Annotated in this window: 45 protein-coding genes and 3 pseudogenes; 26 read left to right on the top strand and 22 right to left on the bottom strand. The window is 38.8% G+C overall.

Annotated elements, in window-relative coordinates; all coding sequences use genetic code 11:
• The first annotated feature begins 62 nt into the window (after nt 1-62).
• Nucleotides 63-1,144: pseudogene (locus L656_RS01000000122260) on the top strand (benzoate/H(+) symporter BenE family transporter).
• Nucleotides 1,145-1,281: 137 nt separating this feature from the next.
• Here the strand turns inward: L656_RS01000000122260 and L656_RS01000000122255 are convergent.
• From L656_RS01000000122255 to L656_RS0112300, 5 genes and pseudogenes are all read right to left on the bottom strand, one after another.
• Nucleotides 1,282-2,330, bottom strand: a pseudogene (locus L656_RS01000000122255) (DUF2955 domain-containing protein).
• Nucleotides 2,331-2,340: 10 nt separating this feature from the next.
• The gene (locus L656_RS0112315; RefSeq protein ID WP_024591513.1) at nt 2,341-3,405 is read right to left on the bottom strand and encodes an HlyD family secretion protein; all 1,065 of its coding nucleotides are present in this window, start codon (nt 3,403-3,405) and stop codon (nt 2,341-2,343) included.
• An 8-nt stretch (nt 3,406-3,413) separates the two neighbouring features.
• Nucleotides 3,414-3,881: a MarR family transcriptional regulator gene (locus tag L656_RS0112310; protein WP_024599440.1), complete on the bottom strand. Its 468-nt coding sequence runs from the start codon at nt 3,879-3,881 to the stop codon at nt 3,414-3,416.
• A gap of 133 nt (nt 3,882-4,014) precedes the next feature.
• Nucleotides 4,015-4,899: a spermidine synthase gene (locus L656_RS0112305; protein ID WP_024599439.1), complete on the bottom strand. Its 885-nt coding sequence runs from the start codon at nt 4,897-4,899 to the stop codon at nt 4,015-4,017.
• Nucleotides 4,892-5,515 (bottom strand): fused MFS/spermidine synthase, encoded by a 624-nt coding sequence (locus L656_RS0112300; protein ID WP_024599438.1) that lies wholly within the window; start codon nt 5,513-5,515, stop codon nt 4,892-4,894. Before L656_RS0112300 ends, L656_RS0112305 begins: the two co-directional genes overlap by 8 nt.
• Nucleotides 5,516-5,780: 265 nt before the next feature.
• Between L656_RS0112300 and L656_RS0112295 the strand changes: the two genes are divergently transcribed.
• The 11 genes from L656_RS0112295 to L656_RS0112245 all read left to right on the top strand — a co-directional run bounded on the left by L656_RS0112295 (nt 5,781) and on the right by L656_RS0112245 (nt 14,255).
• The gene (locus L656_RS0112295; protein ID WP_024599437.1) at nt 5,781-6,434 is read left to right on the top strand and encodes a thermostable hemolysin; all 654 of its coding nucleotides are present in this window, start codon (nt 5,781-5,783) and stop codon (nt 6,432-6,434) included.
• Nucleotides 6,431-7,900 carry an AMP-binding protein gene (locus L656_RS0112290; RefSeq protein WP_024599436.1) on the top strand — a complete coding sequence of 490 codons (1,470 nt, stop codon included), beginning with the start codon at nt 6,431-6,433 and terminating at the stop codon, nt 7,898-7,900. Before L656_RS0112295 ends, L656_RS0112290 begins: the two co-directional genes overlap by 4 nt.
• Nucleotides 7,893-8,582 carry a TenA family transcriptional regulator gene (locus L656_RS0112285; RefSeq protein ID WP_024599435.1) on the top strand — a complete coding sequence of 230 codons (690 nt, stop codon included), beginning with the start codon at nt 7,893-7,895 and terminating at the stop codon, nt 8,580-8,582. The genes L656_RS0112290 and L656_RS0112285 overlap by 8 nt, the downstream gene beginning before the upstream one ends.
• Nucleotides 8,579-9,349 carry an SDR family oxidoreductase gene (locus tag L656_RS0112280; protein ID WP_024599434.1) on the top strand — a complete coding sequence of 257 codons (771 nt, stop codon included), beginning with the start codon at nt 8,579-8,581 and terminating at the stop codon, nt 9,347-9,349. Before L656_RS0112285 ends, L656_RS0112280 begins: the two co-directional genes overlap by 4 nt.
• A 21-nt stretch (nt 9,350-9,370) precedes the next feature.
• Entirely contained in the window at nt 9,371-10,018 is a 648-nt protein-coding gene (locus L656_RS0112275; protein ID WP_024599433.1) for a tetratricopeptide repeat protein, read from the top strand.
• Between the two features lie 7 nt (nt 10,019-10,025).
• Nucleotides 10,026-10,685 (top strand): response regulator, encoded by a 660-nt coding sequence (locus tag L656_RS0112270; protein WP_024599432.1) that lies wholly within the window; start codon nt 10,026-10,028, stop codon nt 10,683-10,685.
• A gap of 26 nt (nt 10,686-10,711) precedes the next feature.
• The gene (locus L656_RS0112265; protein ID WP_024599431.1) at nt 10,712-12,025 is read left to right on the top strand and encodes an ATP-binding protein; all 1,314 of its coding nucleotides are present in this window, start codon (nt 10,712-10,714) and stop codon (nt 12,023-12,025) included.
• Nucleotides 12,018-12,371, top strand: coding sequence for a cupredoxin domain-containing protein (locus L656_RS0112260; RefSeq protein WP_024599430.1), 354 nt, complete (start codon nt 12,018-12,020; stop codon nt 12,369-12,371). The genes L656_RS0112265 and L656_RS0112260 overlap by 8 nt, the downstream gene beginning before the upstream one ends.
• The gene (locus L656_RS0112255) at nt 12,358-13,098 is read left to right on the top strand and encodes a hypothetical protein (protein ID WP_024599429.1); all 741 of its coding nucleotides are present in this window, start codon (nt 12,358-12,360) and stop codon (nt 13,096-13,098) included. Before L656_RS0112260 ends, L656_RS0112255 begins: the two co-directional genes overlap by 14 nt.
• Nucleotides 13,095-13,811 carry a hypothetical protein gene (locus L656_RS0112250; protein ID WP_024599428.1) on the top strand — a complete coding sequence of 239 codons (717 nt, stop codon included), beginning with the start codon at nt 13,095-13,097 and terminating at the stop codon, nt 13,809-13,811. The genes L656_RS0112255 and L656_RS0112250 overlap by 4 nt, the downstream gene beginning before the upstream one ends.
• Before the next feature lie 234 nt (nt 13,812-14,045).
• Nucleotides 14,046-14,255, top strand: a complete 210-nt coding sequence (locus tag L656_RS0112245; protein WP_002959120.1) for a cold-shock protein — start codon at nt 14,046-14,048, stop codon at nt 14,253-14,255.
• A gap of 979 nt (nt 14,256-15,234) precedes the next feature.
• Here the strand turns inward: L656_RS0112245 and L656_RS0112235 are convergent.
• The 3 genes from L656_RS0112235 to udk all read right to left on the bottom strand — a co-directional run bounded on the left by L656_RS0112235 (nt 15,235) and on the right by udk (nt 18,128).
• Complete coding sequence (locus L656_RS0112235) at nt 15,235-15,945, bottom strand: substrate-binding periplasmic protein (protein WP_024599427.1); 711 nt, start codon at nt 15,943-15,945, stop codon at nt 15,235-15,237.
• A 306-nt stretch (nt 15,946-16,251) separates the two neighbouring features.
• Nucleotides 16,252-17,478, bottom strand: a complete 1,227-nt coding sequence (locus L656_RS0112230) for a NupC/NupG family nucleoside CNT transporter (RefSeq protein WP_024599426.1) — start codon at nt 17,476-17,478, stop codon at nt 16,252-16,254.
• A 17-nt stretch (nt 17,479-17,495) separates the two neighbouring features.
• Complete coding sequence (gene udk / locus L656_RS0112225) at nt 17,496-18,128, bottom strand: uridine kinase (RefSeq protein ID WP_007583533.1); 633 nt, start codon at nt 18,126-18,128, stop codon at nt 17,496-17,498.
• Between the two features lie 192 nt (nt 18,129-18,320).
• On the opposite strand from udk, the gene L656_RS0112220 reads away from it, so the two are divergent.
• Entirely contained in the window at nt 18,321-19,553 is a 1,233-nt protein-coding gene (locus L656_RS0112220) for a phosphopentomutase (protein WP_024599425.1), read from the top strand.
• Nucleotides 19,553-20,254: a purine-nucleoside phosphorylase gene (gene deoD, locus L656_RS0112215; RefSeq protein ID WP_024599424.1), complete on the top strand. Its 702-nt coding sequence runs from the start codon at nt 19,553-19,555 to the stop codon at nt 20,252-20,254. Before L656_RS0112220 ends, deoD begins: the two co-directional genes overlap by 1 nt.
• 368 nt (nt 20,255-20,622) lie before the next feature.
• Here deoD and L656_RS0112210 read toward each other — a convergent pair whose 3' ends face one another.
• The gene (locus L656_RS0112210) at nt 20,623-21,513 is read right to left on the bottom strand and encodes a tetratricopeptide repeat protein (protein WP_024599423.1); all 891 of its coding nucleotides are present in this window, start codon (nt 21,511-21,513) and stop codon (nt 20,623-20,625) included.
• Between the two features lie 906 nt (nt 21,514-22,419).
• On the opposite strand from L656_RS0112210, the pseudogene katG reads away from it, so the two are divergent.
• Nucleotides 22,420-24,572: pseudogene (gene katG, locus L656_RS01000000122250) on the top strand (catalase/peroxidase HPI).
• A gap of 274 nt (nt 24,573-24,846) precedes the next feature.
• On the opposite strand, the gene L656_RS0112200 reads toward katG, so the two are convergent.
• Nucleotides 24,847-25,419 carry a hypothetical protein gene (locus L656_RS0112200; RefSeq protein WP_024599422.1) on the bottom strand — a complete coding sequence of 191 codons (573 nt, stop codon included), beginning with the start codon at nt 25,417-25,419 and terminating at the stop codon, nt 24,847-24,849.
• A 193-nt stretch (nt 25,420-25,612) separates the two neighbouring features.
• Between L656_RS0112200 and arfB the strand changes: the two genes are divergently transcribed.
• Nucleotides 25,613-26,026, top strand: a complete 414-nt coding sequence (gene arfB / locus L656_RS0112195; RefSeq protein ID WP_024599421.1) for an alternative ribosome rescue aminoacyl-tRNA hydrolase ArfB — start codon at nt 25,613-25,615, stop codon at nt 26,024-26,026.
• A 129-nt stretch (nt 26,027-26,155) separates the two neighbouring features.
• On the opposite strand, the gene eat is transcribed toward arfB, so the two are convergent.
• From eat to L656_RS0112180, 3 genes are read right to left on the bottom strand one after another with little or no spacing between them, the layout of a single operon-like run.
• Nucleotides 26,156-27,559, bottom strand: a complete 1,404-nt coding sequence (eat, locus tag L656_RS0112190; RefSeq protein WP_024599420.1) for an ethanolamine permease — start codon at nt 27,557-27,559, stop codon at nt 26,156-26,158.
• 59 nt (nt 27,560-27,618) lie between these two features.
• Nucleotides 27,619-28,506, bottom strand: coding sequence for an ethanolamine ammonia-lyase subunit EutC (gene eutC, locus L656_RS0112185; protein ID WP_024599419.1), 888 nt, complete (start codon nt 28,504-28,506; stop codon nt 27,619-27,621).
• Entirely contained in the window at nt 28,503-29,909 is a 1,407-nt protein-coding gene (locus tag L656_RS0112180) for an ethanolamine ammonia-lyase subunit EutB (protein WP_024599418.1), read from the bottom strand. Before L656_RS0112180 ends, eutC begins: the two co-directional genes overlap by 4 nt.
• Nucleotides 29,910-30,128: 219 nt before the next feature.
• On the opposite strand from L656_RS0112180, the gene L656_RS0112175 reads away from it, so the two are divergent.
• Nucleotides 30,129-31,109 (top strand): helix-turn-helix domain-containing protein, encoded by a 981-nt coding sequence (locus tag L656_RS0112175; RefSeq protein ID WP_024599417.1) that lies wholly within the window; start codon nt 30,129-30,131, stop codon nt 31,107-31,109.
• A gap of 496 nt (nt 31,110-31,605) precedes the next feature.
• On the opposite strand, the gene arfA is transcribed toward L656_RS0112175, so the two are convergent.
• From arfA to L656_RS0112160, 3 genes are all read right to left on the bottom strand, one after another.
• Entirely contained in the window at nt 31,606-31,806 is a 201-nt protein-coding gene (gene arfA / locus L656_RS0112170; protein ID WP_024591136.1) for a ribosome alternative rescue factor ArfA, read from the bottom strand.
• A gap of 204 nt (nt 31,807-32,010) precedes the next feature.
• On the bottom strand, nt 32,011-34,551 hold the full coding sequence (locus tag L656_RS0112165; protein ID WP_024599416.1) for a TonB-dependent receptor plug domain-containing protein: 2,541 nt from the start codon (nt 34,549-34,551) through the stop codon (nt 32,011-32,013).
• A gap of 253 nt (nt 34,552-34,804) precedes the next feature.
• Complete coding sequence (locus tag L656_RS0112160; RefSeq protein ID WP_024599415.1) at nt 34,805-35,758, bottom strand: sensor histidine kinase; 954 nt, start codon at nt 35,756-35,758, stop codon at nt 34,805-34,807.
• 199 nt (nt 35,759-35,957) lie between these two features.
• Between L656_RS0112160 and L656_RS0112155 the strand changes: the two genes are divergently transcribed.
• Nucleotides 35,958-37,286, top strand: coding sequence for an HD domain-containing phosphohydrolase (locus L656_RS0112155; RefSeq protein ID WP_024599414.1), 1,329 nt, complete (start codon nt 35,958-35,960; stop codon nt 37,284-37,286).
• Nucleotides 37,287-37,360: 74 nt separating this feature from the next.
• Nucleotides 37,361-38,380, top strand: coding sequence for a ferrochelatase (hemH, locus tag L656_RS0112150; RefSeq protein ID WP_024599413.1), 1,020 nt, complete (start codon nt 37,361-37,363; stop codon nt 38,378-38,380).
• 417 nt (nt 38,381-38,797) lie between these two features.
• Here the strand turns inward: hemH and L656_RS0112145 are convergent, their stop codons facing one another.
• The 6 genes from L656_RS0112145 to L656_RS0112120 form a co-directional block, all read right to left on the bottom strand.
• Nucleotides 38,798-39,118: a hypothetical protein gene (locus L656_RS0112145; protein WP_024599412.1), complete on the bottom strand. Its 321-nt coding sequence runs from the start codon at nt 39,116-39,118 to the stop codon at nt 38,798-38,800.
• Nucleotides 39,119-39,127: 9 nt separating this feature from the next.
• Nucleotides 39,128-39,871, bottom strand: a complete 744-nt coding sequence (locus tag L656_RS0112140; protein ID WP_024599411.1) for a nuclear transport factor 2 family protein — start codon at nt 39,869-39,871, stop codon at nt 39,128-39,130.
• Between the two features lie 251 nt (nt 39,872-40,122).
• On the bottom strand, nt 40,123-40,866 hold the full coding sequence (locus L656_RS0112135; RefSeq protein WP_024599410.1) for a ferredoxin--NADP reductase: 744 nt from the start codon (nt 40,864-40,866) through the stop codon (nt 40,123-40,125).
• A 505-nt stretch (nt 40,867-41,371) separates the two neighbouring features.
• Complete coding sequence (locus L656_RS0112130) at nt 41,372-42,970, bottom strand: ABC-F family ATPase (protein WP_076915768.1); 1,599 nt, start codon at nt 42,968-42,970, stop codon at nt 41,372-41,374.
• Between the two features lie 293 nt (nt 42,971-43,263).
• Entirely contained in the window at nt 43,264-44,004 is a 741-nt protein-coding gene (locus L656_RS0112125; protein WP_024599408.1) for a substrate-binding periplasmic protein, read from the bottom strand.
• A gap of 13 nt (nt 44,005-44,017) precedes the next feature.
• On the bottom strand, nt 44,018-44,758 hold the full coding sequence (locus tag L656_RS0112120) for a substrate-binding periplasmic protein (protein WP_024599407.1): 741 nt from the start codon (nt 44,756-44,758) through the stop codon (nt 44,018-44,020).
• Nucleotides 44,759-45,092: 334 nt separating this feature from the next.
• Between L656_RS0112120 and L656_RS0112115 the strand changes: the two genes are divergently transcribed.
• The 7 genes from L656_RS0112115 to L656_RS0112080 all read left to right on the top strand — a co-directional run bounded on the left by L656_RS0112115 (nt 45,093) and on the right by L656_RS0112080 (nt 57,633).
• Entirely contained in the window at nt 45,093-45,689 is a 597-nt protein-coding gene (locus L656_RS0112115; RefSeq protein WP_024599406.1) for a class I SAM-dependent methyltransferase, read from the top strand.
• Nucleotides 45,686-46,831: an HNH endonuclease gene (locus L656_RS0112110; protein ID WP_024599405.1), complete on the top strand. Its 1,146-nt coding sequence runs from the start codon at nt 45,686-45,688 to the stop codon at nt 46,829-46,831. Before L656_RS0112115 ends, L656_RS0112110 begins: the two co-directional genes overlap by 4 nt.
• 900 nt (nt 46,832-47,731) lie before the next feature.
• Nucleotides 47,732-49,027 carry a restriction endonuclease gene (locus L656_RS0112105; RefSeq protein ID WP_024599404.1) on the top strand — a complete coding sequence of 432 codons (1,296 nt, stop codon included), beginning with the start codon at nt 47,732-47,734 and terminating at the stop codon, nt 49,025-49,027.
• Nucleotides 49,028-49,097: 70 nt separating this feature from the next.
• A complete protein-coding gene (locus tag L656_RS0112100) occupies nt 49,098-50,288 on the top strand; it encodes a DNA cytosine methyltransferase (protein ID WP_024599403.1) in 1,191 nt (396 codons plus the stop codon).
• A 233-nt stretch (nt 50,289-50,521) separates the two neighbouring features.
• Entirely contained in the window at nt 50,522-53,554 is a 3,033-nt protein-coding gene (locus L656_RS1000000122790) for an ATP-binding protein (RefSeq protein ID WP_024599402.1), read from the top strand.
• A complete protein-coding gene (locus tag L656_RS0112090) occupies nt 53,551-55,371 on the top strand; it encodes a response regulator receiver domain (protein WP_024599401.1) in 1,821 nt (606 codons plus the stop codon). The genes L656_RS1000000122790 and L656_RS0112090 overlap by 4 nt, the downstream gene beginning before the upstream one ends.
• Nucleotides 55,372-56,086: 715 nt before the next feature.
• Nucleotides 56,087-57,633 (top strand): IS3 family transposase gene (locus L656_RS0112080; RefSeq protein ID WP_139016066.1). Its coding sequence is split into 2 segments (ribosomal slippage): nt 56,087-56,546 and nt 56,546-57,633, totalling 1,548 coding nucleotides; the frame shifts between segments, so codons are not numbered across the junction.
• The last annotated feature ends 38 nt before the right edge of the window (nt 57,634-57,671 follow it).

Here is a 57,671-nt window from a genome sequence, read left to right as displayed (position 1 = left end):
ATTGCAATGTAATTATCGGGCACGTATGTTGAGTGCTGCATAAATGGCATTACGAGGGATTTATGAAAGTGTCTGATCAGTTACTTAACCGAACTACAGCAGGGCTTGTGGCTGTAATTATTGGTTTTTCGAGTTCTATTGCATTGATTTATCAGGTAGTGATAACCCTTGGTGGCACGCCCGATTTAGTGGCTAGTTGGATTTTAATGCTCGGTTTAGTGATGGGTATAACGTCAATTGGCTTATCGTACTATTACAAAGTACCTGTTTTAATTGCGTGGTCTACCACGGGAGCTGCATTACTTATTTCAAGTGCCCAAGGGTATAACTTAAACGAGGCTATTGGCGCGTTTATGCTCAGTGCATTGCTCGTATTTTTGTCGGGGGTTACGGGCTGGTTTGAAAAAATAATGAACCGTATTCCAAGTGAGCTTGCTTGCGCCATGTTGGCCGGCGTACTTGTTACTTTTGGTATTGATGTTTTTAATTTTATGAACGACATGCCTTTAGTAATTGGCTTAATGGTCGTTATGTACTTTATTGGTAAACGTTTTTTTGCCCGCTTTGCTATGTTAAGTGTGCTTATTATAGGCGTATTACTCGCTTGGCAAATGGGTCATATTGATACCAGCGCACTGCACTGGAAAATGAGCGAATTTGCTTATATTGAACCCGTTTTTAACTTACAAGCATGCATTAGCATAGGTTTACCACTTTACATAGTTACCATGACCTCGCAAAATTTACCGGGCATTGCTGTTTTAAAGGCGCACAAATATAAAGCGCCTATATCTGCGTCTCTTAATGTAACTGGTTTTGTAAATATGCTTACGGCCCCATTTGGAGCCTACTCTATTAATTTAGCCGCCANGTATTTTATATTTTAATGGCGCTGTGCGCGGCTACTTTAGTTGGCTTGGTAGCAAGTTTACCCCAGGCGCTGATTTTAGCTTTGGCGGGCATTGCGCTATTTGGCACCATTGCTAATAGTTTGCAGCAAGCTCTTAGTAGTACTGAATATACTGAGGCCGCAATAGTCACTTTTTTAGTAACTGCATCTAACTTAACATTGCTCTCAGTGGGGTCTGCTTTTTGGGGGATTATAGCGGGTGTGTTAACGCTTATGATCACCAGGAAAGACTAAAAGCTTTATTGTGTACAAAGAGCCGTTGGTGAGTATTTAAAACAAAATTATAGTTTATTTATATCATTAAAATAGTTTAACTAAGCTTATAAAAAAGGCTGCAATTGCAGCCTTTAGCTTTACAAAACAAGATTTACCTAATCAAAAGTATGATGGCGAGTTACACTAAACCGATTAAGTATATGATGCATAACATATACGGCGCACAGACTTAATATTATAGCCACAGATACTGAACTAAACCGATACAGCGCACTATAAATTAAGTCTTGTCCTGGCCCGAGTGAGTTCCCAAATAAAATACCAAATGTAGTCAGCACACCAAAACCAATACCCGGTATGCCTCCGCCTAAAATATGAAAACGCGCAAAAATAAACGAAAGTATCCATAAAATAGCTATCGGAAAAAGTAAAAAGTCAGAGTGACTATACAAAAACACCTGCGATAGTAGCGCTGCATTGCACCCTATAAGTGTTCCTATTGCCCGTTGCCAACCAGCCANCCGGCGGCTTTCCAGCACAATGAAAATAAAATGAGTACAGAAGCTGCTTGCGCAGATATTGAGTCTTGTAAATCAAGAACCTGAAAAACCACAAAAGAGAGCGTAGCCACGCTTGAGCATAACAATACCTCATGGCGAATACTCTCTTTTGCTTTAGCTGGCATTACTCGTGTGGGCCTTGCGGTTACATCAGGAAATAGGCCATGCATTAATGCAGCGATAACGACGGTTAAAAGAATAGCCAACCCATTAGTTAAAATTAGCGGGTAAATACTACTTCCCTGACCAACATAGCTGGAAAAATGTAGCTGAATAGAAAGGCTAACAACGCCTAAAGCGCCAAATAAAAAGGCACTACCGCTACTCATTTGGTGAAATAAAAAGCAGAAAACACCAAACACTAACAATGCCATAACGACTGGCAAGTGAGAAAACAATCCCTGCATTATCAGCACGATAAGCGCGCTAAATGCAGCAGATGCTATAAATTGATTTATAAGCCCACGGCTTAAAGTAGGCACCATGCCAAGTAACAACATAGGATAAACGGTAAAAAATATACCATTAGGCCAGTTCATTAATTTACTAATAGTAAATCCAAGGGTACATCCACCTGCAATGCGTAGTGCTTGGCGAAGGCCATTAGAGTCTAATTGTGGCCCTTGGCTAACAATTTGAGTCATAAAGTCTCCATTAATAGATGTAGTGTAACCAGCTAATAAACCTAATTTGTGCAGATCCAAACCATTGCCCAATTGTCGATTCGGGCAATAATTGTACTGTTGCACGTGACCCGCTTGGCATGTTTGCTATTAAGTCTTGATGATTTACGAGCTTTAAATGAATGCGTTGACGCTGTGCATCGCGTACCCAACGATTGCTGGTTTCTGTTGTACTTAGTAAACCATTTGCACTAAGTTGGCCGTTGCTAACACCTGCTTCAAATGTTTCAAGTATTGCGTCGTAAACTTCACCTGGGCGGCTATCAAATACTACGCGCGCTTGAGTGCCTTGCTTCATATTTGAGAGTGACTTTTCTCTAAAGTCGGCAACTAAATCGGCTTTTTTAGCGACAATAGCTAATAACGGGCTACCTGCAACTGCGTACGCGCCGTCTAATAGTTGTAAGTTAGCAACTACGCCGTCACTTAATGCGCGCACTTGCGTGTAGGATAAATTTAGTTCAGCCTGCGCTAACTGATTAGCAGCGTGGCGCATAGCTAAGTTTTTATTACCTGAGTCACCTCTAGCTAAAACCGCTTCAGCTAACTGTGCTTCAAGGGCTGCAACATTTGCTTTACTGGCTTCAAAATTAGCACGAATGCTTTCAAGTTCTTGCTCAGATATAGATTTTTGAGTATAGAGTTTTTCGCCTCTGCTTTTTAATAGTTTTTGCTCATGCTGTTTAGCATTTGCAGCACTTATTTGTGCCTCAAGGGCTTTAACATTGGTATCAAGACGCTTGTTTTGTAATTTGGCATCATCAAGCGCGAGTTGAGCTTGCTCTTTGGCTAAATTATATGGGCCTTCATCGATACTAAATAATATATCGCCCGCTTTAACTGATTGGTTATTATTAACTTGCACACTAGTGACTCGGCCACTAATTTGCGGTGATATTTGCACAACAGGGTGGTATACACGTGCCTGTGGTGTCACAGGCAAAACCATATCGGCCACTAAATAGTAAATAAATACTAAGATAAACCCTATGAGAGAGAACCTTACATAGCGTGCAAACTTTTGATCCGGTGTCATTTTTAGCCTTACTTATTAACTTGAATACATTTAAGGGCGTTTTGCTCTATTTTGATCAAACCAAATGCAATCGCATCGAGCTGCTCAACAGATAAACCGCTGTATAACTGATTTTTTATATCGGAAATGGTCTCTTGCAATGAATGTAAAATGGCATCACTTTGCTCAGTAAAATAGAGTCTTTTACTGCGCTTATCATGTTTGTCTACACGGCGAACGATTAACGATTGCTCCTCTAATTGCTTAAGCGTACGAGTCAGTGAAGGCATTTCTATTCCTAAGCTATTAGCAAGTTCAAGTTGTGTTAATCCCTCACCACGCATATTTATATGCATTAGTGCAGTCCAGCGCGACTGAGTAAGCCCTAAAGGCTCAACAGCAATGGTTACCGCTTCGCGACATAAGCGATGAACTCGGCCCATATTACCGATAACTGTTAAATCGAGCGTTTCGTGAAAAGGTTTGTGTGTAGGCATAGCCATCCCAACATAGTTAGCAAGCTAACTATTTTATCATTACTTAGCTTGCTAAGTAAATATATGTAGGAGAGGGAAGTGGCAAAATATTTGCTAAACCTCACCTTTAAAAATGGTGAGGTTTAGGGAGGTTTTAAAAGTTAAGTAAATTAGCGGGGGAGTATTGATCGGTAAGTACTTTTGTATCGGCAGGCCAATCTTGGCCGTCTTTTGTAAAGTGCATAAATTGGCTAATCGCTTTTATGTCTATACCGTATTTGACTAATTTAGGGGCGAGAGCATTTACACGCGTGTTAATTTGCGCTTCGCTCGGTATTGATTTAAGTCCCGCTAAAATAATACGGTTACTACGATTTTCGCGGCTTACATTTATAAAGTCGCCAAATACAGCGTGGTAAGTTGCCGACTCATGCTCATAAAGTTTACTACTTGAAAACGTATTTGCGGCAATAACACCGCCATCGCCTAATACGCTTTGTACTTCTTCAAAAAACTCTTTAGTAAGTAAGTGCTCCGGAATGTAGTCGCCGTTAAATGCATCTAAAATAATCCAATCGTACTTTTGTTTTTTAATTGCGGCGCGCTTTATAAAAATGCGGCCATCTTGCACGCTTGATGTCACTAAGTCGTTTTCTATAAAGTTAAAGTAATCGCGTGCAACTTTAGTTACTGCAGGATCTATTTCAACATTATGAATTTTTGCAGTGGGGTATAGCTCATGAATAACGTTAGAAAGCGTACCGCCACCTAACCCTATAATAAGTACATTTTTAGGGCTGTCAGCTACTAATAAACTAGCAAAAGTCAATTTTGTGTAATTAAAAACAAGTTTGTCGGGATTGCTTTTATACATGCAACTTTGGCTTGTTTGGCTACTTTTAGTATTAAATTTAAGGCAACGTAAGTCGCTCGTTTCTTCAACAATAATATTGCGATAAAGCGAGCGTTCTTCATGAATGACCTCGCTCATTGCTACACCCGAAAAGATGCTCGTAGCTAACAATAGATATTTAAGCATGAGCCAACTCCTTATTACCTGCCAAGCTATTAATAACAATAGCTAGTACGCCAAGTGAGCCAAGCGTTAAAGCAAAGGCGCTAATAATTGTATTTACGTCAAACGCGAGTACAAAGTAAAAAGAGGTAATAATGGTACCTAAAGCGCTACCAAGCGTACTTACAAAATATAAACGCCCTGCTACTTGCCCGCTTTTGTCGCTATCGGTTACCAGTAAACGTACAGAGTAAGGCGAAATCATGCCTAAAATAACGGTAGGTATAAAAAATAAAGCAGTTGTCGCTAACAGTGAGCCGTAGCGGCTATCTTCGATATGGGTAAAAATAAACTCCATTATTGGCTGCGAAAACAGTGTAATAGGCACCACCATAATACTCGCGACTAAAAATATTAGCCCATATTTAGTAAGCGATGCATTTTTAGTACTGAGCTTACCACCGAGTAAATACCCAAAAGAAAGGCTAAGCATAAATACAGTAATTATACTGCCCCAAATATGTACGCTACTGCCAAAAAAAGGCGCTAAAATTCGCCCTCCTAAAAGCTCAATCCCCATAATGCAAAAGCCACTGCAAAAGGCTAAAAAGTAAATTAACGCGTTTGTTTTTATGCTCATATAATTATCGTTATGTAACTTAAGTAGAACACTATACTAACGTGATGCATACAAAGCTGCTAGAGCCTGTTGACCTAAGTTTAATTAAAAAGAAGTTTTGTTATAACGATTTGTTAGTTAGGGCGTGTTGATCTATTTAACACGCCCTCGCGATTTAACACTTAAGACGCTTTTTTATTTAAATTAATTTTTTCTTAAGTTTTCTTTAAGTTTCACTCGTTAAATTTAAACCCTGAAATATAAACAGGTTTAAATGAGCGAGCTTATGCAATTAGCCCACAGTTCTACATCATTAGGTTTAACACAAAATAACTGTCAGTTTATTAGTGCTCGTATTGATGATGTGCATCGAAAAAATCTCGAAAATACAGTAAAAGAAGGTTTTTTAGTTGCGTATAACGCTAAGCTTACTTCGTTTATGCCACTACTTTGCCAATACGTTACCGAGCAAGGAAAATGCACCTTAGGGCTAAGGCAAGCAACTTCGCCATTGTTTATTGAGCAATATTTAGCATCACCCGTTGAAGATTTTTTAGATGAGAGTATTTCTCGTAATAAAATTTTTGAACTTGGTAATCTTTGCTCTACAAATCGAAGGGCAACACTTGCACATTTTATTATTGTTAACGAAGCTCTGCAAAGTGTGGGCGCAAAACATTTAGTGTTTTGTGCAACCAGTAAAGTGCGTGCTTTATTGCGCTTACTTGGTGTTACGTGTACTGAAATTGCACTTGCTAGCAGTTTTGTAGTTGAGAACCCATTAAAGTGGGGCAGCTATTACGCCAACCAACCAACAGTATGCATTGTGAGCCTAGAGCAAGCTCACCAACAAGTACTAAATACCCCAATGCTTTATAGTTTGATGCAGCAAAACCACTCAAATATCAATTCTTTGGTAAATGCATTGGTGAATGTATGAATTACTATAATACACATTCAGTATCGCCATTAATTATTGCGCATAATAAAGAGCAAACACTTGAAATTAACAGTGATGAGTTTAACCAGCAAATACAAAAAGTAGTAAAAATTCTACAAAGCTTTAACGGCAAATGTGTCGCTTATAAGCTCGATAATACGCCAGCTTGGCTTGTTATTGATGCCGCTACTGCGGTTTCTAATAAAGTGGCTGTGCCAATTGCTCACTTTTTTAGTGAACAACAAACTCAATATGTACTAGCGCAATGCGGCGCACATTTATTTATGAGCGACACACTAAACCCTTTACTCGGGGAGCCGACGGCATCAATTACTTTATTTGAGTTTTACACATTATATATTTACGAAATCGTTGTAGCTAAACCCGTCAGTTATTTTCCAGAAACTCAAAAAGTAACGTTTACATCAGGATCGACTGGGCAACCAAAAGGCGTGTGTTTATCTGCAAAAAGCCAAATGCAGGTTGCGCAATCGCTTTGCGATAAAATTAATATTAAAAAGCCTGTTCATTTGTGTTTATTGCCGCTTGCTGTATTGCTTGAAAATATAGCCGGCGTGTATGCCCCTTTAAAAAGTAGCGGTACAGTGCATTTAATACCGCTAAATGAATTAGGCTTTGTTGGAACTGCATTAAAACAGCCCGCACAGCTTATAGCTGCTATTGATAAAGTTAAGCCAAATACGCTTATTTTAGTGCCTGAACTATTAGCATGCTTAGTTGCTTTTGCTGAACAAGGGTGGCAACTGCCTAGTTCGGTACAGTTTATTGCAGTAGGTGGTGCGCGTGTCAGCGAAATGCTAATAGTTAAAGCGCGTGGCTTAAACTTACCGGTGTACCAAGGTTATGGGCTTTCTGAGGCGGCATCTGTAGTTAGTTTAAATTCGCCCACAAACGATAACCTCCAAAGTGCAGGTTCTGTGTTACCTCATATTCAAACCAAAATTGAAAATGGCCAGCTTTTTATAAAAGGCGATTTGTTTTTAGGTTACTTAAACCATCAGCCACACGACAAAAACCAGTGGTACGCAACCGGTGATCTGGTCGAGCAGCATCAAAATACCTTATTTATTAAAGGCCGCCTAAAAAACCTAATTATTACCAGCATGGGTCGCAACATCAGTGCCGAGTGGCCTGAATCACTATTACTAAGTCAAAGCGGTATTTTACAAGCGGTTGTGTTTGGTGAGGGGCGACCTTTTCTCAGTGCCATTATTTACGCCGATACAAAGCTAAGTGACCCAGTGTTAGCTCAATACATTAACGAAATTAATAAACAACTACCCGACTATGCACGAATTCAAAAGTGGCATCGTTTAACCGCCCCATTAAGTGTGCAACAAGGATTATTAACAACAAATAATCGCCCAAAACGAGATGCCATAAGTAAGCAGTACCATGCTGTGTTTGAGCAATTTTACCGACTTGGAGAAGTAATTAATGAGTGATTTTTTTAACACCCTTAAAGAGCAAACTAAACAAGAGCAAAACTACCTGCTTGCAGCGCCGATTATCCAGCGTGTTTTTAAAGGCGAAGCATCACTTGAAGAATACGCCTCGTTTTTAGCGCAAGCGTATCACCATGTTAAGCACACTGTGCCATTAATGATGTCGGTTGGTGCACGATTAACCGACGAACAAGAATGGTTGCGCGAAGCCGTCGCAGAATACATTGAAGAAGAGATTGGCCATCAAGAGTGGGTACTTAATGATATTGCAGCCTGTGGTTTTGACAAAGAAACAGTAAGGTGTAGTCAGCCGCAATACGCTACGGAAATGATGGTGTCGTATGCGTACGATTCCATTGCACGTAAAAACCCATTGAGCTTTTTTGGCATGGTACATGTGCTTGAAGGCACTTCTATAGCGCTTGCTGATGGCGCGGCTTCAAATATTGCAAGTGCTGTGGGCTTATCTAAAAAAGCATTTAGTTATTTAACCTCTCACGGCGCACTTGATATAGAGCATGTAAAGTTTTTTGAAAACCTAATGAACCAAATAACAAATGAGGCGGATCAACAAGCCATACTTCATGGTGCAAAGCGCTTTTATCGTTTATACGGCGATATATTTCGTGGGCTCGATGACGAACCATTTTTTAAAGCAAGCGCACAAGGCAAATTGGCATGAGTAGCGCTTTATGTGTGCTAACTGGCGCAACCGGCGGAATAGGGCAAGCGATTGCTAAAGCCCTATATGCAAAAGGGTGGAAGTTACTGCTTGTAGGACGTAATACGCAAGACCTTGAAAAACTGAGCCGTGAATGCCCAGACAGTGAAATATTTACGGGCGACTTAACCGACGATACAACACGCATTAACCTAGCAATAAAAGCCAAGCAACTCGGCGGCGTTAAATTGCTTATTAATAATGCCGGTATAAATACAATGCAAAGCCTTGAGCACACAAGTAATGAGCAAATAGATAATATGCTTACTACTAATTTGTCGGTGCCTATTAAATTATGCCAGCTATTTTTAGGGCAGTTAGCGTATACCAAAGGCACCATTGTTAACGTGGGATCATCGTTTGGCAGTATTGGTTACCCGTTTCAAACACTTTATTGCGCCAGTAAATTTGGTTTACGTGGTTTTACAGAGGCGCTCTCGCGTGAGCTTAACGGCTCAGGTGTTAAAGTGACCTATTTAGCACCAAGAGCGACAGATACATCTATTAATAGCAGTAAAGCGCGGGCAATGAATAAAGAGCTCGGTAATAAAATGGACTCGCCAGAATTAGTTGCTCAAGAGTTATTAGCACTTATAAATTCGAATCAAACAAGGCGTTTTATTGGTTTTCCTGAGAAATTATTTGCACGTATTAATGGCGCATTCCCAAGCGTTGTTGATAACGCTATTGCAAAACAACTTCCTAAAATTAAACGCTTTTTAAGTTAACAAACACACGAGGACAAAATTATGTATAAATTTACCCTAGCATTATCTCTAATACTAACAACTGTATTTACAACTGCAGTAAACGCAGATGAAACACAAGACTTAACCTCTATTCAACAAAAGTGGGCAATTGCTAACTACGAACTTGAAGATGATGCGCAAATAGATGCGTTTACACAACTAAGTGAGCAAAGCGCGTTATTTGTTAAAAACTATCCAGGCTCGGCACAACCACACATTTGGAATGGCATTGTGTTAGCCAGCTTTGCAGGCGCAAAAGGTGGCTTGGGCGCACTTGGTTTAGCAAAAGAAGCTAAAGCGTCACTTGAAAATGCACTCTCAATTGATGGTACAGCATTAAATGGCTCAGCTTACGCAAGCCTTGCAACGCTTTATAGCAAAGTACCTGGTTGGCCAATTGGTTTTGGTGATGACGACAAAGCTGAAAAATTATTTAAACAAGCCCTCGCTTTTAATCTCGAAGGCATTGATACTAATTACTTATACGGTGAATATTTGTATGACGAAGGCGATTATAAACAAGCTAAAGCACGACTACTTGTAGCACAAGTAGCGGGCATTCGTGATACTCGTGCAAAAGCAGATGAGTATCGCCAACAAGCAATAAGTCAGCTATTGGCAAAAGTAGATAAAAAACTAAAAAGATAAACACATAATGCATTTATTACTCGTTGAGGACGATCATTTAGTGGCGCAAGGGCTTATTCGCTCTTTGCGTCAAGAGGGCTACAGCGTAGAGCATAGTGGCACAGTTAAGCACGCCTTAGAGTGCCTTTCTAGTGGTGAGATTGAGCTTGTTATTCTCGATTTAGGATTACCTGATGGCGACGGCTCGCAAGTTTTAAAGCATATTAAAGCACAAAAAAAAGTTATTCCGGTGGTTATTTTAACTGCTCGCGGCAGTATTGATGACAAAGTCCAAGGGCTAGATATGGGAGCAGACGATTACCTTGCAAAGCCGTTTGATCCTGCTGAGTTATTTGCTCGATTACGTGTAGCAAGCCGGCGCATTAACCAAACACAATCAAGCTTATTGCGCTGTGGTGATGTAGTAATGGATACCTCTGCTCATACAGTTGCACTAAGTGGGCAATCACTTACACTACCACGAAAAGAATACATGCTTTTAAAAGCGCTGATGGAAAATCAGGGAAGGGTGCAATCAAAACAACAACTCGAAAACAAACTTTACCAATGGGGTGAAGAAGTCGGCTCTAATGCCATAGAGGTGCATATTCATCATCTTCGTAAAAAGTTCCCTAGCGATTTTATTAAAACCTTACGTGGCATTGGCTACGTGGTTGGTAAGCGTTAGAGTGTGTTTATCTTTCGAGGTTGAAAATGTCTATTCGTAAACGTCTGACCTTAATTTTACTTTCAATGATGGTGCTTACTTGTTTTTTAGCATTAGTAAAAGGCTATCAAAAAAGCATGCTCCACGGCGAAAACTTGCTTGATAATGAACTTAAAATAGTGGCTGGCGTTTTAATTGAGCAACCATTAGCACTAAGCACAAATGCAGTACAAGTAAGCAATAATAGTGTTCAGTTGTTGTATCAAATTTGGCAAAATAATAGTTTACTTAGTGGCTCATCGAGTTTAAAGAATAACCAAATTAGTTTTAGCGAGGGCTTTCAAACTGCCAATGTAGCAGGGCAGCGTATGCGAGTGTTTGTGATGAGAAAAAATACCCGTAAAGTCATCGTTGCTGAGCCTATGGCAAAGCGGTTTGAATTAGCTGAAGCCGTTATTTTATCTGCAATGTTACCTATGCTATGGGCTGTCCCTCTGCTTGCTATTTTTATTAGCTTTTTTGTTAAATACGCATTAGCCCCTCTTACTCGATTATCTAAGCAGCTGGCTACTCGCCAAGCAAACGACTTTACGCCAATTAACTGGCAGGTAACCGACGAAGAAATTAAACCGGTTATTAATCGTTTAAACGATTTATTTAAACGAGTAGAAACCGCTTACTTACGAGAGCGTTTTTTTGCCTCAGATGCAGCTCACGAATTACGTACTCCGCTCAGTAGCTTAAAAATTAATGTACATAATTTAGCTAATAAACAAAGTAGCTCGCAAAACCATCAAGAATTACAAGCCATGTCACAAGGCATTAATCGCTTAAGTAATATTGTTGAACAAATGCTAATTTTAGGGCGCACTCAGCCTGAGCAATGGCAAAAGCAGTTTAGTGAACAGTCATTGCTAGCGATTACTCAGCAAGTCGTATCGGAGCAATACGACAAAATAGATGAAAAAAACCAAACTATTAGTCTTGAAGGTGACGATTTTGTAATTAATGGTGATGAGTTTACATTAACCACACTCATCGCTAATTTACTTAGCAATGCCATAAAATACACACCGAATAAGGGTCAAATAATAATTAAACTAGCATCAAATAATAACAGCTTTAGTTGGCAAATTGATGATTCTGGTGCGGGCATGACTGAAGAGCAAAAAGAGCGAATATTCAATCGCTTTTATCGCGTGGGTGGCGATCAACATCCATCAGGCGAGCAAGGTGCGGGTTTAGGTATGGCGATTGTCCAACACATAATTGCTATTTATGGCGCAAGTATTCATTTAGCGAATAGCTCTTTAGGCGGACTAACCGTTAAGGTTACTTTTACAGGAGTAAAAAGTGACTAAACGTTTATTTAATCACTGCCTTTGTTGTTTGCTATTTTTGTCGTTTAACGCGGCGAGTAAAGAGTATCTTATTATTTTAAAAGATCATTTGTTTTACCCCTCGCAAATAATTATTCCCGCAAACAAAAAAGTAAAACTATTGATAGAAAACCAAGACAGCACACCAGAAGAGTTTGATAGCTTTGATCTAAACAGAGAAAAAGTACTCTACCCAAATCGTAAAAGCATTATTTATATAGGGCCGCTAAGTAAAGGGCATTACGAGTTTTTTGGTGAGTTTTCGCCCAATACAGCAAGGGGCGTTGTAATAGTTAGCGATGAAGGGGCGCAGCATGCTAATAACTAGTTTAGTCATGAGCCTTAATCAATTACTACCGGTGGCTATTTTATTAGTGCTACTACAAGTAGTTAAAAAACAGAGCTCTTTGCAAATAGGGTCTGCTTTATTAATTGGCGCGGTAATGTCGTTTTTGTACATGCAAAGTGCATCATGGGTGAGCCAATGGTTTGAACACCAAGGGTTAGAGTACTCACAAATAGGGCTATGTATCGCTATATTTATTGCTGTATTGGTATTTGCACTAAAGCAAATATCAGCGGCATTTTATATCGCAGTTATCAGTACAGTAGCATTGTATTTAAGCCACTATATTATTTACCTCACCAGTTTTTGGCAAAATAATGATGCAGGGCAAAGCTTATTTATTGGCACTTTATTAGGTGTTGGGATTTGTTTAAGTTTTAGCGTATTGCTGTACTTTTTAATGAATGCAATTAAGTACCGCTTTGGTATGTATCCGCTTTTTACTTTGCTTGCTTTTAACAGCGCGGCTAAGTTATTAGTTGCACTGGATTTGGCAAGTCAAATAGATTTAATTACAAACACCTCAACAGTGTGGGATTTACGTAATTTGTTAAGCGAAAACTCTGAGCTAGGCCGCGTACTGCGTGCTCTGGTTGGTTACGAGGCCACTCCTGATTTAATGAGTGTACTTATATATAGTACAAGCAGCGTATTATTTTTATTACTTTGTTACGTTATTCCAGCTTCAATAACTAAGGAACGTGTATGAAAGCACTTAACCTATATTTAGCGCTTAGTTTTACCGCTCTTTGTTTGTTGGTATTCTCAATCCAAGCAAAGGCCGATGGTATTGTTGTTGATAAGGTATACCATCCCTATGTTTTGCCTTTTGAGCGTGAGTTTGAGTGGCGATTAGTGTCGCACCAAACAGATAGTGGCAACATACTAGCGCAGCGTTTGGGTGGCGGTGGTGCTCTTAACGATACAATGGCACTAGAAGGTTACATAGTTGGTGAGCGAGACGATAACGGCGACTTTGGTTTAGAAGCTTATGAGCTTGAGCTACGTTGGCAATTAATTGAGCAAGGTAAATTATGGGCTGATTGGGGGGCATTATTTGAGCTTGAAAAAAAACATAATGAAGATGTGTATGAAGCAACTTCGGGTTTTGTGATCGAAAAAGAATTTGGAAAAACGAGCCTTACACTAAACGCTTTTTTGGTTTATGAGTGGGGGCAAGACATTAAAAATGAATGGGAAAGCGAGTTTAGAGCACAGTATCGCTATCGCTATCGTTCTGCTTTTCAGCCTTCTATAGAGGTTTACGTAGGTGAAGACTTTGTTGGTATAGGGCCTGGTTTTATAGGTTTACAGCGCTTTGATGGGCAAAAGCAATTAAAGTGGGAAGCAGGTTTCATCACTGAGATAAGCCAATCAGAAAAAAACCATAGTTTTAGGCTCGCATTAGAATTTGAATTTTAATAATAAATAAAAGCTGTTTTGGTTGTTATCATTCTGATTATAGATAGGTACTTGACATATTATTTAAACTCTATATAGTGGGCCGCAGCTAGAAAGAAAGCATGTAAGCTATAAATCTCCATTTCGATATAAGTAATACTTGTAGTTCCGTCCTGAAGTTTTTAAAGTACCATCTCATTTTTTGCTACACCCGCTCTTATGAGCATATTTTTATTTTTATTTCAGGATATTACAATGTCTAACATCGTATCAGGTACAGTTAAGTGGTTTAACGAGTCTAAAGGTTTTGGTTTCATCGAGCAAGAAAATGGCCCAGACGTTTTCGCACATTTCTCAGCAATCAAAAGCGAAGGTTTCAAAACTTTAGCTGAAGGCCAACGTGTAGAGTTTACTCTTTCACAAGGTCAAAAAGGTCCACAAGCTGATAACATCACAGCTGTATAATTTTACTTTTTAAGTAAAATGAAAAAAAGCGCTTAAGGCGCTTTTTTTGTGTCTGAAATTTGACTCAAACCAAACAACGCCCATTACCAATGTAAATTAGCTAAATGATATTGCTATTATTAAGCCCCATCTAATATTTGTTTTTCTATTCTTCTAAGTCATTCTTCTAAGCCATTGCGCTAATGCAAGTGAGTTTAAGCTTGTAATTTATACCGAACATTTCTCCCTTATAATTTTAAAACGACAAAGATCAGCTTGTTGGTATTACTCTCGCTATTGTAAAAGATATTTGCACAGCTATTGCTATAACCAGCGTGTTTAAATTGCTTCTTTGGGAGCATGCTTATAATTTATACCAACCTGCATAAATCTTTGATCAATTTAACGAATTAAATTGCACTATAACGTCGTTAAAAATTTTTTATTGAGAACAACTAGATACAAAAATTTTTGCCTAGTTCTAGCGTAATTTCCTTAACGTTAAATAGACCCCATACATAAGCAGATTGGTATTAGTTCAAAAAGACCCTCACTTAGGTCTTGTTCTAATTGCTAAAAACACCGAACGTGAACCTCTATTTATTGGTATTAGTATAAATAATCCAAAATATGCAAAGCAGTTTTTTTTAAAATTGTAAGAGGTGATACATATGAGTTATTAGTAAATAAAATTGGCTTTAAAACGGATGAAAATTTACTGATTTTTGGAGACGAAAAACAATTTATGGATTTGTTTTCAAAAAGAAAGATAGATCTAATTTCAAGTTCAAAAGTTACAATAAAGTATAGCTAGAGCTCTTTGGATATAAAGCAACTGACGTAGTGAAGTGCAAAAATCACTCCATCCTGAGTTTGCTGGTAATTACATAGCATTTAATAATCGGTACCTAAACCTATTATAAAGCGATTTAACAATGAGTATAAAAAGTTAAAAACGAAAGGTGACTTTGCTGCTTATAAATACCCCACTATTATTAATTTACCTTTCGTAAGGTAGCCCTTTATCTTTTTTTACTTTTAAAAATGCAGCTTGTAGTGCTTCAACTAAACGCATATCTGTTTTTTTATTCGCAGCTAAATAAGCATCAATTGTTAGCTCATCTATTTTATAAATAAACCTTAAGTGTGCTGGTTTGAGCTTTAGATAGTCGCTCATCTGCTGCATATATAATGGATCGTCTACAATTAAATCTACTTTTTTAGCTAATAGTAAAGAGTATGATTTTTGAATGTCAGAGGTTAAAACAGCTTCAAATCCAAGTTTCGTGAGGGTTTGTGTTGAAAAGTCATTGCGTTGCATTGCAATTTTATACACTTTTGCTTGTTCAGTATTATTTATAATAAGATCATTTCGCTCTGATAGGCCGATAAAGCCCAGCTCAAACCGTCCAACTGGTCCAATCCAATAAAATTTATTTTCTCGCTCTACAGTGCGTGCAAGGCTGTATATAAAGGTATTTTTTAATTCATCTGCAATTTTATAAGCACGTGCCCAAGGATACATTTGAATGTTAGGTGTGAGATCAGCCTCAGCAAATATATCCCTAATAAATTGAGTACCTTCACCTGCAACTTCGCCATTAATTAATACTTGGTTTGGTGGCGCTAACTCAGTCACAACAAGCAGAGTTTCCTTTGCTTGAATATACACGGAACAAGTAAAAAGAAGGGAATAAAGAATATATTTCACAATAGCGAATCGTCATTCGGTTAGCTTAAGTAATATAAGTGTGGCTGAAAATATGAAAAATACAAAAATTATTTATGTGAACTTGTTACTAAGATATTGGTTTATTTGAGTTATGTACAACTATAAAGGAGGCTAGATAGGTAAACGGCTTGAGGTCTGAAGTAATTGAAGCTAAAAAACTATGCTCTAAAACGATAAAAGGGCCTTGCGGCCCTTGGTGAAGTATCGTTCAAGTCAGATAGAGCTTTAACCCCTTAAAGCGCTATCCTCTTGTTTTGCAACACCGGTGTTCATCTCAATAAGTTTCTAAGCTAGCGAGAGGAAAAACCCAGCAATTGCTGCGCTCATAAGGTTAGCCATAGATCCTGCTAACACTGCTCTGAGCCCTAAGCGTGCGATATCCTTCCGCCTGCTAGGCGCCATACCGCCTAACCCACCTAGTAAAATGGCTATCGATGATAAGTTAGCAAAGCCACATAAAGCAAAAGTAACAATTGCTTGTGTGTGCGCACTTAACGTATCGCGATAATTTATAAAGTCTAAGTAAGCAACAAACTCGTTTACTACTATCTTTTGACCAATAAAGCTGCCGGCTATAATCGCTTCGTCCCATGGCACACCTAGTAACCATGCAACTGGAGCAAATACATAACCTAATATTTCTTGAAGCGTTAATGTCGGGTAATCAAACCACCCGCCAATACCGCCTAATAAACCGTTTAATAGTGCAATTAGCGCTACAAAAGCAAGTAACATTGCACCTACATTAAGTGCTAAATGCATACCGTTTGCTGCACCTGATGCTGCTGCATCAATTACATTTACAGGTTTATCTTCGTCATCTAAATCTAAATCAGCTAAGTTATCTTTAGGAGTTTCAGTTTCTGGCACAATCATCTTGGCCATTAAAAAACCACCTGGTGCAGCCATAAAGCTCGCCGCAATAAGATACTTAAGATCTACGCCAATAATTACGTAACCAGCCATTACAGAGCCTGCTACAGTGGCTAAGCCACCTACCATCACTGCAAACAATTCCGACTTGGTCATTGTTGCTATAAATGGCTTAACTATTAACGGAGCTTCAGTTTGGCCTACAAAAATATTTGCCGTTGCTGAAAGCGATTCTGTGCGAGAGGTTTTCAATAATTTTTGTAAACCGCCGCCTAAAATCCTAATTATCCAATCCATAATGCCAAGGTGATATAACACAGCAACAAGTGCTGAGAAAAACACGATAACGGGCAAAACTTGAATTGCAAAAATAAAACCTAATGTGTCTTGTGAGGCAAGTGGACCAAATAAAAACCCAATACCATCATTAGCATAACCAATAACCGACGAAACGGCTGATGACATACTCGTTAACACATTTTTTCCTGCTTCGAAAAACAGAACAAAACCGCCAATAACAACTTGCATCGCAAACGCTATACCAACGGTTCTTAAATTAATTGCCTTGCGATTAGTTGACGCAGCAAAGGCAATGCTTAGTAGCACACACATGCCCACTAAGCTCATAAATGTTGTCATACAAATGTTTCCCGTTGTTATTCTTGTAGTAAATATTTAATTTTACTTTTTATTATATCAATCGCAACGCGGTTCATGCCGCCTCGAGTCACAACTAAATCAGCGTTATGCTTCGAAGGCTCAATAAATTGATAAAACATCGGTCTAACAGTTGCTTGATACTGCTCAACAACAGATTGTAATGTTCTGCCTCGTTGCTCCATATCACGTTGCATACGACGCATTAAACAAATATCTAAAGGTGTATCTATAAACACCTTAATATCAAATTCTTTATTAAGCGCTTTGTCACTCAATAGTAAAATACCTTCAACAATCAGTATTTTAGCAGCAGGCACTCGGCGTGTGGTTGCACTACGCGTATGCTGTGCATAATCATACGTTGGTACTTCTACTGAGTTACCACAACGAAGTTGTGTTAAATGCTCAAGCATCAACGCGTGTTCAAATGCATCTGGATGGTCGTAATTTGTTTGCGTACGATGAGCCATAGGCAAATGCGACTGATCCTTGTAATAAGCATCTTCTTCAATAATGGCGATAGCGCCTGGTTCAAGCTCATTAACCAATTCATTGTATATAGTTTGGCTAAAAAGAGATTTGCCCGACGCAGACGCGCCTGCAATAGCTATAATAGTAGTTCGTGTCACTAAAGTTCTCATCCACACAGAAAGATATATTGTTGGTAGATCACAATAGCAAAAAAGACACGATTAATCTCTTTTGCTTCGCTCAAGAGTGCAAATTTATAATGTTTAGGTTTTATGAAACAGGACTTTTGTCCTGTACGGAAAATTCGATCAGCGGATAAAGTAACCACCTAGAATCAAAGTGAGGTCAAAATGGCAAGAGCAATTATTTTAATGGCAGATAGCCTAGGAATCGGTGCAGCACCAGATGCAGATAAATTCGGCGATCTTGGGGCTAATACATTCGCTCACTTACTAAAAGCATATTACGACGAAACAGGCAGTGCACTGTCGCTTCCTAATTTATCTAAATTAGGATTAGTAGACGCATGTGAAGCTGCCGGTGGCGAACCGTGTTTAATTTCAAACCGCCAAGCACCAGAAGGTGCATGGGGTTACGCTAAAGAAATCTCTAGCGGAAAAGACACGCCATCTGGTCATTGGGAAATGGCAGGCGTACCAGTGTTATTTGATTGGGGATATTTCCCAAAAACACAGCCAAGTTTCCCACAAGAATTTATAGACGAGTTTATAGCTCGTACAGGTATTCCTGGCATTTTAGGCAATTGCCATGCATCAGGAACTACCATTTTAGAACAGCTAGGTGAAGAGCACGTAAAAACAGGTAAACCAATCTGTTACACCTCAGCTGATAGCGTGTTTCAAATAGCCGCGCATGAAGAGTCATTCGGCCTAGAGAAGCTTTATCAAGTTTGCGAAATCGCACGGGCGCTACTTGATGAAATGAATATAGGACGAGTGATTGCGCGGCCATTTTTGGGTTCAAATAGCCAAGACTTTGCCCGAACGGGTAATCGTCGTGACTATTCAGTACTTCCGCCAGCACCAACATTGCTAGATGTGCTAGCAAAAGACGGCGGCGAAGTAATTAGTATTGGTAAAATTTCAGATATTTACGCGCATCAGGGCATAACCCAAAAGCACAAAGCACCTGGGCTTATGAACTTGCTAGAAAAAACCAGCGAAGTAATGGAAAGCGCGCCAGATCGTAGCTTAATCTTTACTAACCTAGTTGATTTTGATGAAAAATTTGGTCATCGTCGTAATCCGGTAGGATACGCAAAAGCATTAAAAGAATTTGATGACTATTTACCAACTATACTAAATCAGTTAAAAGCAGATGACGTATTAATGATCACTGCAGATCATGGCTGTGACCCAACCTTTCCAGGTTCTGAGCACACTCGTGAATACGTACCTGTTATTGCATACCAAGCAGGTATGAGTAACACACCATTAGGTGAACGCAATAGCTTTGCAGATATAGGCCAAACACTGGCACAGTGGTTTAGCTTATCTGCGCTTGATTACGGCGACAGCTTTTTAAATGAGCTAAAAACGCCAAATAAAAAGGAAAACAATTAATGAGTACTCCGCATATCAGTGCAAACGTTGGTGATTTCGCCGAAACAGTATTAATGCCAGGCGATCCGCTACGTGCGCAATATATTGCTGAAAACTTTTTAGATGATGCAGTACAAGTTACCGGCGTTCGTAACATGTACGGTTTCACTGGCACTTACAAAGGTAAGCCAGTAAGTATCATGGGTTCAGGCATGGGCATTCCATCAATGTCTATTTATGCACGTGAGCTAATTGTAAGCTTTGGCGTTAAAAATATTATACGTATTGGTACGTGTGGCGGTATTGGCACAGATATCAAAATTCGTGACGTAATTTTTGCACAAGGTGCAAGCACAGATTCAAACGTAAACCGTGCACGCGTACGTGGCTACGATTTTGCTGCTATTGCTAACTTTGACCTACTTTTAAACGGCGTAAACGCTGCTAAAGAGCTAGGCATTAAAGCAAAAGTAGGTAACGTATTTACAACCGACACATTCTATCAAGCAGATGACTCGTTCTATAAAGACTTAGACAAGTTAGGCATGCTAGCAGTAGATATGGAAACAGCCGGTTTATATGGCGTTGCAGCTGAATACGGCGCAAACGCAATGGCATTATTTACAGTAAGTGACCACGTAATCACTGGCGAAGCAACACCTGCTGATGAGCGTCAAAGTACGTTTAATGAAATGGTTAAAATTGCATTAGAGTCTATCTAATCAATAAAACAGTTCCTTGGTAACGTATTCACTAAGTTTTGGAGACACGCCCAAAGTGAAGTGAGACTAAACCTCCAAAGCCGCATTTTATGCGGCTTTTTTTATGCCTGAAGAAAATGAGCAGCAGCTTCTAATTACTTAATCCAGCCATCTAAAACTATGTTTTTAAACGCCTGCAAGCAGCGCGTCTACAAGTGAATTTTAACCACCGCGTTAAGTTTTCCACGTAGGCGCAGAGCTTGCTCGCGCGAGAAGCGCAGCTTCTAATTACTTAATTACACAACAAACTTAACCTTTAAAAACAAAAAAAGGGCCAAAGCCCTTTTTTATGGTGTTGCGCCTAATCATACAGGCCAAATACTGAGTGCTTAAACAATCTCACCAGCTACTATCGTATTAAAGCTGTCGTTGTCATGTAGGCTTGCAAATGCGCTCTCATGTAATAGCTCATTACGTAAGTTTGGAGAGTATTCAAGTGCCATTTTAATGTCGGCTAAGGCATCAGCATGCTTATGTGTTAGTGCATAAGCACATGCGCGTTGCCAATAGGCATAACCGTAATCGCTATCTATATCAATAGCTTGATTACACAGCTCAATGGCTTGTGCTGTTTCATTAATTTCTAGTAATGCATCGGCTTTATAAGCAATGGCTTCAACATCTTCTGGTTTGCGATTAAGTATTTCGTCAAAAATTTCAATCTTATTAGCAAAATCACTTTCTAGGTTGGCGCGCATCCACAGCGAATGAACTTCGTTAGTCACCGATATGCGCTCTTGGTTGCTGAGTATTTCTTCTGAGCGTACACGTAGTTTTTCTTCAAGAATTTTTAATCGGTCTTCATACTCGTCTGTAATTACACTCACACGTGTATTTACAATGTCTTCTACTTTGTTTTTAACATCGCGCAACGAGTTCCAACCCACTAAGACCAAAATAGAAGCCGTAGCGGTAATTATAAAAAATACATTATTAATAGTATCGGTAGTGTACGTTAATGCGCGGTCAGCAGTATCAAGCTGAGCATGGGTTACCTGTTTAGTTACATCTTCACGGAGTTTTTGTTGATCTTGCCTAACCGCTTTTAGCTCGTCGAGTATGTAGCGCTCCATTAGCGGTTTATACATAGGCTCTTTAAGTTGTTGAAGGGCTTGTTGCTCTTGTTGTGCTGTAGGTGAGGCAGGTTGTTTTTCAGCAGAATTTACTATGCCCGAAAACAAAGTTAAACAAACAAAAAATGTAGATAGGTAATAACGCATTGGTACGCCTAATTAAATTAATTACTGTAATAACTTTAACATGCAGGGCTGAATGGCACTAGGGCGCGTTGACTTTTCAGGATTAAAATTAACCTAATTTAGATAGGAGCAATAGTTGTAAGAATTTTTTAGCCTAGTGAGCTTAGGAATAACAGGATAAAGCATGAGCATTTTGCTAATACTTAAGTGGTTTTAGGAAAAATAGGCAAAAAAAAGCCAGCTCAATATGAGCTGGCAAAAACTGCTTAAAACAACAATATGTCGTAGGGATTCACAGGAGAACAACTTCATACTAACTGAACCTTTCTGAACAAATACTTAATTCAATTCAATTAGTTAAAAATATAAGAATACTTTAAGTATTCGGTTTATAAAGTAAAGGTGCATTGGGCTTAAGTAATGCACCTTTATAATTATAACTATATAACTACAATTTCATGGTGAAGGGGGGTATTCCAATGTGCGCTTTAAATAAATTAAAGCCACTTTCAAACCCTTCACATACCATTACGCCGAAATTTTTCAATTCGATCACAGGTCTAGTAAAAAGGTTAAGGTTAGTTTACTAATTTTGTATTTTATCTTACGTAATACCTTAGACGAGCGTCATCAGATTTATTTTTACTATTATTTAAAACGTAATTACAAAGCTATTGTTAAATACATCATTAGCAAAAGACCAATCAAAAATATAAATTGGAGCAATCGTTTTAAATAGTATGTTGAGGCTGGCGTAGCATAATTTATGCGCCTATATTAAGGATACGTAAGTGTTTAGGCAGGCACACTAAATAATAAGTAAGCCGATTAAATAAAAATAACCGTTACTTTTTAAAAAGTTATAAATACATAAGCAACAATACTGATTGATTAAGTATTTTACTTTTCCATTATAAGGATTCCAGAATGAGCAACCCTAAAGCAGGCCAATGTCCGGTCATGCACGGCAGTAATACTAAAACGTCTAATCCCAATACTGATTGGTGGCCAAATGCCCTAAACTTAGACATTCTTCATCAGCACGACACCAAATCAAATCCATACAATAGCGACTTTAATTACGCTGAAGCATTTAAATCAATCGATCTTGACGCGCTAAAAACAGATGTAAAAAGCTTAATGACCGATAGCCAAGATTGGTGGCCAGCCGATTNCTAGCATGGCATTCAGCGGGTTCTTACCGTTTAGCCGATGGTAGAGGGGGCGGTGGCACAGGTAATCAACGTTTTGCACCACTTAACTCATGGCCAGATAACGGTAACCTCGACAAAGCGCGCCGTTTACTGTGGCCAATAAAGAAAAAATACGGTAACAAGCTTTCATGGGCCGACTTAATTATTTTAGCGGGCAACATGGCATACGAATCAATGGGTTTAAAAACCTTTGGTTTTGCCGGTGGCCGAGAAGATATTTGGCACCCTGAAAAAGACGTTTACTGGGGAGCTGAAAAAGAATGGTTAGCGCCAAGTGACGGCCGTTACGAAAGTGTAGATAAACCAGATACGATGGAAAACCCATTAGCAGCAGTACAAATGGGCTTAATTTATGTAAATCCAGAAGGTGTTAACGGTATACCCGATCCGCTTAAAACAGCGGCTCAAGTTCGCGAAACCTTTGCCCGCATGGCAATGGATGACGAAGAGACCGCAGCATTAACTGTGGGCGGCCATACTGTAGGTAAAACACATGGTAACGGTAAAGCTGAAAACTTAGGCCCAGAACCAGAAGCTGCAGACGTACACGAGCAAGGTCTTGGCTGGAATAATACAACAACACGCGGTATTGGCCGCGATACTGTTACTTCAGGTCTTGAAGGTGCGTGGACTACACACCCAACCACATGGGATAACGGTTACTGTTACTTACTTCTAAACTACGAATGGGAACTGACTAAAAGCCCAGCAGGCGCTCATCAGTGGGAGCCTATTAATATTAAAGAAGAAGACAAACCTGTTGATGTAGAAGATCCATCAATTCGCTTAAAGCCAATGATGACTGATGCTGATATGGCCATGAAAGTGGATCCTGAATATCGCAAAATCATTGAACGTTTTAATAACGACTTTGAATACTTTTCAGATGTGTTTGCGCGAGCATGGTTTAAACTGACTCACCGCGACTTAGGCCCTAAATCATGTTACTTAGGCGCCGACGTACCAAGTGAAGACTTAATTTGGCAAGATCCAATTCCAGCCGTTGATTACACATTAACAGACGACGAAATTAGCGATCTTAAAACGACATTATTAAATTGTGGTGTTAGTGCCGCTGATTTAATAAATACAGCTTGGGATAGCGCACGTACTTATCGTGGTTCTGATAAACGTGGCGGCGCAAATGGTGCACGCATTCGTTTAGCACCGCAAAAAGATTGGCAAGGTAATGAGCCAGAACGTTTAGTATCAGTACTTAGTGCGCTTGAAAAAGTGCAGGCTGGCTTGAATAAACCAGTTAGCATCGCCGACTTAATTGTTTTAGGTGGTACAGCAGCCGTAGAACAAGCTGCAAAACAAGCGGGTGTTGATGTAAACGTGCCGTTTGCACCAGGTCGAGGAGATGCAACAGACGAAATGACTGATGCAGAATCGTTTGATGTATTAGAACCAATTCATGATGGTTTTAGAAATTGGTTGAAAAAAGATTACACAGTATCAGCTGAAGAGTTATTACTAGAACGTAGCCAGTTAATGGGATTAAGTGCACCAGAAATGTCGGTACTTATTGGTGGTATGCGAGTACTAGGTACTAACTATGCTGGCAGCGAACATGGCGTATTTACAAATAGCGTAGGTTTATTAACCAACGACTTCTTTGTAAACTTAACTGATATGTCAAATCGTTGGGAGCCGGTTCAAAAAGGCTTATACAATATAGTAGACCGTAAAAGTGGTACGACTAAATGGACGGCAACACGCGTTGATTTAGTATTTGGATCAAACTCTATATTGCGCGCACTTGCTGAGTTTTATGCACAAGACGACAACAAAGAGCGTTTTGTACATGACTTTGTAAATGCATGGGTAAAAGTAATGAACGCAGACAGGTTCGATCTTAAATAATCTGTACGCTAAATAAAAAGGGGGAGTAATAATTACTTCCCCTTTTTTAATATTTGCCATACCGTTAAACAAAGCTGCCTTTTTATAAAAATTGACAACTTACGACCCATATCCCAGATTAAATAAGCGGTGATAGAAAGCTATTTTTGCATTAAATTTTGCACACAGCACCACTCAGTATTGCTCACAAAATATCGTAATCTATCTAAGTCATATAAAAGTTAGGCATTAAAAAAGGCGGCAAAAGCCACCTTTTTGTATAAAACAATAAAACTTATAGAAGTGCAAAAAGCTTTTGTAGTTGTGGCATGTATTCGCTCACAAGTTCAAGGTTGCTTTCGCTTACTAAAGAATCCGTAGACTCCGCAGCTGCGCTTGAAGATTTACCAAACGAACCCATTAACGAGCTAGCGCCACTATCTTTAGCACTTTTAAGGCTTTGCAGGCCACCCATTACTTTAGTTGCCGTTTCTTGGTTATCAGCAGAAAGGCCCGATTTAAGATTTTCGATATAAGCCATTGATACTTCAGAACCTACCGTTACTAGCTGCTCTGGCGTAAAACCATAACGGTTTGTAACACCCGCGAAGCTTTTGTACAGGTCTTGCTCTTTAATCATGCTTAGTGCGCTATTAGCTAAAGAGCTTTGTTCGCCAACGCTTTGCTCTGCAGAACCACCTAACATACTTGCTAAATCTAAGTCTTTTAACGACTCTTGGCTGCTTGCCCAGCTAGTTACAGCAGGTAATGCTTTCATGTAGCTTTGTAATTGGCCTTCGCTAATGTCTTCTGCAAGGCTTGAAAAACTCATTGCTAATAAGCTAAGTGATAAAAGTATTTTTTTCATTGGGCATTTCCTGTTGTTTAATTAACGCTATTTAAAACTAAATGTAAGCGCTTGCCAATACAAAACTAAAGTATTAGGGGGATTTAGGCTATAAAGTAGTATAAATACTTTAAAGTCCTATAACTTAAGCTGATTCAGCACAAATATAGTTACAAATGATATAATGCATTTTTGACAAATAGAGCTGAACACAATGTTAACAATTTCAAATACTGTCACTATCGATGAATGGGAACTAGAGCTCACGGCTATTCGTTCGCAAGGTGCCGGTGGTCAAAATGTTAACAAAGTGGCAAGTGCAATTCATTTACGCTTTGATATTAACCGCTCTAAATTACCTGACTTCTACAAAGAACGCTTGCTTGCCTTAAATGATTCAAGAATCACCAAAGAAGGCGTTTTAATAATTAAAGCGCAAAGCCACCGTACACAAGAGCTAAACCGAGAAGATGCCCTTAAACGTTTAAAAGATTTAATACTCAGTGCTACCGTTGTCAACAAGGCGCGTCGTGCCACCAAGCCTAGCCGTAATTCACAGCGCAAACGTATGGATAAAAAAACTAAACATGGGCAAAACAAAGCGCTACGCGGCAACATAAAGTTTTAGTTTTAAACGGTATTAATAAAATAGAGAGGGGACTTAATGCCTAAATGTAGGCGCTATTTTTACATCCTACAGCGTGCATAAAAATATAAGTGAGGGGTCGCCTCACTTATATTTAATAGCTATTAATGTCTACTTAGCCATTTCTAAATCAGATTCTGCATCCGCCAGCATTGCAAATTCTTCGTCCGCGCTTTTAGCAACTAAGTGCTTTGAGCTATAGCCAAAGTAATAAGCCGCACCCACAATAAACAGCACCATAGTGTATAAAAATGCACGAGGGTCAAATGCATACACCCCCGTTAATGCTATAAGCGAAAGCACTAAAGCAATACTTGAAGTAACTACACCACCAGGAGTTTTGTACGGGCGAGGTAAATCAGGTTGTTTAACGCGTAGCAAAATATGGCTCAGCGCCATTAATGCATACGATACCGTTGCTCCCACTACAGCCATTGCGAGTATTAAGTCACCCTCGCCACTGAGTGATACTAAAAAACCAAATACTGCCGGTACAATTAACGCACGTGCTGGCACTTTGCGATTAGTAGTAATAGACAACGAACGCGGTAAATAACCGGCTCTAGATAAAGCAAACACTAAGCGACTATAACCATAAATTATAGAAAAGAATGAAGCGACTAACCCCGCAAGCCCTAATATATTTACAACGGTTGCTAAGCCCTCACTACCCGATGCGTTTAATGCATCAACTAAAGGCACTGCACTTGCGCCCATTGCAGCCGCACCGCCAGCACCTGGTACTAAAACTACCACTAAAAATGCAGTAAATAACAAAAAGATCATTGCACCAATTATGCCTTTAGGCACATCTTTAGCGGGATCTTTTGCTTCTTCTGCAGCAAGCGGTACACCTTCAACCGCTAAAAACAACCACATGGCAAACGGTAATGCAGCCCAAACTCCGTACCAACCTAAAGGTAAAAATTCACTGGCTCCCACTGCATCGGTTACGGGGACGTCAAATAAGCGTGATGCATCAAAATTTGTGATTAATACAAATGCGGTCGCAATAATAGCTAATACCGCTAAACCACTTATTACCATCATTACTTTAAGTGCTTCTCCTACGCCTGCTAAATGAATGCCCACAAATAGTAAGTAAAATAATGCATATATCCATGGGCCATTAAATCCGGTAAGGGCTTCAACTGCAGAGCCTATAAAAATAACAATAGCAGCGGGCGCTAAGGCATATTCAATTAATACGGCAAGTCCGGTTAAATAGCCTCCCGCTGGCCCGATAGCTTGACGCGCAAAACTATAACCACCGCCTGCAGCAGGTATTGCAGCTGACATTTCAGCAAGCGACAATACTAGCGCTAAATACATAACTGCCATTAATACTGCTGCAATAGCAAAGCCACCCCAACCGGCTTCAGCAATACCAAAGTTCCAGCCTGCAAAGTCACCCGATATTACATACGACACACCCAAACCTGCGAGTAATAACCATCCCGCAGTACCCCGTTTTAACTGTCTTTTAGCAAGGTACTCTGTATTATTAGTAGACATAACCCTTCTCCGTTGATGTTTAGTTTTTATTGTTTTATTTCACGTGTTTTTAATTAAAATTACTCAGCAATTAAAAAGTTAGTGGTTGAAACCTGATGCTCAATGACATCGTCTTGTGTGCGGTCTTTTAAATTAACCCCAGTTAGTTTTAGTTTTTTAGCTTCACGTAATAAGTACAGTGCGCGCCTAGCCGCTTCAGCATAAGACAGGCCTGCAGGGCGAATATTCGATATGCAATTACGACATGCATCGTTAAGTCCTGTTTTGGGCTCCCACGTTAAATACAAGCCAAGGCTATCTGGCGAACTAAGTCCTGGGCGCTCTCCTATTAACACCATAACCACCTGCGCATTTAGCAGCTCACCTATATCGTCGCCAATCGCTACTCGCCCTTGCTCAACCAAAGTAATGGGAGCAATTTTAAATTGCTTGTCTGTTGTGAGGTGCGTTAATAGCTCTGTTATAAATGGGTATGCATTTTTTTGTACCGCCAACGACGAGAGTCCATCAACCACGACAATCGCTAAATCGTATTTAGCCTGCGTAGTGTGTTTTTGTTTATTCATATAGCTGAGAAGTATTTGCCTACCATTGTCATTAAGCTTGCGGCCTAAATCGGGTCGCTGAAGGTAAGTAACCCTGTCAGTAGCTTGGCTGTGTAAATGCAGGGGAGGAGCAACCTCTTTTAGAGCACTAATACTACCCAGTTGCTCAGTCATTTCGTTAATATCTAGCGGAAAGCTCACCGCATCGCGCGCTTGTGCATGAGATAGCTGAAAAGCCAGCATTTCTGAGGTTGGCAAACTTATACCGGCGCGGCCAAGACCAATACGCGCATCGGTAAAGCGGCGTAAATCACTCCAAGGGTTGTGCACTACATTACCGTTATTTTTATGCTCGTTTACTGAGTTATCTAAAGGAGTGCTCTGTTTTGAACTTGATTTCATGAGCCACCTCCAGTAATTGCACCCAGAGGTTTGGCAAAAGCGGGAGGCAAAGTATCTGAAAGTGTAATATCGGAAGTGCTTTGCATAATTTTCATTTTGCTCAGCCATGCCTCAAACTCAGGGGCGGGTCTAGAGCCAAGAACACGACGAACATATAATGCATCATGAAACGACGTAGTTTGGTAATTAAGCATAATGTCGTCAGAGCCAGGTATTCCCATTACAAACGAGCAACCTGCAACGCCTAATAGCGTTAGCAAGTTATCCATATCGTTTTGATCGGCCTCTGCATGATTGGTGTAACACACGTCGCACCCCATCGGTATACCTAGTAACTTAGCGCAAAAATGATCCTCAAGTCCTGCTCGAGTAATTTCCTTACCATCAAACAAATATTCAGGGCCAATAAACCCCACCACGGTATTTACAAGTAACGGGTTAAACTTACGAGCAACGGCATAAGCGCGAGCTTCACACGTTTGCTGATCAAGCCCATGATGCGCATTTGCTGAAAGCGAACTGCCTTGCCCGGTTTCAAAATACATCACGTTATTGCCAACAGTACCGCGCTTTAAACTCAAGGCCGCATCTTGCGCTTCGGCTAAGGTATTTAAATTAAAGCCAAAACTTGAATTAGTAGCCTCTGTGCCGCCAATCGACTGAAACACTAAATCAACCGGTGCACCTGCTTCTATGCATTCAATCGTGTTAGTAACATGGGTGAGTACACAGCTTTGGGTTGGTATTTCATATTTTTGAATAACATCATCCATTAGCGTCATTAATTTAATGGCTTGAGCAACATTATCGGTTGCAGGGTTGATACCTATTACGGCATCGCCATTACCGTATAGCAGACCATCGAGCATGCATGCAGCAATACCGTTAATATCATCAGTAGGGTGGTTTGGTTGTAAACGTGTAGATAAATGCCCTGGAAGGCCAATGGTATTTCTAAAAGCACTCGTAACATGACACTTTTTAGCAATTAATATGAGATCTTGATTGCGCATTATTTTGCTAACAGCTGCAGCCATTTCGGGTGTAATACCCTGCCTTATACTTGCAAGCACAGCGGGTGTTGCAAAGTCGCTTAAAAGCCAATTACGAAAGTCACCTACGGTTAAATGTGCAATAGCCATAAAAGCATTCGCATCATGCTCGTCAATAATTAAACGTGTAATTTCGTCATCTTCATAGGGAATAAGTACCTCATTTAAAAATGTTTTAAGAGGTACATCGGCCAATGCCATTTGTGCTACAGCGCGCTCTTGCGCCGATTGTGCAATTACACCCGCTAAGCGATCACCCGAACGCTGCGGCGTTGCTTTAGCCATTAACTGGGCTAAGTTATCGAATTTATAAGTATGTGTACCTAAAGTGTAACTGTACGCTTGCCCCATGATTTACTCCACATAACTAACATGACAAACCTTGGTATAGGTTTTGCTATATTTTAGCTATAAATCAATTTTGAATAGTTACAAGACAGCTTATTTTGTACCAAGTAACTATCGAATTTTGGCAAAAGATTATTTATTAATCCAATTCAATTGGTTGCATACGCAAAGCGGTGTTAACTTAAGCATAATAAAAGTGTAACGAAAAAGAGCATCCCCTATATGGCGCAGCAAAATAGGTACGGCGCACCACTTAAGAGCAAGGTGCAAACACATGACATAGACGAGCAAGCGCATAGCCTTACTCAATGGCAGCAAAAATACGATCAAATGAGCGACGGCAGCTTTTATGGTTTTATTGAAGAAACGGATTACGCCAATATTCACGTGTTTAAAGAATACACCGAGCGAGCGCTTCGTCAGCAATGTAACATAGCCCCCAATTCTGTATGGCTTGGCATCCCTTATCAGTCGCAGCAAAGTAGAATTAATGGCCTAAATGTGGCAAGTAATCAATTTATGTGCCGTACAAGTGATAATGACTTTGAACTGATAACCCCTGAGCAATTTAATATTTATGGTTTGGTAATCGATTGGAACTCAATTGAATATATGGCGCAGTTACAAGGTGTAACATTGAAAAACCTGTCATCTGCGCAATCAGCTCGCTTATCGGTGAGCAACTCATCATTGCAAACGGCAAGGCAAATAATTAATAGTATGGTTGTAGGCAAGGGCTTTGGACTTAAAACCGAATCACAACAAGATATGCTAAACATGTTGGCACTACACTTATTACAAGCGGATAATCCACAGCAAAATATTGCGCCAAGTTATAAACGTCGAAAAGCCGTGGTAGATAAAGTAAAAGAGTATGTGACCACAAATCCACAAAAAACAATAACCATAACCGAGCTGTGCGAGCTTACCTTTGTAAGTAGGCGCACACTTCAATATAGCTTTGAGAGTATTTTAGGAATTAACCCTTTGCGATTTTTACGTTTAACACGTTTAAATAATGTAAGGCGGGAACTGAAAAAATTAAACCAAGATAAGCCAATTTCAGTAATAGCAGCCAATTGGGGATTTTGGCACGCGGGACAATTTGCTAAAGATTACACGCAACTTTTTGGTGAAAACCCATCACAAACAGTTAAAAATTCAGCACAGCAGTTTGAACCACCGTGCTCTACAAACTTGTAGGTGCGATTTTACATCGCCCTCATGTAACGTAGCTTTAATGTTTTAAAACGAGGTATAAAACCTCACCTACAATCGTGCAAATACCAAACCCGTAGGTGCGAATTTATTTCGCGCTCATGTAACGTGGCTTTAATGCTTTAAAAGTGAAAGCGAGGTATAAAACCTCACCTACATAGTGCAAACACCAAGCCCGTAGGTGCGAATTTATTTCGCGCTCAGGTAATGTGGCTTCAATGCTTTAATAGCGAGGTATAAAACCTCACCTACATCGTGCAAACACCAAGCCCGTAGGTGCTAATTTATTTCGCGCTCAGGTAATGTGGCTTCAATGCTTTAATAGCGAGGTATAAAACCTCACCTACAATCGTGCAAATACCAAACCCGTAGGTGCGAATTTATTTCGCGCTCATGTAACGTGGCTTTAATGCTTTAAAAGTAAAAGCGAGGTATAAAACCTCGCTTACTATATTCAAAAGTCCTATTTGATCGGTGCTATTTAAGCCGCGATTAGATAGGACTCTTGTCCTGAATGTTTGTTGCTGCGTTTAAACGAGCCTTTGCCTTTTTTAGCTTTAACCACTTGTGGTTTAAATAATTTAGAGGTTACTAGCGCCGCCAGTGCATTGTGGTTTATAACGCCTCGTCCTGTGTCTACCGCGCTGTTGCTTGCGGTTTTTGCTTTAGATTTTTTAGTCATATATTTCCTATCAACTAATGGTTATTTTAAGTTAAATAATAAAAAGGCTTTTATATTAGCCTATTTAAGAAATGGCGATTGTAGGCTTAATTTTCAACCGCGCAAGTATTTTTAATGCCCAACAGGTGCTTTTTTAATAATAAAAAAGCATAAAAAAAGCGCAGTTAATAACCGCGCTTAATGTAGTTTAATTTGCTTTAAAAATTAAAAGCTAAAGCTTACTTTTGCATAATACGTTCTGCCGTCAAAGCCGTATGGCAATGCGCGTACAGGATATTTAAATGCACCATTGGTGATAAAGTTAAGTACTTCGTCGTCACCTAGCTCGTCTGGCGTTTCGTCAAACACGTTATCGGCACCCACCGAAAGCGCAAACATGTCGTTAATTTGGTAACTAACATTTAAATCAACTAACACAGCAGATTCAACCGTACTTGTTGGTTTAAACGAACCGGTAGGCGAAAGCTCACCTGGTAATGAAATATGATCGTTACCAAAGTATTTTACGTCTGTTTCGCCAAAGTAGTTAAAGCGAATAGTTGATGTGTATGCATCGCGCTCGTAATCAAAGGTAAGCGTTGCACGCTCACTTGGTTGTCCGTCTGTAAAAAAGCTACGTTGTAGGTCGTCAAATGCAACTGCTTCAGGAATACCGTCTTCTGCATTTACGCCGTCAATTTTAGTATCGTTTAGGTTACCCGCAAAGGTTACACCAAAATTACCGCCTTCAACGTCTGTACGGTACGATGCAATAATATCAACGCCCTGCGTAGTAGAATCAACCGAGTTTGAAAAGTAGTTAGCTTGTACTGCACCCGTTGCTTGTAGCGCTGCAACTGCATCACCGCTAAACGATACATCGTCAGCGCTAAGTAAGCTGCCAAGTGTAATACGGTCTTCAATTTCTACGCGGTAAAAATCAACCGTTAACGAAAGCTCGCTTGTTACATCGTAAACAAAACCAGCACTGTAGTTTGTTGATGTTTCAAGCTCTAGGCTATCTACACCTAACGCACTTGGAAAAGCTGTACCTGTGTTTGCCGTAAACGACTGCGTTAATGTACCGTCTGAGCCTAAGTTAGTTGTAAAGGCTGTATAACCACTTTGTTGAAGCGATGGCGCTCTAAAACCAGTAGATACCGCACCACGTACTGCAAAGTCATCTGAAAATTCATAGCGTGTTGCTAATTTACCAATTAAATCGTCGCCAGCATCTGAGAAATCCTCATAACGTAGCGCACCACTTACGTTCCATGCGTCTGTGATCATAGTTTCTACATCTACATAGACAGCGTAGCTGTTACGATCGCTGTCGTTAGTTGCTTCAGGTCGCAGGCCGTTATAAGCCTGAAAACCACACTCAGCAAATTGATTCGGGTCGTTTACTGATGGGTAAGAGGTATCTGTATTTGCTAACCCACACGCGTATGATGCTTCATCGCCTGCAACTATTTCGTAGTTTTCTTTACGGTACTCGGCGCCCACAGTTACATATAAAGGCTCACTGCGGCCAATATCTACAATACCGTTTACATCAAGGTTAACGGTTGTTTGATCAAACCTAAAACCACCTGAGTAACCGCCACTAGGGCCTGAGTTTGCAGCAATGTCGGCATCACTTGCACTCGGGTTATTAAATAAATACTCAGCAGCATAAGAGGCGTTAATAGTATTACGTGATGTAAAATCGTATTGGTTTTCGCCATAAACAGCCGATACATCGTAATTCCAATCTGGGTTAATATCGCCTTTAAAACCAACCGCTACAGAAATATCTTGTGCTTCGTTATATATGCGCGGTAAAAAACCATCGCTGTATACTTGTGTTACGTTTTTAGAGGCTTCGTTAAAGTTACGGTAAAAACCATTACCTAGGGCCGTACGCTCTGAGTAGCCACCAAACGAGTAAAGCTCGCCGTCGCCCAATGGTAAGGCCATATTATAAAATAATGACGTAAACTCACTTTCTGAATTACCTTGGCTCCAGCGCACATCGTCACTTAGCGTGCCAGGCTCAACATTAAGCGAGCCACCTGTATCGCGCTCGGCGCGGTTAGTGCCATCTGCATCTCGATATTCAAGAGACAAATTAATAAAGCCGCCTTCGTTACCTAAATCAAAACCACGGTTTAAACCGGCTGAAATAGTATCGCCATCGCCTTCGCTTGTGCCACCGTATTGCACAAAACCAGTAGTAATCCCTGTTGAATTATTAAGAGATAAGTTAATAACGCCCGCAATAGCGTCAGAACCATATTGCGCCGCTGCACCATCACGCAAAACCTCAACACCTTTAAGCGCTGTTAACGGAATAGCATTCATATCAGTACCCGCAGCACCTGCGCCTACTGTACCGTTAAGACCAAAAATTGATTGGTTATGACGACGTTTACCATTTACTAATACAAGGGTTTGATCTGGCTGTAAGCCGCGAAGTGTTGCGGGTCTAAATAGGTCAGAACCGTCAGATACTTGTGTACGCGAAAAGTTAAATGAAGGCGCTGTCGCTTGCAGGCTTTGGCCTAATTCGGTAAAACCACCTTTAGTTAAATCATCAGCGTCAATTAAATCAATAGGAGAAGAAGACTCAGTAGAGGTACGGTTAGATACACGCGATCCTAATACAGAAATTTGCTCAATGTTTTTAGCAGCTTGCACGGGTGCTTCTTCTGCGTTAACAACGCTTGGTGCGCTAAACGCGAAAGCAACGGCTACAGCAAGTGTGTTTAAACGGTATGTTGGCATAGTGACGACCCTGTTTTTTTGTGTTCTTATAATATGTGTGTGGTTATGATACTCACAACCTGTTGCAAACATCCTAGCAACATATGCAAACAAAAAGAAATGAAAAAAACTAAATTATTGGTCTAAGTATGCAAATAAATTTCAAGATGAGAAAAAACCACATCAAATAGATTAAAATACACGCTAAAAGAGCATTAAACTTCAAAAGCTAGTCGGTTAACTTTTTATTTACAATGTGGTTTTGCTCGTTTATTTATACTTTTAGAGGTAATAGGCAGCGGATGGTCGTACCTGTCCCTAATGTGCTGTTAACTTCTATTTTTCCACCATGATCGTTCACCATAGCGTATACAAGTGTCATACCCATACCGGTACCTTTTCCAACTTCTTTTGTCGTGTAAAAAGGGTCAAACATATGTGCTATTGTGTCTTCACTCATTCCACAGCCATTATCTTTTACCTCAATACATATATTTGTGCCTTGTTCAAAAATACTCACCTCAATAATGCAGCCTTTTTCTAAATCAAGCTCGCATGCTTGCCAAGCGTTCATTAATAAATTTACAAAAATCTGATTAATAGATGATAAATTGCACCAAATAAGTGGTAGTGGTTCAAAGCGTGTTTTTATTTCGCATAACTTAAGTTTGTTACTCAATAATCTTAAAGCGTTATTAGCGCCAGTCGTTATATCGGTTAGTTGTTTATCTTGCGAAGAGGTGGGGTGAGCAAAGTTTAATAAGTCATGCACAATTTGTTTTATTCGTTTAAGTCCTTCAACGCTGTCGTTAACTTGTCCCTGTAAGTTGTTATAAAGCCACGCATACGGATACTGTAAATTGAGTATGTCGATTTCGTGTTTAAAACGGCTCTCTTTAATTTCGTTATTTAAGTATTGCTCGTTAAGTTTTAGCAGCGTGATGAGCAAAGGGGTAGAGTTTTGTAAGCTTTCTATATTACTCATTGCATAGGCAAGCGGGGTATTTATTTCGTGGGCTACGCCTGCACAAAGCGTTCCTAAGGTTGCCATTTTTTCAGTTTGCACAAACAGCATTTGTTGATGTTCTAAATCGGCTACTTTTTTTTGTAATTCATTATTTATGGCAACTAAAACGGTGCTTTTATCTTTAAGTAATTGTTCTGCGGCCAAGCGCAGCTTTTGTTCGTTTAAAAAAGCACGTTCAAAATTACCATCTGATCCATTCATTCCTTTCATCCATATAGATAACTTTATACTTAATGTTTAGTTGGTTACACGCAAATTTGCAACTTTAGTGTTAGCAACTATCTACTTATGGGTAATAACTACATTACTTAGATTCAGCTATAAATAAAGGCAGGACAAACTCACCATAGAATATTTTTTTAAGCTATTATTTAGCCAGAAGTAATTTAAAGGCGGCGCAATGACTCAAGCAACACCAAACACACCGATGAATCAGGTTGATGTACTTTGCATTGATGATGACGAAATAGTACTACGCACATTAACCCGTTTACTTGAAGTAAATGGCCTGTCGGTTATTGTTTGCGATAATCCGCAAAACGCATTAACACTTTTTAAAAATCATGAGTTTGGTTTAATTATTAGCGACATGCGTATGCCAGTAATGAACGGTGCCGAGTTTTTAGAAAAAGCGCGCGCGCTGGCACCCGACACCCAACGTATTTTGTTAACCGGTTACGCCGATATACAAACAACTCTAGCGGCTGTTAACCAAGGTCAAATAAATGGCTATATTCAAAAGCCTTGGCAAAACGACTTATTACTTCGAAGCATTAAAGATAGCCTTGAAAAATTTGCGCTAAAAAAACAAAATCAAAAGTTAGAAGCACAAGTTAAGGCGCAAAACCAAGAGCTGCTAGAGCTAAACAACACGTTAGAGCAGCGAGTAGATAAACGTACTTTACAAATTAAAAAAGTTTTAAAAAAGCTTGAAGACGCCAACGAGCGTGAAAAACAAGAGCACAAATCAACTGTAGAGTTACTATATAATTTTATTAACGCAAACCCCTACCTAGACGGCAACAAAGCACAAAACATTGCAAATACCTGCACACAAATAGCGCTTTATTTAAACCTGTCGCAAAAAAGCATTGATCTTGCTCCAATGGCTGGCTATTTAGCTCAAATAGGTTTGCTTGCTATGGACCCTGAGCTTTATAAAAAACCGCTAAACAGGTTAAATGAGCAACAACGTAAGACCTTTTATACTCACCCAAGTACTGCACAATTAATGCTAATGCCAGCAATACATTTACACGATTTATCAGATGCTATTTATTATCAGTTTGAACGTTTTAACGGTAATGGAATGCCCAAAGGTCTTGCCGGAAACGACATACCAATAGGAGCAATGGTATTGGGGTTAGCGCGTGATTACTGGGATGCATTTGAGCAGAGCAATGCAAGCGATGAAAAGCAGCGCCACGATGATGCACTTGAAGGTGTAAAGCTTTACAGTGGTTCGTTTTATCATCCCAAAATTGTACGTGCGCTTGAAGCAAGCCATGCAAAACTACACGAACAAAAAAGTTCAGCTGGATCAGTGCTAATTTGTAATGCCCATGAACTAAAAGATCAAATGACACTCGGCCATGCTCTGCACAGCCATGCAGGTATAATGTTGTTGCCAAAAGGCCACGTATTTAGCCGCAAATCGATAGAAAAACTCCAACAGTTAGAATCTAAAAAGCCAACCCCATTTAGAATTATGGTTAAAACTGCTAAATGATTGATCTAAACGGCAGTTTTTTTCGTTACAATGTGCGTAAAATACATAATTGAATTTGCTTGAAGGAGCTCTCTGTGTCGCGATTTTCTGCGGTTACTGACAATCCCCATGATGGGCGTTTTAACCAAAAAACGGGAATACTGCTTACTAACCTAGGTAGCCCCGATGCACCAACAGCGGCTGCGCTTCGTACATATTTACGTGAGTTTTTATCAGATCCACGCATTGTAGAAATACCACGCCTAGTATGGATGATAATATTACATGGCATTATTTTGCGTGTGCGCCCTAAGCGTTCGGCTAAATTATACGAAAGTATATGGAGCGAAAATGGTTCACCGCTTACTCACATCACTCGCCAACAAAGCGTAAAGCTAAATGCCTTATTAAAAGAGCAAGGGTATACAAATACTGAAGTGGTAATGGCTATGCGTTATGGCAATCCTTCAATAGAGGCAGGCCTTGAAGAGCTACGAGATAAAGGCTTAACGCGTATTATTATACTGCCAATGTATCCGCAATATTCTAGCCCAACTACAGGCTCAACCTTTGATGCCGTATCGAGCGTACTGCGTAAATGGCGCTGGGTGCCAGAGCTGCATTTTGTTAATGGCTATCACAAAAACACCCGTTACATTGAATCCCTTGCTAATAGTATTAGTGAGGATTTAGAAGCGAATGGTATGCCACAAAAAATTGTTTTTTCGTATCACGGTATGCCTAAATTGTTTTTAGAGCGAGGCGACCCGTACCACTGCTTATGTTTACAAACCACACGCTTAGTTGTCGAAAAACTAGGCCTTGATAAAGACAAAGTAATTAGTACTTTTCAAAGTCGATTTGGTAAAGCCGAGTGGTTAAAGCCCTACACCGACGCAACTCTTGCAGCCTTACCTGATGAAGGTATTACCGATGTAGCTATTATCAGCCCTGCTTTTAGCGCCGACTGCCTAGAAACACTTGAAGAGCTGGAAGGCGAAAACCGTGAAATATTCGAAAACGCAGGCGGCGAAAAATACCGTTACATAGCGGCACTAAACGACAGAGACGACCATATAGAAGCTGTGTTTGATGTTATAAAACCTATGTTGTAACCAGGTTTACTAAAGCACATAGCTAAATATATTTCGCATTAAGCGGTGTTAAAATTAACACCGCTTTTTGTTTTTAGGGCTTTTAAAATATTTAGTTAATTAATTCACAAAGAGGTTAAGAGGCGCTGCGCTTTTAGAGTAGTGATAAAACATAAAAATACTGTTTTTGTTTTTGGCTTCCTCATTTACTCCTCTTTTACTTCTCATTGTGCAAATAAAAGCTTTTAAAGAGCTAATTATTCACAAAGAGGTTAAGAGGCGCTGCGCTTTTAGAGTAAGTGATACATATTGGCCGATTTGGTTTTTCTCAGTTATTACTGATTACCTTATCTTTGTGAAAGAAATTACTTATACTTTTAATAATAATTAAAGTGTACTTTTGAGGGGAGACAATACCTAAGCAACAGCAAATCAATGCTATCGTTTAAAATATAAATCAATCGCTTTGGTGAGGAGCTCGTCGAGCTGTTCTTCAAATTCTTCAATATTAATATCAAAGTGTTTTAAATAAGCCCGAGCCTGAGCAAGTGATAAATTACGGCTGTTAACGCTATATTGTCTCTCGTCTATGGTTTTATCGTAACGAGGTAAAAATACAAATTGGCCATAAAATGGTGACTTAATATGCTTATTTACAAAACGACAAAAATCTTCAACATGCTCAGCCCCCTTAGGGCCGAGGCAACCGGGCTCAATGCGGTACATTAAGCGGATTTTTTTGTCGTCATTTATTTGCATTAATAGCCTTTATCTAAAAAACAGTACGCGTACTATTTTCCCATCTTTAATTTGGTAGCTCGAAATAAGTTCTGAGCGTTTATCAATCACGTTTTCGTCAGTTGAACAGGTTTCTGATAGTTCGTGATCAATCACTATATCACCGTGCACTATGCGCTTAATGGGTGATGAGTGAATACACTTTAACTTTTTAAACATTAGCCCATAACGTTCTATTAGTTTTTCTTTACCTTTAAATAATAGCTCATTAGGGAAAATATAAAACTCAACATCTTCGGCATATACACGAAGAAATTCTTCAATGTTGCGTGCGTTATAGGCTTTAACTAACTGCTCTACTACCGCAAGTGATTCGCGCGATTGCTTAGCTTTAGTTTGCTGCTTAACTGTTAGCGCTTCTTTTGCTTGCGTAACTGCTTTTTCAGCTTCGGCTACTGCCACTGCTTTTTCTATTTTATTTTTAGGCTTTTCAGTGGGTTTAATCTGCTCGTTACCCAATACTTTTGAATCGTCTGGTTTAGTCGCATCAATTGTTGGCTTTTTAAGCTCAGGTGCTTTGTATTCAAGCGTATTTACTTTCTCGTCAGCTTTAGCCTGAGTTGTTGATTGCTCATCTTCAACTTTCGGTTTTTCAACGTTTGCTTGAGCTTCAACTTGCTGCTCTTTTTGCTCAGGCTCGCTTTGTTCTGCGGCGTAAGTAATAAGCGCAACGGTAGTAATTAACGAGGCAAAAATAATAGATAACGGTTTCATAACTTTCCTAAAATGAACACTAAATACGTGTAATACCAATTGCATTAAATAAGTAACCTATTATAGCGTTAAGAAAATAGCACTATAACAAGGCAAAAATTATGACATATAGTTGTTCTATATGAATAATTTTTAACGCAGTTAGTGAGTTATTTAATGCGATAGAATGATCATATTTTTGATGAAATTGGTATAAGGGTGCAACATAGCAAATTTTAACGTTATCGGGTAGTTAATACCACCACTGTAGCTTACCAGTACTGCTCTACTGTAATGTTACCGGGTGCTTTGCGGCGGTTACGCGTAAAGTTTTTATCGATAAGTAGCGCGGTTGTGTCTTTTACCATTTGTGGGTTTCCGCAAATCATAAATTGCGCGTTACTAGGCTCTGGGTTTAATTTTACATGTTCAAACAAGCGGTTGCTCTCAATAGCGCTAGTAATTCGCCCACTTAAGCCTTGTAATGGCTCTTCTCTACTTACAACAGGAATATAGTTAAGTTGTGCTGGGTACACTCGTAATAGCTCGTTAATAAGTGCCTGATAGCTCAAATCGTTATTAAAACGTACGCCATGTACTAAGTTTATGCTTTTGTATTTTTTCCACACATCAGGCTGTTGTAATATCGATAAAAAAGGCCCTATGGCAGTGCCAGTACCTAACATCCAAAGCTGATCGCTTTGTGGTATTTCATCAAGGGTAAAAAAGCCAGTTGCGCGTTGCTCTATAAGTACGGTTTCGCCTGGCTGTAATTTAGCTAAACAGGGCGATAATAAACCATCAATAACGTTAATAAGGTAAAACTCGAGGTCGGGGTTTTCAGGGGCATTCACATATGAGTAAGCCCGAGCAATGCGCTTGTCGCCATCCATTATAGAAAGCTTTGTAAATTGCCCTGCTTTAAACGGTTCTACATTTGCATTAACGGTTAAGCTAAAGAGCGTTTCGCTCCACCATGTTACGCTTTTTACTGTTGCTTCAACCCAATTAGACATAGTTACCTCTTGGTTTAGCCATTAAAGTTTTAAATAACTCACTCCATAAACATTAGCATTAAGTGACAAAGACTTACAGGAGAATATGACTAGATTTAAAGCAGTGATGTATGCAGTATTTACCAATAAAATAATGTGAATAATTAGCTCTGCGAAAAAAGCCATTAACTGCATAAGGAAAAGTGAAGTAGCAGTAATCCAGAAGAACCAAACCAAAAAACGAGTATTTTGTCACTCACTTTAAAAGCGCTGCGTCTCTCAACCTCTAGTGAATTATTTACTTAAAAAACTATTGCACTAGGAGAAGTGAAAGAGGAGTAAATGAGAAGAACCAAGCCAGTAAACGAGTATTTTGTCACTGACTCTAAAAGCGTAGCGTCTCTCAACCTCTTAGTGAATTATTTATTTAAGCCATTATTAATTAATTTTATAGTTAAACTCAAATTCCACACATAAAAAAACGGCGCTAAATTTAGCACCGTTTTTATAAGCAATTAGAAAAAAATTACGCTTTTTTCTCTTCACAACTTGCTAGGTATTCGTCAAACGTACCTTGGAAGTCGATTACTTTTTTATCTTTGATATCAATGATACGCGTAGCTAATGACGATACAAACTCACGGTCATGGCTTACAAAAATAAGCGTACCTTCAAAGTCTTTAAGCGCATTGTTAAGCGCTTCGATGGCTTCCATATCCATGTGGTTTGTTGGTTCGTCCATTACAAGCACATTAACGTCTTGCATCATTAACTTACCAAATAACAGGCGGTTTTTTTCACCACCAGAACAGTTACGCGCTTTTTTGTTTGAATCGTCTGCTGTAAACAACAAACGGCCTAACATGCCACGTACCATTAAATCGTTATGCTTAGCTGTACGCCATTGCGACATCCAATCAAACAACGTTAAATCGTTATCAAAATCTTTTGTGCTGTCTTGCGGGCAGTAACCAAAGGTCGCATTTTCAGACCATTTAATTTCGCCTTCATTACTTTTAAGCTCGTCTACTAAACAGCGTAAAAATGTTGTTTTACCCACACCATTTTCGCCAATTACAGCAAGCTTAGCGCCAGCTTCTAGTAGTAAGTCGCCACCAGTAAATAATGTTTCGCCATCAAAACCATGGCCAAGCTTATTAACTTCAAGCGCTTGACGATACATTTTTTTACCTTCGTCAAACGAAAGTGATGGGCTCATACGGCTTGAAGATTTAACTTCATCAAGCTTAATTTTATCCATTTTTTTAGCGCGCGAACTTGCTTGTTTAGCTTTAGAAGCGTTAGCACCAAAACGGTTAACAAAGTCTTGTAGCTCGTCAATTTCAGCGCTCTTTTTAGCGTTTTCAGCTAAAAGTTGCTCGCGTTGTAAGCCCGCAGCTTCTAAAAATTTCTCATAGTTACCAGGGTAAATACGTAATTCGCCGTAATCAATATCGGCCATATGCGTACATACCGAGTTTAAAAAGTGACGGTCATGCGAAATAATAATCATCGTACATTTACGTTTGTTAAGCTCGTTAGCAAGCCACGTAATTGTATGAATGTCCAAGTTATTGGTAGGCTCATCCAGTAGCAAAATATCAGGATTTGCAAATAACGCTTGTGCTAAAAGTACGCGTAGTTTCCAACCTGGAGCAACGTTTGCCATTAAGCCGTAATGAAATTCTTTATCGATACCCGCTTCAAGCAAAATTTCTTCAGCGCGGCTTTCTGCCGTGTAACCGTCCATTTCAGCAAATACGCTTTCAAGATCGGCTACTTTCATGCCGTCGTCTTCGCTCATTTCTGGTAACGAGTAAATACGTTCGCGCTCTTGCTTTACTTTCCAAAGCTCCACGTCGCCCATAATTACCGCGTCTACAACGCTGTATTGCTCAAAAGCAAACTGGTCTTGGCTTAGGTTACCTACTTTTAACCCTGGAGTAATAGATACATTACCCGCACTTGGAACAAGCGCACCGCTTAAAATTTTCATGAAAGTCGACTTGCCGCAGCCGTTAGCGCCAATTAAACCGTAACGGTTACCGTTACCAAATTTAGCTGAAATGTTTTCAAACAACGGCTCTGCGCCAAACTGCATCGTAATATTTGCGGTGGAGATCAAAAAGGGTAATCCTAGATTAGTACTGACAGGAGTACGCTGCAGCAAAACGCCACAAACAAGAACCAGACAATAGGGTAAATTAGCTGGCGGATTATACAGATCAGCCACAACGAATGAAAGATAAAAGGTAGCTAATTTATAACCAAGCGAAAATAACGGCAATTCTCAATTTTAAGTCACTATTTTTAGCATAAGTGGCGTTAGGTTTACCTATAACAGGAATATAAATAACCACTACCGCCAATAACATTAAATAAGTGTTGCAGCCAAATAGCCAAGTTACTCCCCAAGCTTTAATGCACAGGCTGATAAATTAACTTTATAGCGGCCGCATTTTTGATAATTAGTTGATTAACAGTCGCCACGTCATCAAGAGTTAGCGACTCTTTACTTAGCATAAAATGCACGTTGTTAATGTTAATCGGTGTAATAGACTTTACCTGCGTAATAGAGGGGTGTTTTTTTACAAAGTACTGTGCAACAGCAGAGTCTTCAATAACATAGTCAATTCGTTTTTTATCTAACATGCTAAATCGATTATTTGCTTGGGCAGTAAGCACCACCTGTGTTGGATACTTAGTTTTTAGCTGTTCAAGCTCGTTACCAAAAAAGCTCCCTCGGTTAATGCCAGCTGTAAACTTTTTACTAAAAAGCTCAGCTAAGCTTGTTACATCAGGCGAATCTTTATGTTTATAAAGCCGCATAACCTCGTCGCGGTAAGGCAAACTAAAATGCGCGTATTGAGCGCGTTGTTCTGTATAACTTGCCGCGTAGGTTATATCTACTCGGCCATTTTTAAGCTCAGCCTGAACACGTGAAAAACTCGGGAAATAAGTCCATTTAATACAAAATTTTGAATCTTTAAAAATAGCGTCTGCAGCATCCACTTCTGCGCCTAAAAATGTATCACCTTGTTTAACAAGATAAGGCGGCCAATTGGTTTCGTTAGTGCCCATCACCAATGTTTTTGTACATGCTAAGGCATTAAATTGAGTAAATAACAGTGTAGTAAACGCTAAAAATAAAGTTTTCATTACACTCCTTAAATTAGTGTTCAAACAACGCTTTAAGTGCTGTTTTATTTTTATTTATATATTCATTAATTACCGCAAGCTCAGTAACCGACACCGTATTTTTGCTAAACATTAAGTAAATGTCATCCTTGTTTACATACTCAATACTGGTTACTAATTTTATGTTAGTGCTTTTTTCACCAAAGTGAGCACCTACTAATTCGTCTTCAATAGCAAAATCAATACGTTGTTTATTAAGCATTTCAAAGCGCTTACTAGTTGCGCTGGTGTATTCAATTTGTTTTTTATATTTAGTTTTATATTGCTCAAACTCTTCGCCGTAGTAGCTCCCAAAGTTAGCGCCCACGGTAAGGCCTTGTTTAAAAATATCTTCGAGGTTTTTAACGTTATGCTGATTGTTTGTATTTTCGTACAAACGCATAACTTCAGTTCGGTAGGTATCACTAAAGTGCACATATTTAGCGCGTTTATCGGTATAACTTGCTGCCCATCCTAAATCAATACGGCCGTATTTAAGCTCAATAAAAGCCCGCTTAGAATTTGGTAGTAACTTAACTTCAAAACAAAAAGGGGAGTCAGCAAATATAATGTTAAGCGCATCAACCTCCGAGCCTTGCAGCTTACCGTTAATACCCATTACATAAGGCGGCCAAAAAGCATCGTGCGATGCCACGCTAAAGGTTCTCTCACAAGCAAATACATTAAACGGAGTCGTAAACAGCAAACATAAAAATACGGTAATTAATTTATTCATTGCGCCTCATAGTTATTATTTTTGCTTATTATTACAACAGTATAAACCAGCTTTCGTATTTTAGCGGCGCGGGATTGTGTAAAGATGTAAAAACCATCCGTAATTATGAGAATGCCCACTATGTAGGTGTTTATAGAAAGGTGGTTGTATTTTATATTTTATACAGCGTGTGTCACTCAGCATCAGTGCTTAATAACAACGGCGTATTAATTTAAAAATTTCTACTTATTAAGCCTATATTTAATGCGCTTGTTCCTGTAGATTAAACAAATAATGAATGCAGTATTAACAGTGTCTTAGCTGTTAAACGATTAGCCAAGGAGCGGTGAGTCTCGTGTCAAACACCACACTTACTTATTACAACCAAAATGCCAAAGCTTTTAGCGACTCAACACTTAACGTTGATATGTCGGCGCTTTATGCTGAGTTTTTACCGCACGTTGCACAACACGGTAGTGTTTTAGATGCTGGTTGTGGCAGTGCGCGAGATGCTGCTTTTTTTAAAGCGCAGGGTTTTACTGTAAGTGCGTTTGATGCAAGCCCAGTGCTGGCAGAGTTGGCAAGCAGTTACTTACAGCAACCTGTAGCGGTTAAAACCTTTCAAGAGCTTAAATGTGTAAATCAATACGATGGTATTTGGTGTTGCGCTAGTTTATTGCACGTTCCGAAGGCTGAGTTACCGCAGGTGTTTTTAAATCTACAACTTGCGCTTAAACCGAATGGCGTTTTGTATGTATCGTTTAAATATGGCGATACAGAGCGTGTGCATAATGGTCGTGAATTTACAGATTTAAACGAAAATGCTTTAACGCATTTACTTAGCCATACGCAGTTAAAAGCCATTAAACAATGGCAAAGTGTTGACAAGCGCCCAGAGCGCGAAAGTGAAGTGTGGCTAAATGCGCTTATTAAAGTAGTGCACGCTTTATGATTGGAGCAATGCAGCAACAGCTCGACTTTATTGCGTATATTCAGCGTTTATTAGTTGAAGGTGACTTTAGCGCTACTTATAAATATGCATTGTTACACGCAATTGCTGATGTGTGTGTTGAGCATAAAAATAGTAATCCCGAAGCTCCAATGGAAATTGAAATCGACACTTTGGTTGATAAGTTTATTCAACTGTATTGGAATCATTCAGTGCCATATGCATTGGGCACAACAGATATAATAACCAATGCCGAAGATATGTTACTTAAGCAAAATAGCTTAGGCCAAGCAAAGTTCATTACCGAGATATTTAAGCTGCAAAATGCAGGTATTAAAAGTTATAACGCATTCAAAAATCATCAGCAATACAGCAAAGTAATAAGCTCATTACGGCGTACATTTATTGATGGACCTCTTTGGCGCTTGCAGTTACTTTCGGGAAAAGAAGAGTGCTTTTTATATCCTCATACACTTTTAGGTAAAGGCAGAGAGCCAAAGCGAATTGTTTTAAATGTAGGTATTGCTCAGTGTTTTAGGCGTTTTTACGATTTGGTTGTGCATCTTAGTGTTACTGAATGGGTAGAAAAAGTACAAACAATAAAAGCGAATCAAATGTTATTGGGATCGCAAAGCCAGCTACAAGAATTTTTGTTTGGTACTAATAGAACTGCTTTAAAAGTAGTTGCGCCGCTGCTTATTGATATTCAAAAAGGGCTTTGCTTTTATTGCCAAAAACCAATGAACCTAAAAAACGAAAAAGAAACTAAAAAAACACCAGAGGTCGATCATTTTATCCCGTTTAAGCGCTATCCAAACGACTTAGCACACAACTTTGTTGCTGCGCATGCTGATTGTAATAACAATAAGCGAGACCACCTCGCAGCATTCGCTCATCGCGACCGCTGGCTAGAACAAAACCTCGATACGCATAAAGCCGAAATCGCCAATAAACTCCAACCTTACTTTTATTGTGATTCAGATAAGTCACTTGCAGTAAGTAATTGGGCATATCAGGTTGCGCAGGTTAACAGTGCAAAGTTATGGGTAAAAAAAGGTTATTTTGAAGCGGCTAGTTTTAAATATCAGCGACGAAGTACAGGGCTGGATTTAGTAGCGGAAGAAAAGCCAAGGTATGACGTGTAATGAATAATTTGTAGTTCGTGCCGTAGGCGTGAGTTTATCTCGCTTTAATTTGTAGGCGCTGAGCTTGCTCGCGCGAAAAGCGAAGCTTTTAAATTTCGGTGTAATTAATGTGTAGGTGCGATTTTATATCGTGCTCATAAATTGCTGTATGAGTTTAGGGATTTTAAAACCTCTATTCGAGGTTATATCGCGTTGGCGATGGCAACCAAAAGGCGGCTGCCGCCGACCGCCCTTTGGAATCCCACGGCGCACCCGAGGATCACACTTTATCTTCAACTTACGTTAATGATGTGAACGTAATCAGCGTAGATAGGCCATCCGTGGCCAAGCTACGCTTTGTACAGCATCCATGCTGTAAATTACTCATCATTAACTAAGTTTCAGGTGTGATCACGGGGAATTGGAGTGTGTTGGTAGATTGGTGTTTATGAATGTAGGCGGGAGTTTATATCCGGCTTTTGACTTGTAGGCGCTGAGCTTGCTCTCGCGAAAAGCGAAGCTTTTAAATTTCGGTGTAAGTAATGTGTAGGTGCGATTTTATATCGCGCTCATAAATTGGTGTTTTATCGTGGGGCTTCAAGGGATTAAAAACCTCTATTCGAGGTTATATCGCGTTGGCGATGGCAACCAAAGGGCGGCTGCCGCCGACCGCCCTTTGGAATCCCACGGCGCACCCGAGGATCACACTTTACCTTCAACTTACGTGAATGATGTAAACGTAACCAGCGTAGATAGCCCATCCATGGCCAAGCTACGCCTTTTACAGCATCCATGCTGTAAATTACTCATCATTAAGTAAGTTTCAGGTGTGATCACGGGGAATTGGAGTGTGTTGGTAGATTGGATCTGAACCTCAATTATAGAGGCTCATTTGTAGTTTTTTAATAAAAGGTATGTATTTTGGAAATATCTATTGGGCAGGTTTTAAGGTACAAAAAACCAATTAATCATGAAAACTTGATTGAGGATGGATACACAAACTTTCATTATTTAGTCCATAAAGCAAGTGTAAAAAAGCTTTTATTAGAAAAAGGTATTAATCAGTCTGCTTCTATAAAAACATCTAACAAACAAGATGTTAGGCCTGCAATATTAATATCAAGTAGCCCAAATAAAAAAGGATCAGCAGAAACTCCTTGGGAGGATTACTATGACGTTGATAATGGCCACATACGTTATTACGGTGACAATAAACTAACGGGAAAGTCACCCGAATCAGCACCTGGTAACAAAGCTTTACTTGAAGCATTTCAGTTAGCACATTCCCACGACCCATTAGAAAGACAAAAGACACCTCCTATATTATTTTTTAAGCGAGAGACTATAAATGGTGTTGCTAAGGGGTATCCAAAGTTTATGGGGGTGGGTGTTATTGATAGTATTGAACTCGTGACCCAATGGGATAATAGTAAGCAAACAACGTTTACTAACTATGCATTCGATTTCACTGTTTTAAATCTACAAAAAGAAAATGAGCTTTTTGAGTGGGAATGGATAAATCAGAGAAGAGAGGTTGGTTTTTCTCTTAAAGAAACAAATTTATTAGCCCCTGTTAGCTGGCAAATATGGCTTAAGAAGGGTAATGATGCTCTAGCTAACTTAAGACGAAGGGTATCTACCTTAAGGCTAGTTAAAGCTGTCGATCAAAAACCCAAATATAATACAGAGCAAGATATAACACTCAAATTTATTTATAAATATTACGATGGGAAAAAGCATAAATTTGAAGCTTTAGCGGAGGAGATTGCAGCAAAAGTTCTCGATGAAGAATATGGTATTTATACAAGAGGTTGGGTAACTAGAGGATCAAGTGATGGAGGTGCCGATTTTGTTGGAAAAGTGACGCTCGGATCTGGTTTTTCATCGTGTGACTTAATAGTTATAGGTCAAGCAAAATGTGAAGGCTTAAATACTCCAACAGGTGGTAATCATATAGCACGAACTGTAGCGAGATTGAAAAGAGGGTGGTTAGGCGTTTATGTTACTACTAGCTATTTTTCAGAATCAGTTCAAAGAGAAGTAATTGAAGATAAATACCCGATAGTTTTAATTCACGGTAAAAGGTTGGCTGAAGAAGTGAATAAGATTATTTATGAGAGTAATCAGTTTAGTTCTGTCTCAGAATACCTCAGCTCACTAGAATTGAACTATCCTAATCGAATTAAGCAACGCAATCCGGAAGAAATTTTATATTAAACCTTTCTTTTACAAGCTGGCTTAGTTAAGTATAATTCTGCGCCTTATAACTATCTAAAAACAGCGGTATATGACTAAATTAACAGCAATAGATCTATTTTCAGGCGCCGGCGGCTTTTCTTTAGCCGCTCATGAGGTCGGTTTTGATATCTTAGCTGCTGTAGAATTTGATCAACACGCTGCAAATACATACCAGCGTAATATTGTAGAGCGTCTTGGGGCTAACACTCATGTTTATGCTGAAGACATAATACCACTCAAAATAGATGCCTTAATGAGTGAAAAAGGCCTCAAGTCAGGTGATTTAGATCTTTTGCTTGGTGGGCCACCATGCCAAGGTTTTTCAACACACCGAATAAAAGGTCGTGGAGAAGACGATCCCCGCAATAAGCTTTTACTAAGATATTTTGACTTTGTAGAAAAGTTGATGCCAAAAGCGTTTTTAGTTGAAAATGTGCCCGGTTTACTTTGGCCTAGACATGCTTTGTACTTAAATAAGTTTCTAGAATTAGCTAACGAAAAAAAATATAAAGTTATTACTGATAAACCATTAATCATAAATGCAAGAGACTACGGTGTTCCTCAAAGCCGCAGGCGTGCTTTTATTCTAGCTGTTAGAGAAGATATTGATATTGAAAATCTTGAATGGCCACCAAAACCAACTCATATAAAACCTGACTTTGATAAGCCCCTTACAAAAAACATATGGAAAAGTGCCTCAATCGCTTTTGAACGGCCTGCTGAAGAAGTACTAAAAAACCTAGTGCCTCGTATGAGTAAAGTGCTTGGTTGGGACTCAGCTAAGTCTAGGAAGATCGTTGAATCATTAGAATTTGGCAAGCCATTAAAAGAGAGCGATTCTTGTAATATACATATGAATCACCAACCATTTATGGTTGAGCGTTTTAACGATACTGAATTGATGGGGAGCAGGGATGAATTAGAGTTTACGCTACCATGTCATCAAAATGGCTACTCGGGTCATAAAGATGTTTATGGAAGAATATATTTTCATACTCCCGCAAATACTATTACGACAGGTTGTAATAATCCTTCCAAAGGACGTTTTTTACACCCATGGGAAAATCATGGGATAACGCTTCGTCATGCTGCGCGTTTACAAACCTTCCCCGATGACTATCAATTTCTCGGTGGTGTTATGGCTGCTGCAAGGCAAATTGGTAACGCAGTTCCAGTTGATTTAGGTAAAGCACTAATAAATAATATAAAAAAGCATATTTTGGGACAAGTGTACTTCTAGTAAATGCACGCTACGATTAGAAGTTAAATGAACCAATCTATTATCCACTTTACCCAAAAAAAATACTTAATCGATTAATCAAATAAAATTTCCTTACTTTAATAATTCTTTATTTAATATATTAGAGGTAATACTATGTTGCTAAAGCAATTAATGTGTAGTCGAAATTGAAGTAAAATCGGGTAAAGATTTTTCAATTTGTAACTTTAGTTTTTTAAGGATTTAAAAATTAAATGGCAAAAATGACTGTAAGTGCAAGAGCTGTAGACATGCTTGGTAGGCAGCAAATAGCTGGTATCCCAACAGCGATACATGAATTATTTAAAAATGCACATGACGCATATGCTCAGAATGTTGAGATTGACTATTTTAGAGACCAAAATCTTTTTACTTTAAGAGATGATGGGGTCGGGATGACTGAAAATGATTTTATTAGTAAGTGGCTGACTATTGGGACATCTAGTAAATATGGGCTGAACCGTAAATCAGAATATATACCTGAGGGTATGATAGAGCGGAAGCTTATGGGGGAAAAAGGTATTGGTCGCTTAGCGATAGCTTCTATTGGAAGGCAAGTTATTGTTTTAAGTCGTGCAGAACGAGCAGATGGGTTACATGATCTTGTAGTTGCTCTAGTACATTGGGCCCAATTTGAGATTCCTGAAATAAGTATTTCAGATATAGTTATACCAACTAGGACCTTTCCAAAAGGAATATTACCGAATAATACTGATATTCAGAGTATGGTAGATGAGCTTGTTACTAATTTAAAAGAGCTTGGTAATAAAGTACCCTCAAATTATATGGATTTAATTATCCAAGACTCTAAAAAATTAACATTTTCTCCCCAGATCCTTTTTAATAACTTGCATAAAGAATCAACCGAAAACTGGCAACGGGCTTTAGATGCAGGGGATATATCTGAAATTAATACTCCACCTCTTTTAGATGGCTTAGGGCGAGGTACTCATTTCATAATAATGCCTTGCGATGAAACGTTAAATTCAGATATTAAAACGAATGATACAGGTACTACTGAGTTACAAAAAATACTAGTTGGATTTTCTAATTCTTTAGTGAGCCAAAAGCGCTTTTCACTTTCTACTAAGTTCAGATTACATCAAGGTACGGCTGATCCAGAAGAATTAATTGAAGATGGCTTCTTTACTCTCGAAGATGCAATGAGTGCAGATCATTATATTGAAGGTAAATTTGATGAGTACGGCCAATTTAAAGGGGCTGTTACAGTTTATAAAGGTGAGGCCCAAGAACATATCATTAATTGGAACGAGAGTTTCGGTGCAAAAACACGTTGTGGACCTTTTAAAATTAAATTTTCTTATCTTCAAGGTACAGCTTCTGAAAGTCTAGTCCCTACACAAATATATACCGACATAAAAACGAAGTTAGGCATGTATGGAGGTCTATACCTTTATAAAGATGGTATTCGCGTTTTACCTTATGGGAAACAAGAGTTTGACTTTTTGAAATTTGAGGAAAAAAGAACAAAACGAGCTGCAACAGCCTTTTTTTCTTATCGTCTTATGTTTGGTGCAATTGATATAGAGCATGAGCAAAACAATAATTTAATAGAAAAAGCAGGTCGAGAAGGTCTTATTGAGAATCTAGCATATCGTGAGTTCAAAGGTATATTAGAGAATTTTTTTGATCAGTTAGCCGCTGATTTCTTCAGGGATAGTTCAACGAATGATCGTTTCAATGAGATAAAAACTGCTTTAAAGAATGAAGTTGCAGCAGAAAAAGCTGCTTTAGATAGACGGAAAAAAAATGTCGGTCCAAAAAAATTAAAATTTGAAGAAGAGCTAAAGTTATTTTTTGAACGATTTGATAATAATTACTTCTCGGCTGAGGTCGTGACCATAATTAAAACGATTGAGTCAGAAATAGAAAAAGTAAATATCAATTGGGATGATAAAGACAAATATAATTTTGTTTCAAGACTTAGAAATTATATAAAAGATAGTTACAAAAAGGTAATTGAAGAATCTAAAGTTACTAAACCTAATATAGGTTTAAATAAAGATTTAAATAAGGATTGGGAAAGCTATTTAAAAACAAAAGAAAAGCTTAACCATGATGTTATCGAACCTAGTAAAATTAGTGTGGAAAGTAAACTAGCAAATTATATTGAAGATAATAACCTTTCATTTTCATTAAGAGAGCGTGTTAGTGAGGTATTAGAAGAGGAAAAAAAATCACTGAAAAAGAATATATCTCAATATAAAAATGAACTAACGAATAATGTTAGTGAAATCAATGCTGTAATAAAAGGAAAGGCGAGAGTAAAATCAGGTGAGCTAAGTAATACATTATCTGAGGTAATGGCAAATATTAATTCAACTCCAATTGATACACTTTCACCTGAAGAGTCAGCTTTTTTGATTTCTAATTGGGAGAAAGAACTTGAAACTGTTTCTCAAGAAACAGAACAATACTTTAGCAAGATACGTGATGCAGTTGAAATGGTATTAGGGGAGCTTAAAGATGATGGCTTAAATATTTCAGATACTTTAACTGCATTAGAAAATGAAAATGAACAAGTTAAAGATTCTTTGAATCAATATTTTGATTTCGCCCAGCTTGGTATGTCATTAGGTATAATACAACATGAGTTTAGTAGCACTGCTCGTAATGTTAGAAGCTCAATTAAATCTCTTAAGCCCTGGGCTGATAACAACCCTAAGCTAAAAACTTTATATTCAAATATCAGTAATAGTTTCTCTCATTTAGATGGTTATTTAAAAATGTTTACACCATTAAACAGAAGACTATATCGGAATAAAGTTGATCTTACCGGCAAAGAAATTAAGAATTATTTGCTAGATATTTTCAAAGAAAGGTTAAGCAGACATTTGATTGAATTTGAAGTGACAAATTCGTTTATAAACTCGACAACTAGAGTTTTTCCTTCAACATTCTTACCTGTATTCATAAATGTTATTGATAATGCTATATATTGGCTAAATACCCAATCAAACAGTGAAAATAAAAATAAGAAAATTATTTTAAATACAAATGAGACTGGCTTAACAATAGAGAATAATGGTCCGTATATCCCCACTATTGATAAAGACAGAATTTTTGAATTTACTTTTTCAAGAAAAGAAAATGGCAGAGGGATGGGATTGTATATTTGTAAAGAGACCTTGAATAGAGAGGGTTTTGATATTGAACTAATGACTGGAGGAAGTAGTGAATCTCCATGCTTTATTGTTAAGCAACTCGATAAGGATATTAAAGAATGACAGCTTTTAATGAGCATTGTAATGCAATCGTTAAGGATTACGTGCAAACAGTACTGATAATCGATGATCAAGCTGGATTAGGCTTAAATACAGCATTTGACTTAGAGCCAATAGAAGATCCAACCAGTAACAATCCCTTATTAGAGTCAGAAAATAAAAGTCAATCATCAGAAATTGGTGATTCAACTGAAATGCCACTAGTAGAAAGTCATCAGTTAGATGCTTTAAAGCTTACAAACGCATTTTATGAAAATGGTATTGTAGCTGGTTTATATCAGCCTCAAATTACTAATGATGATATTAATGATTTTGCTACGAAAGCTGGGAAAGTGGCAGCTACAGCGGATATAATTATTTTGGATTGGATGCTAAAAGGAAGCGACGATAGTTATAGTAAAGCAATAGTCAAGAAGATACTCGAATCAGACCTTGAGTCTGGAGGGCGAATAAGGAATATCATTATTTATACTGGTGAAAATAACTTATCTGAATTGAGAGATTCACTGCAAGTTGAATTAAATAATGAAGATGTTAAATCCTCTGGTGAATTTCAGTTATCAGCACAAAATTTGAAAATTTCTTTTTATAACAAACCTGATTCTGGAGGTCGAAGGGAGCGAGAAATTTCTGAGGTAGATCTACCCCTAAAAGCTCTTGAAGAGTTTGAAGCATTAGTAAATGGTCTTGTTCCTACTTTTGCGATGAAAGCCGCTGCAACGATTAGACATAATACTGGAAGGATATTAACCAGGTTTGATAGCGAGTTAGATACCGCTTATTTAGCTCATCGTGCTCTACTCCCTAAAGTTGAAGATTCTGAAGTTTTTATGCTAGATAATTTTGTATCTTATCTGAGAAACATATTAGCTATTAATAAAGTAGATAAGACAACATTAGATAAAACTGCTATTGAAAAGTGGGTCGATGATAAATGTGAATCTATTTCTAAAGAGTTTATATCTAAAAATAAACCTTATACTTTGACTAATGATGATTTTAAAGAACTTATAACAAAAGGTTTTCTTTCAGATATAGGAGTGGTGCTGGAAAAACATGTATCTCCTAAAGAAACTCAGAAATTTACTGAAAGTAAAAAAAGCATTTTAAGTTTAACCAGTTTATTAAACATAATAGACAGCCCTAAATCAGTCGATGATCACTCAAAAAACTTATCTATCTTGACATCCTTCCGAAGAACTTTTGAAGACCTGCTTATAGACATCGAGCTACCATATTTGACTCAAGGCACAGTACTCTATAGTTTTGATATGGGCTGCTTTTTACTCTGTGTAACCCCAAAATGTGATACAGCAAGAATTGATAATTCGCGGATGTTTTCTTTTACAAAACTCACAAGGTTATCTAAAGGTAAACAATTTGACCTTGTTTTACCTGTCATGTCCTCCCTCGAAAAAATAATAAATAGTTCATTAAAGGCAGATGAAAATGTATTACTTGAGCAGTTAGGTTATGATCCTGATCAAGAAGATATACTTGAAAAAGATAGACACAGAGATATAGAGAAAGACTTAGCAAATATAAGGAAGTATTTTTACTCTGGGAAAGTCTTTGTAAAATCAGAAAGTTCTTTTTTTGATTTAGTGCATGTTGAGTTTATGAGTGATGTAACTAATAGGGTAATGCCAATAAAAGCAGAAGATGGTACTTTAGAGTACAAATCTACAGATAACTCGAAATATGTTTGGATTGGAGATCTTGAAGATTTAGATACCCAAAATAGGGTTAGTAATTTAGTCGGTAATTTAAATAGAATTGGAACAAATGAAGTTGAATGGTTAAGAAGGCAATATCAGTAATGAACTAATGAGCATTAACTCATTATTTAATTAAAGGCCGCTGCCAAGAAAATTCCCCCGTGATCACATCCGAAATTTTATTAATGATGAGTAATTAACAGCATGGATGCTTTTAAAAGCGTAGCTTGGCCATGGATGGCCTATCTACGCTGGTTACGTTCATATCATTAATTTAAATTGAGGAATTAGTGTGATCCTCGGGGCGCCGAGAGATTCCAAAGAGAAGTCGGCGGTTACTTCTCTTTGGTTGCCATCGCCAACGCGATATTTGTATATTAAATCGCAAACCAAAAGCGCGAGGTAAACTCCCGCCTACAATTTAAAAGCTACGCTTTTCGCGCGAGCAAGCTGAGCGCCTACAGCTGTTTAGGTGAACTTGTTTGTTGGTGTTGAATGGGAGCTATAAGCTAGTTACTAAATAACAAAGCGCGATGTAAAATCGCACCTACAAGTGCTAAAGCTTAATAGGTGTACTTATCTCACAATCTCCGCACACTAAAGAGTAATTTTCTTTACGTTTACTTGTTTTAGTATTGTTGCTTGAACATTTAGGGCATGGTGATTTCATTGGTGTATTTGCACTGCAATTACCGCATTTTACAAAGTAACCATAACGACCGGAAAGAGGCTGTAAATTACTCGAACTATTACATTGCTTACAAGCCCCCTGTGTCAGGATAGTTGTCGCCTCTAACTTTTAATAGAGGCAGATAAAATGAGACGTCGATTTACACAAGAATTTAAAGTTCACGCTGTTGAAAAAGCATTATCTCAATGTGATGATGTTCGCCTAGAAGATATTGCGCTAGATTTAGGCATCGGTTATTCAACCTTGCAACGATGGATCGCGCTTGCTAAAAACCATGAACTTGAAACTAAAAATAATGGTAGTCACATGACAACAGAAAAACGCCCTCATGACTGGAGCTTAGAAGAAAGGCTTAACGCCATTATTGAATGTGCGAGTTTAGATGAAGCAGCTCTTAATGAATATTGCCGTGCTAAGGGGCTTTACCCGCATCATATTAAACAATGGAAGCAAGATTTTGCTAAAGGGCCTTCAACGAAGCCCGTAAAATCAGACAGTAAACAGCTCAAACAAGAAATTAAGCAGCTTCAAAAAGAGCTTAATCGTAAAGACAAAGCGTTAGCAGAAACAGCCGCCTTACTCGTACTCAAAAAAAAAGCAGATGCGCTTTGGGGTTTCAACGAGGACGATTAACCAGCTCAACTGAGCGTCATGAATTGATAAAGCTCATTACCGACGCGCAGAAATCAGGGGCAAGGCAAGAAAAAGCATGTGAGTTACTTGGTCTAACGGCAAGAACAATTCAACGCTGGATTGAAGCTGATGATATGACAGATAAGCGAACAAGTACGATAAAGCGACCACCTAACAGGCTAACTGAATTAGAGCAACAGCGTATAATTAAGACGGTTAATTCAATAGAATATGGGCATTTACCACCCAGCAAGATAGTCCCTAAACTATTGGATAAAGATGTGTGGATAGCATCAGAAAGCTCGTTTTATCGCGTTATGAAATCGCATAAATTATTAACACACAGAGAAAAAGTTAAACCAAATAAAAAGATAAAAAAGCCAAAAGCACTCAGGGCAACACGTGTAAACGAAATTTATACATGGGATATCACGTATTTGCCAACAGCTGTTAAAGGTCAGTTTTTATACTTATATTTAGTGATGGATATTTATAGTCGAAAAATAGTTGGTTGGCAGGTTCATGACACACAACTAAGCACACTGGCGGCTGATTTAATGGTAGATATTTGCAGGCGAGAGCAGGTAAAGCCTGAGCAAGTCACGCTGCACTCGGATAATGGCAGTCCAATGAAAGGGGCAACGTTATTAGCGACATTGCAGGAGTTAGGTATTGTTCCTTCATTTAGCCGACCGTCTGTGAGTAATGATAATCCTTATTCTGAATCGCTATTTAAGACGTTAAAGTATCGCCCGGAATACCCTGAGAAAGCCTTTGAAAGCATGGGTAGCGCAAGAAAGTGGGTTAGCGGATTTGTTGATTGGTACAACGATGAGCACTTGCACAGCGGTATTAAATTTGTCACGCCAAACCAGCGTCATTTAGGATTAGATAAAGCGATACTAGCGAAACGTCATCAGGTAAATGGGATGGCGAAATTACAGAATCCAAGTCGTTGGTCAGGAAAGTCTCGAGATTGGACGATGATCAATGAAGTAAATTTAAATCCAGAGAAAAAAGAAGCAATGCGGGCGGCATAAAATTTAATTTGATGCGACAACTAACTTGAAAAACTCCG

Source organism: Pseudoalteromonas sp. TAE56 (assembly GCF_000497955.1).
Classification (GTDB): domain Bacteria; phylum Pseudomonadota; class Gammaproteobacteria; order Enterobacterales; family Alteromonadaceae; genus Pseudoalteromonas.
Note: the sequence above shows the minus strand (reverse complement) of the source record. Positions and strands in the feature narration are given on the sequence as shown.

Coding starts and splice junctions, on each gene's coding strand:
- arfB (WP_024599421.1), top strand. CDS start 25,613: ATGTTAACAATTTCAAATACTGTCACTATCGATGAATGGGAACTAGAG.
- L656_RS0112265 (WP_024599431.1), top strand. CDS start 10,712: ATGTCTATTCGTAAACGTCTGACCTTAATTTTACTTTCAATGATGGTG.
- L656_RS1000000122790 (WP_024599402.1), top strand. CDS start 50,522: ATGGCAAAAATGACTGTAAGTGCAAGAGCTGTAGACATGCTTGGTAGG.
- L656_RS0112300 (WP_024599438.1), bottom strand. CDS start 5,515: ATGAGCATAAAAACAAACGCGTTAATTTACTTTTTAGCCTTTTGCAGT.
- eutC (WP_024599419.1), bottom strand. CDS start 28,506: ATGAAATCAAGTTCAAAACAGAGCACTCCTTTAGATAACTCAGTAAAC.
- L656_RS0112090 (WP_024599401.1), top strand. CDS start 53,551: ATGACAGCTTTTAATGAGCATTGTAATGCAATCGTTAAGGATTACGTG.
- L656_RS0112210 (WP_024599423.1), bottom strand. CDS start 21,513: ATGCGTTATTACCTATCTACATTTTTTGTTTGTTTAACTTTGTTTTCG.
- L656_RS0112110 (WP_024599405.1), top strand. CDS start 45,686: ATGATTGGAGCAATGCAGCAACAGCTCGACTTTATTGCGTATATTCAG.
- L656_RS0112160 (WP_024599415.1), bottom strand. CDS start 35,758: ATGAATGGATCAGATGGTAATTTTGAACGTGCTTTTTTAAACGAACAA.
- L656_RS0112255 (WP_024599429.1), top strand. CDS start 12,358: ATGCTAATAACTAGTTTAGTCATGAGCCTTAATCAATTACTACCGGTG.
- L656_RS0112140 (WP_024599411.1), bottom strand. CDS start 39,871: ATGAAACCGTTATCTATTATTTTTGCCTCGTTAATTACTACCGTTGCG.
- L656_RS0112295 (WP_024599437.1), top strand. CDS start 5,781: ATGCAATTAGCCCACAGTTCTACATCATTAGGTTTAACACAAAATAAC.
- L656_RS0112200 (WP_024599422.1), bottom strand. CDS start 25,419: ATGAAAAAAATACTTTTATCACTTAGCTTATTAGCAATGAGTTTTTCA.
- L656_RS0112310 (WP_024599440.1), bottom strand. CDS start 3,881: ATGCCTACACACAAACCTTTTCACGAAACGCTCGATTTAACAGTTATC.
- eat (WP_024599420.1), bottom strand. CDS start 27,559: ATGTCTACTAATAATACAGAGTACCTTGCTAAAAGACAGTTAAAACGG.
- L656_RS0112135 (WP_024599410.1), bottom strand. CDS start 40,866: ATGTCTAATTGGGTTGAAGCAACAGTAAAAAGCGTAACATGGTGGAGC.
- L656_RS0112230 (WP_024599426.1), bottom strand. CDS start 17,478: ATGACAACATTTATGAGCTTAGTGGGCATGTGTGTGCTACTAAGCATT.
- deoD (WP_024599424.1), top strand. CDS start 19,553: ATGAGTACTCCGCATATCAGTGCAAACGTTGGTGATTTCGCCGAAACA.
- L656_RS0112165 (WP_024599416.1), bottom strand. CDS start 34,551: ATGCCAACATACCGTTTAAACACACTTGCTGTAGCCGTTGCTTTCGCG.
- L656_RS0112220 (WP_024599425.1), top strand. CDS start 18,321: ATGGCAAGAGCAATTATTTTAATGGCAGATAGCCTAGGAATCGGTGCA.
- L656_RS0112315 (WP_024591513.1), bottom strand. CDS start 3,405: ATGACACCGGATCAAAAGTTTGCACGCTATGTAAGGTTCTCTCTCATA.
- L656_RS0112275 (WP_024599433.1), top strand. CDS start 9,371: ATGTATAAATTTACCCTAGCATTATCTCTAATACTAACAACTGTATTT.
- L656_RS0112280 (WP_024599434.1), top strand. CDS start 8,579: ATGAGTAGCGCTTTATGTGTGCTAACTGGCGCAACCGGCGGAATAGGG.
- L656_RS0112175 (WP_024599417.1), top strand. CDS start 30,129: ATGGCGCAGCAAAATAGGTACGGCGCACCACTTAAGAGCAAGGTGCAA.
- L656_RS0112180 (WP_024599418.1), bottom strand. CDS start 29,909: ATGGGGCAAGCGTACAGTTACACTTTAGGTACACATACTTATAAATTC.
- L656_RS0112290 (WP_024599436.1), top strand. CDS start 6,431: ATGAATTACTATAATACACATTCAGTATCGCCATTAATTATTGCGCAT.
- L656_RS0112305 (WP_024599439.1), bottom strand. CDS start 4,899: ATGCTTAAATATCTATTGTTAGCTACGAGCATCTTTTCGGGTGTAGCA.
- L656_RS0112250 (WP_024599428.1), top strand. CDS start 13,095: ATGAAAGCACTTAACCTATATTTAGCGCTTAGTTTTACCGCTCTTTGT.
- L656_RS0112285 (WP_024599435.1), top strand. CDS start 7,893: ATGAGTGATTTTTTTAACACCCTTAAAGAGCAAACTAAACAAGAGCAA.
- L656_RS0112245 (WP_002959120.1), top strand. CDS start 14,046: ATGTCTAACATCGTATCAGGTACAGTTAAGTGGTTTAACGAGTCTAAA.
- L656_RS0112270 (WP_024599432.1), top strand. CDS start 10,026: ATGCATTTATTACTCGTTGAGGACGATCATTTAGTGGCGCAAGGGCTT.
- L656_RS0112120 (WP_024599407.1), bottom strand. CDS start 44,758: ATGAATAAATTAATTACCGTATTTTTATGTTTGCTGTTTACGACTCCG.
- L656_RS0112155 (WP_024599414.1), top strand. CDS start 35,958: ATGACTCAAGCAACACCAAACACACCGATGAATCAGGTTGATGTACTT.
- arfA (WP_024591136.1), bottom strand. CDS start 31,806: ATGACTAAAAAATCTAAAGCAAAAACCGCAAGCAACAGCGCGGTAGAC.
- L656_RS0112125 (WP_024599408.1), bottom strand. CDS start 44,004: ATGAAAACTTTATTTTTAGCGTTTACTACACTGTTATTTACTCAATTT.
- L656_RS0112145 (WP_024599412.1), bottom strand. CDS start 39,118: ATGCAAATAAATGACGACAAAAAAATCCGCTTAATGTACCGCATTGAG.
- L656_RS0112100 (WP_024599403.1), top strand. CDS start 49,098: ATGACTAAATTAACAGCAATAGATCTATTTTCAGGCGCCGGCGGCTTT.